General features: G+C 70.2%; 44 protein-coding genes (2 of these 44 running past the window's edge). 29 read left to right on the top strand and 15 right to left on the bottom strand.

What is annotated here, in order from left to right:
• Nucleotides 1-70, bottom strand: the 5' end (the start) of a protein-coding gene (locus T8T21_RS19200; RefSeq protein ID WP_322338060.1) for a cache domain-containing protein. It extends 1019 nt beyond the left edge of the window; 70 of the gene's 1089 nt are visible here — the first part of the coding sequence; it begins with the start codon at nucleotides 68-70; its stop codon lies beyond the left edge, outside the window.
• A gap of 206 nt (nucleotides 71-276) precedes the next feature.
• Nucleotides 277-1224 carry a LysR substrate-binding domain-containing protein gene (locus T8T21_RS19195; RefSeq protein ID WP_322338059.1) on the bottom strand — a complete coding sequence of 316 codons (948 nt, stop codon included), beginning with the start codon at nucleotides 1222-1224 and terminating at the stop codon, nucleotides 277-279.
• A 184-nt stretch (nucleotides 1225-1408) separates the two neighbouring features.
• Here T8T21_RS19195 and araD point away from each other — a divergent pair, with 184 nt between their 5' ends.
• The 3 genes from araD (at nucleotide 1409) to T8T21_RS19180 (ending at nucleotide 7129) form a co-directional block, all read left to right on the top strand.
• The gene (araD, locus tag T8T21_RS19190) at nucleotides 1409-3151 is read left to right on the top strand and encodes an L-arabinonate dehydratase (RefSeq protein ID WP_322338058.1); all 1743 of its coding nucleotides are present in this window, start codon (nucleotides 1409-1411) and stop codon (nucleotides 3149-3151) included.
• Complete coding sequence (locus tag T8T21_RS19185; protein WP_322338057.1) at nucleotides 3151-4080, top strand: Gfo/Idh/MocA family protein; 930 nt, start codon at nucleotides 3151-3153, stop codon at nucleotides 4078-4080. Before araD ends, T8T21_RS19185 begins: the two co-directional genes overlap by 1 nt.
• Nucleotides 4081-4414: 334 nt before the next feature.
• Complete coding sequence (locus T8T21_RS19180) at nucleotides 4415-7129, top strand: S8 family serine peptidase (protein WP_322338056.1); 2715 nt, start codon at nucleotides 4415-4417, stop codon at nucleotides 7127-7129.
• A gap of 43 nt (nucleotides 7130-7172) precedes the next feature.
• On the opposite strand, the gene T8T21_RS19175 is transcribed toward T8T21_RS19180, so the two are convergent.
• On the bottom strand, nucleotides 7173-7841 hold the full coding sequence (locus T8T21_RS19175; protein WP_322338055.1) for a sugar transferase: 669 nt from the start codon (nucleotides 7839-7841) through the stop codon (nucleotides 7173-7175).
• A gap of 532 nt (nucleotides 7842-8373) precedes the next feature.
• Between T8T21_RS19175 and T8T21_RS19170 the strand changes: the two genes are divergently transcribed.
• Complete coding sequence (locus T8T21_RS19170; RefSeq protein WP_322338054.1) at nucleotides 8374-9639, top strand: glycosyltransferase family 4 protein; 1266 nt, start codon at nucleotides 8374-8376, stop codon at nucleotides 9637-9639.
• Here T8T21_RS19170 and T8T21_RS19165 read toward each other — a convergent pair.
• Nucleotides 9600-10811, bottom strand: coding sequence for a polysaccharide pyruvyl transferase family protein (locus tag T8T21_RS19165; protein WP_322338053.1), 1212 nt, complete (start codon nucleotides 10809-10811; stop codon nucleotides 9600-9602). The genes T8T21_RS19170 and T8T21_RS19165 overlap by 40 nt on opposite strands.
• Nucleotides 10812-11026: 215 nt before the next feature.
• Between T8T21_RS19165 and T8T21_RS19160 the strand changes: the two genes are divergently transcribed.
• From T8T21_RS19160 to T8T21_RS19150, 3 genes are read left to right on the top strand one after another with little or no spacing between them, the layout of a single operon-like run.
• On the top strand, nucleotides 11027-11287 hold the full coding sequence (locus T8T21_RS19160; protein WP_183471335.1) for a spike base protein, RCAP_Rcc01079 family: 261 nt from the start codon (nucleotides 11027-11029) through the stop codon (nucleotides 11285-11287).
• Nucleotides 11287-12645 (top strand): sialate O-acetylesterase, encoded by a 1359-nt coding sequence (locus T8T21_RS19155; protein ID WP_322338052.1) that lies wholly within the window; start codon nucleotides 11287-11289, stop codon nucleotides 12643-12645. The genes T8T21_RS19160 and T8T21_RS19155 overlap by 1 nt, the downstream gene beginning before the upstream one ends.
• Entirely contained in the window at nucleotides 12646-13110 is a 465-nt protein-coding gene (locus tag T8T21_RS19150) for a hypothetical protein (RefSeq protein WP_322338051.1), read from the top strand.
• Between the two features lie 2 nt (nucleotides 13111-13112).
• Here T8T21_RS19150 and T8T21_RS19145 read toward each other — a convergent pair whose 3' ends face one another.
• Nucleotides 13113-14816, bottom strand: a complete 1704-nt coding sequence (locus T8T21_RS19145) for a hypothetical protein (RefSeq protein WP_322338050.1) — start codon at nucleotides 14814-14816, stop codon at nucleotides 13113-13115.
• Nucleotides 14817-15335: 519 nt separating this feature from the next.
• Here T8T21_RS19145 and T8T21_RS19140 point away from each other — a divergent pair.
• A complete protein-coding gene (locus T8T21_RS19140) occupies nucleotides 15336-16007 on the top strand; it encodes a calcium-binding protein (protein WP_322338049.1) in 672 nt (223 codons plus the stop codon).
• Nucleotides 16008-16071: 64 nt separating this feature from the next.
• On the opposite strand, the gene T8T21_RS19135 is transcribed toward T8T21_RS19140, so the two are convergent.
• Genes T8T21_RS19135 through T8T21_RS19120 form a run of 4 tightly spaced genes read right to left on the bottom strand, consistent with a single transcriptional unit; the run spans nucleotide 16072 to nucleotide 20529 of the window.
• Nucleotides 16072-17136: a glycosyltransferase family 4 protein gene (locus tag T8T21_RS19135; protein WP_322338048.1), complete on the bottom strand. Its 1065-nt coding sequence runs from the start codon at nucleotides 17134-17136 to the stop codon at nucleotides 16072-16074.
• Nucleotides 17133-18227 (bottom strand): glycosyltransferase, encoded by a 1095-nt coding sequence (locus T8T21_RS19130; RefSeq protein ID WP_322338177.1) that lies wholly within the window; start codon nucleotides 18225-18227, stop codon nucleotides 17133-17135. The genes T8T21_RS19135 and T8T21_RS19130 overlap by 4 nt, the downstream gene beginning before the upstream one ends.
• 5 nt (nucleotides 18228-18232) lie before the next feature.
• Nucleotides 18233-19081: a hypothetical protein gene (locus tag T8T21_RS19125; protein WP_322338047.1), complete on the bottom strand. Its 849-nt coding sequence runs from the start codon at nucleotides 19079-19081 to the stop codon at nucleotides 18233-18235.
• Nucleotides 19082-19137: 56 nt separating this feature from the next.
• Nucleotides 19138-20529, bottom strand: coding sequence for an oligosaccharide flippase family protein (locus T8T21_RS19120; protein WP_322338046.1), 1392 nt, complete (start codon nucleotides 20527-20529; stop codon nucleotides 19138-19140).
• A 233-nt stretch (nucleotides 20530-20762) separates the two neighbouring features.
• Here T8T21_RS19120 and T8T21_RS19115 point away from each other — a divergent pair, with 233 nt between their 5' ends.
• From T8T21_RS19115 to T8T21_RS19075, 9 genes are all read left to right on the top strand, one after another.
• Nucleotides 20763-22172: a hypothetical protein gene (locus T8T21_RS19115; RefSeq protein ID WP_322338045.1), complete on the top strand. Its 1410-nt coding sequence runs from the start codon at nucleotides 20763-20765 to the stop codon at nucleotides 22170-22172.
• Between the two features lie 82 nt (nucleotides 22173-22254).
• Nucleotides 22255-24489, top strand: a complete 2235-nt coding sequence (locus tag T8T21_RS19110; protein WP_322338044.1) for a GumC family protein — start codon at nucleotides 22255-22257, stop codon at nucleotides 24487-24489.
• Entirely contained in the window at nucleotides 24473-25684 is a 1212-nt protein-coding gene (locus T8T21_RS19105; RefSeq protein ID WP_322338043.1) for a polysaccharide biosynthesis/export family protein, read from the top strand. The genes T8T21_RS19110 and T8T21_RS19105 overlap by 17 nt, the downstream gene beginning before the upstream one ends.
• 115 nt (nucleotides 25685-25799) lie before the next feature.
• Entirely contained in the window at nucleotides 25800-26864 is a 1065-nt protein-coding gene (locus tag T8T21_RS19100; RefSeq protein WP_322338176.1) for a glycosyltransferase, read from the top strand.
• A gap of 246 nt (nucleotides 26865-27110) precedes the next feature.
• The gene (locus T8T21_RS19095) at nucleotides 27111-29135 is read left to right on the top strand and encodes an acyltransferase family protein (RefSeq protein ID WP_322338042.1); all 2025 of its coding nucleotides are present in this window, start codon (nucleotides 27111-27113) and stop codon (nucleotides 29133-29135) included.
• 450 nt (nucleotides 29136-29585) lie between these two features.
• Nucleotides 29586-31022, top strand: a complete 1437-nt coding sequence (locus tag T8T21_RS19090; protein ID WP_322338041.1) for a hypothetical protein — start codon at nucleotides 29586-29588, stop codon at nucleotides 31020-31022.
• A 132-nt stretch (nucleotides 31023-31154) separates the two neighbouring features.
• Entirely contained in the window at nucleotides 31155-31370 is a 216-nt protein-coding gene (locus tag T8T21_RS19085; RefSeq protein ID WP_322338040.1) for a hypothetical protein, read from the top strand.
• 75 nt (nucleotides 31371-31445) lie between these two features.
• Nucleotides 31446-33035, top strand: coding sequence for an exosortase E/protease, VPEID-CTERM system (xrtE, locus tag T8T21_RS19080; protein WP_322338039.1), 1590 nt, complete (start codon nucleotides 31446-31448; stop codon nucleotides 33033-33035).
• A gap of 108 nt (nucleotides 33036-33143) precedes the next feature.
• Nucleotides 33144-35456 carry a hypothetical protein gene (locus T8T21_RS19075; protein ID WP_322338038.1) on the top strand — a complete coding sequence of 771 codons (2313 nt, stop codon included), beginning with the start codon at nucleotides 33144-33146 and terminating at the stop codon, nucleotides 35454-35456.
• Between the two features lie 6 nt (nucleotides 35457-35462).
• On the opposite strand, the gene T8T21_RS19070 is transcribed toward T8T21_RS19075, so the two are convergent.
• Nucleotides 35463-36392 carry a glycosyltransferase family 2 protein gene (locus T8T21_RS19070; protein WP_322338037.1) on the bottom strand — a complete coding sequence of 310 codons (930 nt, stop codon included), beginning with the start codon at nucleotides 36390-36392 and terminating at the stop codon, nucleotides 35463-35465.
• A gap of 249 nt (nucleotides 36393-36641) precedes the next feature.
• On the opposite strand from T8T21_RS19070, the gene T8T21_RS19065 reads away from it, so the two are divergent.
• Together T8T21_RS19065 and T8T21_RS19060 are read left to right on the top strand one after the other, a co-directional pair.
• The gene (locus T8T21_RS19065; protein WP_322338036.1) at nucleotides 36642-36968 is read left to right on the top strand and encodes a PilZ domain-containing protein; all 327 of its coding nucleotides are present in this window, start codon (nucleotides 36642-36644) and stop codon (nucleotides 36966-36968) included.
• 248 nt (nucleotides 36969-37216) lie between these two features.
• Entirely contained in the window at nucleotides 37217-39499 is a 2283-nt protein-coding gene (locus T8T21_RS19060; protein WP_322338035.1) for a bifunctional diguanylate cyclase/phosphodiesterase, read from the top strand.
• 30 nt (nucleotides 39500-39529) lie between these two features.
• On the opposite strand, the gene bhcR is transcribed toward T8T21_RS19060, so the two are convergent.
• A complete protein-coding gene (gene bhcR / locus T8T21_RS19055) occupies nucleotides 39530-40357 on the bottom strand; it encodes an HTH-type transcriptional regulator BhcR (RefSeq protein WP_322338034.1) in 828 nt (275 codons plus the stop codon).
• Nucleotides 40358-40604: 247 nt separating this feature from the next.
• Nucleotides 40605-41507, bottom strand: coding sequence for a LysR family transcriptional regulator (locus tag T8T21_RS19050; protein ID WP_322338033.1), 903 nt, complete (start codon nucleotides 41505-41507; stop codon nucleotides 40605-40607).
• Nucleotides 41508-41621: 114 nt separating this feature from the next.
• On the opposite strand from T8T21_RS19050, the gene T8T21_RS19045 reads away from it, so the two are divergent.
• Nucleotides 41622-42848 (top strand): aminopeptidase P family protein, encoded by a 1227-nt coding sequence (locus tag T8T21_RS19045; RefSeq protein WP_322338032.1) that lies wholly within the window; start codon nucleotides 41622-41624, stop codon nucleotides 42846-42848.
• 13 nt (nucleotides 42849-42861) lie between these two features.
• On the opposite strand, the gene T8T21_RS19040 is transcribed toward T8T21_RS19045, so the two are convergent.
• Nucleotides 42862-43863 (bottom strand): GlxA family transcriptional regulator, encoded by a 1002-nt coding sequence (locus T8T21_RS19040; protein ID WP_322338031.1) that lies wholly within the window; start codon nucleotides 43861-43863, stop codon nucleotides 42862-42864.
• Nucleotides 43864-43971: 108 nt separating this feature from the next.
• Between T8T21_RS19040 and T8T21_RS19035 the strand changes: the two genes are divergently transcribed.
• The 5 genes from T8T21_RS19035 (at nucleotide 43972) to T8T21_RS19015 (ending at nucleotide 50661) form a co-directional block, all read left to right on the top strand.
• Nucleotides 43972-45225: a sarcosine oxidase subunit beta family protein gene (locus T8T21_RS19035; protein ID WP_322338030.1), complete on the top strand. Its 1254-nt coding sequence runs from the start codon at nucleotides 43972-43974 to the stop codon at nucleotides 45223-45225.
• Between the two features lie 9 nt (nucleotides 45226-45234).
• Complete coding sequence (locus T8T21_RS19030; protein WP_183471289.1) at nucleotides 45235-45534, top strand: sarcosine oxidase subunit delta; 300 nt, start codon at nucleotides 45235-45237, stop codon at nucleotides 45532-45534.
• Nucleotides 45531-48524, top strand: coding sequence for a sarcosine oxidase subunit alpha (locus T8T21_RS19025; protein WP_322338029.1), 2994 nt, complete (start codon nucleotides 45531-45533; stop codon nucleotides 48522-48524). Before T8T21_RS19030 ends, T8T21_RS19025 begins: the two co-directional genes overlap by 4 nt.
• Before the next feature lie 13 nt (nucleotides 48525-48537).
• The gene (locus T8T21_RS19020; RefSeq protein ID WP_322338028.1) at nucleotides 48538-49089 is read left to right on the top strand and encodes a sarcosine oxidase subunit gamma; all 552 of its coding nucleotides are present in this window, start codon (nucleotides 48538-48540) and stop codon (nucleotides 49087-49089) included.
• 174 nt (nucleotides 49090-49263) lie between these two features.
• The gene (locus tag T8T21_RS19015; RefSeq protein WP_322338027.1) at nucleotides 49264-50661 is read left to right on the top strand and encodes an L-serine ammonia-lyase; all 1398 of its coding nucleotides are present in this window, start codon (nucleotides 49264-49266) and stop codon (nucleotides 50659-50661) included.
• Nucleotides 50662-50724: 63 nt separating this feature from the next.
• Here the strand turns inward: T8T21_RS19015 and T8T21_RS19010 are convergent, their stop codons facing one another.
• Both T8T21_RS19010 and T8T21_RS19005 read right to left on the bottom strand, forming a co-directional pair.
• Nucleotides 50725-51246 carry an ureidoglycolate lyase gene (locus T8T21_RS19010; RefSeq protein WP_322338026.1) on the bottom strand — a complete coding sequence of 174 codons (522 nt, stop codon included), beginning with the start codon at nucleotides 51244-51246 and terminating at the stop codon, nucleotides 50725-50727.
• Nucleotides 51247-51410: 164 nt separating this feature from the next.
• Nucleotides 51411-52316, bottom strand: coding sequence for a LysR family transcriptional regulator (locus T8T21_RS19005; RefSeq protein ID WP_322338025.1), 906 nt, complete (start codon nucleotides 52314-52316; stop codon nucleotides 51411-51413).
• Between the two features lie 153 nt (nucleotides 52317-52469).
• On the opposite strand from T8T21_RS19005, the gene xdhA reads away from it, so the two are divergent.
• The 4 genes from xdhA to T8T21_RS18985 all read left to right on the top strand — a co-directional run.
• Nucleotides 52470-53930 (top strand): xanthine dehydrogenase small subunit, encoded by a 1461-nt coding sequence (gene xdhA, locus T8T21_RS19000; protein WP_322338024.1) that lies wholly within the window; start codon nucleotides 52470-52472, stop codon nucleotides 53928-53930.
• Between the two features lie 12 nt (nucleotides 53931-53942).
• Complete coding sequence (gene xdhB / locus T8T21_RS18995; protein WP_322338023.1) at nucleotides 53943-56270, top strand: xanthine dehydrogenase molybdopterin binding subunit; 2328 nt, start codon at nucleotides 53943-53945, stop codon at nucleotides 56268-56270.
• Nucleotides 56267-57118, top strand: coding sequence for a xanthine dehydrogenase accessory protein XdhC (gene xdhC / locus T8T21_RS18990; protein ID WP_322338022.1), 852 nt, complete (start codon nucleotides 56267-56269; stop codon nucleotides 57116-57118). The genes xdhB and xdhC overlap by 4 nt, the downstream gene beginning before the upstream one ends.
• A 74-nt stretch (nucleotides 57119-57192) precedes the next feature.
• On the top strand, nucleotides 57193-57671 hold the beginning of the coding sequence (locus T8T21_RS18985) for a permease family protein (RefSeq protein ID WP_322338021.1). Its footprint extends 1111 nt past the window's final position; 479 of the gene's 1590 nt are visible here — the first part of the coding sequence; the start codon lies at nucleotides 57193-57195; its stop codon lies beyond the right edge, outside the window.

Below are 57671 nucleotides of genomic sequence, written 5' to 3'. Positions count from 1 at the left end.
CGAAGATGGCGACGAAGCCGAACAGGGCCGTGGCGAGGCTGGGCAGGCGGTGGATCGCGCGGGTCTGCATTCTGCATCCCTCCAAATTTAAAGTTGGATCAACACCTAAGGAGGAATCTAGGCGGGCTTCGGACCCTTCCGCGGCGGGGCGGTGACCGTCGGCATGGTGTCGGCAAAAAGCCGCTCCGGGCCGGGCCGGTCCTGTCGGCACAGGGGGATTGTCAACGGATCGGCACCCCGGCCCGCGGCCGGGCCGGGCGCGCCGCCTCGGAAGCGTCACATTTCGGGCGGCACCGAGGGTGCGGGGTCCGCCGGGTCGCGCAGCAGCAATTCGGCCATCCGGCGGGCCGCCACCGGCAGCAGCGCGCCGGCCCGGGTGATCAGCCCGTAGGGCGCCACCGAGAGGCCGAGATCGACCGGCACCACTGCGCAGCCGGCGCCCGCGACATGCGCCGCCACCGCCCGCGCCAGCGGCGCCACCGCGTCGCCATCCTGCACCAGCGCCAGCGTCAGTAGCACCGAGGAGGTCGTCACCGGCACATGCGGCGGCGGCAGGCCGAGCCGCGCCAGACGCCGCTGCACCGCGTCGTGCAGCAGGGTGCCGCGCGCCGGCAGCACCCAGTCATGGGCGAGGATCGCCTCGGGGGTGGGCGCGGGATCGGCCAGCAGCGGATGGCCGCGCCGCACCACCAGCGCCACCGGCTCGGGGCCGATCGGGCGGATGTCGAAGCGTTCGGCCGGATGGGCATGCGGCAGCCGCGCCAGCGCCAGGTCGATGCGCCCCTCGAGCAGCGCCTCGCCCAGCACCTCCGAGTCGCCGTTCTCGACATGCACGCGCAGCTTCGGCATCTCGGTCCGGGCGCGGCGCAGCGCCGGCAGCACCCGGTCCATCGCCGGGCCGGTCACCGCGCCGATCCGCACCTCGCCCGACAGGCCGGAGGCGATCTCGTCCAGCTCGCGCCCGGCATCGCCGATCTCGCCCAGCACCCGCCCGGCCCGCCGCGCCAGCGCCGCGCCCTCCGGCGTCAGCCGGATGCCGCGCCCGTCGCGCCGCCGCAGCGCGCAGCCGGCGATCCGCTCCGCCTCCGACAAAAGCCGCGAGGCCGCGGGCTGCGCGATGCCGAGCGCCTCCGCCGCCGCGCCGAGTTGGCCGCTCTGCTCGAGCTGCGCCAGCAATTCGAGGTGGCCGAGCTTGAGCCCGCGTCGCAGCAGCCGGTCATTCATGACGATTCCATCATGGGTTCATTCGGAAACATTATTTGAACCATATTCCAGAGATCGCCAATATCTCTTCGCGCGATGGTCGGCGCCGGGGCGGTTCCCGCCCTTTCCGGCCGGTCGCGACAAACCCGATCTCCCCCGCGACGCGGTCCGGCCCGTCGCGCCGCCCGCTTTCGAAAGGCCCTCCATGAGCTTCACCCCCGCCCCCTGGCCCCGCAAGCTGCGTTCGCAGGAATGGTTCGGCGGCACGTCGAAGGACGCGATCTATCACCGCAGCTGGATGAAGAACCAAGGCTTACCCGCCGACCTGTTCGACGGCCGCCCGGTGATCGGCATCTGCAACACCTGGTCGGAGCTGACGCCCTGCAACGCGCATCTGCGCGACCTCGCGGAGCGGGTGAAGTTCGGCATCTACGAGGCGGGGGGCCTGCCGGTCGAATTCCCGGTGTTCTCCCCGTCGGAATCGACGCTGCGCCCGACTGCGATGATGTATCGCAACCTCTGCGCCATGGATGTCGAGGAAGCGGTGCGCGGCAAGTGCATCGACGGTGTGGTGCTGCTCGCCGGCTGCGACAAGACCACGCCGGCGCTGCTGATGGGCGCGGCCTCGGTCGACCTGCCGGCGATCGTGGTCTCGGGCGGGCCGATGCTCAACGGTCATTTCCGCGGCGAGCGGGTGGGCTCGGGCACGCATCTATGGCGCTTCTCCGAGGCCGTGCGCGCGGGCGAAATGACCGAAGCCGAGTTCGTCGAGGCCGAGGCCTCGATGAGCCGCTCGCCCGGCTCGTGCAACACCATGGGCACGGCCTCGACCATGGCCTCGATGGCCGAGGCGCTCGGCATGGCGCTGTCGGGCAACGCCGCGATCCCGGCGGTCGACAGCCGCCGCCGGGTCATGGCGCATCTGACCGGCCGGCGCATCGTCGACATGGTCAAGGACGACCTGAAGCCCTCAGACATCATGACCCGCGAGGCCTTCGAGAACGCGATCCGCACCAACGCGGCGATCGGCGGCTCCACCAACGCGGTGATCCACCTGCTCGCCATCGCCGGGCGGGTCGGGATCGACCTGACGCTCGAGGATTGGGACCGCTGCGGCCGCGACGTGCCGACCATCGTCAACCTGATGCCCTCCGGCCAGCACCTGATGGAAGAGTTCTTCTATGCCGGCGGCCTGCCGGTCGTCATCAAGCGACTCGGCGAGGCGGGGCTGCTGCACCGCGACGCGCTGACCGTGTCGGGCGGCGCGATCTGGGACGAGGTCAAGGAGGTGCAGAACTGGAACGAGGACGTGATCCTTCCGGTCGAGCGCGCTCTGGCCAAGTCGGGCGGCATCGCCGTGCTCAAGGGCAACCTCGCGCCCCTGGGTGCCGTGCTCAAACCCTCGGCCGCGACGCCCGCGCTGATGCAGCACCGGGGCCGGGCCGTCGTGTTCGAGGACATCGACGACTACAAGGCGCGGATCAATGACGAGGATCTCGACATCGACGAGAGCTGCGTGATGGTGCTCCGCAATTGCGGGCCGCGCGGCTATCCGGGCATGGCCGAGGTCGGCAATATGGGCCTGCCGCCCAAGGTTCTGCGCAAGGGCATCACCGACATGGTGCGGATCTCGGACGCGCGGATGTCCGGCACCGCCTATGGCACCGTGGTGCTGCACACCTCGCCCGAGGCGGCGCGCGGCGGGCCGCTGGCGGTGGTGCGCTCGGGCGACATGATCGAGCTCGACGTCGCCGCGCGGCGGCTGCATCTCGACATCTCGAACGAGGAACTGGCGGCGCGTCTCGCCGCATGGACGCCGCAGGTGAAGGCCCCCGCATCGGGCTATGCCAGCCTCTACCACGAGCGGGTGATGGGGCCGGAAACCGGTGCCGATTTCGACTTCCTGGTCGGCTGTCGCGGCAACGCGGTCGGCAAGGAGAGCCATTGATGGCCCACGGCACCAGCCTCCGCAAGATCGCCCTCGTCGGCATTGGCAAGATCGCCCGCGACCAGCACGTGCCGGCCCTGCGGGCGAGCCCCGACTGGGAGCTCGCCGCGACGGTGAGCCGCTCCGGCACGGTCGAAGGGGTCGAGGCGCATCGCGACTTCGACGCCTTCCTCGCGGCGCGTCCCGACATCGAGGTGATCTCGCTCTGCCTGCCGCCGCAGCCGCGCTTCGACTATGCCCGCAAGGCGCTGATGGCGCGGCGGCACGTGATGCTGGAAAAGCCGCCCGGCCAGACGCTGGCCGAGGTGCAGGCGCTGCAGCGGCTCGCCGCGACACAGGGCGTCACGCTCTATACCAGCTGGCACAGCCGCATGGCGGCGGGCGTCGCGGCGGCGAAGTCGCGGCTGGTGGAGCGGGTGGTGCAGGGCGTGCGCATCACCTGGAAGGAGGATGTGCGCAAATGGCATCCCGGCCAGGACTGGGTCTTCGAGCCCGGCGGCATGGGGGTGATGGACCCGGGCATCAACGCGCTGTCGATCCTGACCGAGATCCTGCCCGAGCCGGTGCACCTCGTCTCCGCCGAGCTGGAGTTTCCCGAGAACCGCGACACCCCGATCGCGGCCCGTCTCGACTTCACCGGCAATGTCGGCGCGGTGTTCGACTGGCGGCAGGAGGGCCCGCAGAGCTGGGACATCGAGATCGAGACCAACAAGGGCGCGATCGCCCTGCGCGACGGCGGGGCGCGGCTCGAGCTCGACGGGACTCCGGCGCCGCTGCCGGAGCATCCCGGCGAATACCCCGCGCTCTATGCCCGGATGGCCGAGCTGGTGGCGAAGGGCGAAAGCGATGTCGACCTCGCGCCGATGATCCATGTCGCCGACGCCATGACGCTCGGGCGGCGCCTGCGCGTGGCCCCGTTCGAGTTCTGAACGGACCCCATCGCGCGAGATGACGGGCGCGCGGCCGCAGGGCCGGGCGCCCGTTTGCCGTTGCGCAGGCGTTGCGCAAAGGCCCGGCCGCGCCCCGCGGCGTTAAGCATTTGACAAGCCTTCGACGCGATACTGCACCGCATCCGCGACTGGAGCGGTTCAGGGTCCGCACCGCTATCTGGGCGGTAACAATCTGATATTTAATTAATTTCTATGGTGAAGTGCCAAGCTCGCCATGCCCAAAACTTTGCCTCGTCCAAGCCTCGCATCAGACCCTCAACCCGGTCCAGCCCGATGACGGCCGTTCGACCACGACATGATTGAGGGACACGCAATGCCGATTTCAGACACCATTTCCGGGACCTCCGTCTCGGGCGCCGCCGCCGTCTTCGACGATCCGGTGATGTATCGCAGCTGGTATTTCGCACAGAACCGCTCGGCCGTGAACATCGACATCGAATCCGTCTGGGCGGAGTATCGCGGCGCGGGGGTGAAGATCGGCGTGGTCGATTCCCAGATCGACTTCAATCACGCCGAGCTCGACGGCAATTACGACCTCTCCCGCGACTACAATTTCGACCAGGACACCGGCGACGTGACCTTCACGCTCAGGGGGGCGGACCAGCACGGCACGATGGTCGCGGGCGTCATCGCCGCCGAGGGCGGCAACGGCATCGGCAGCGTCGGCATCGCCAGCGAGGCGACGCTGGTCGGGCTCGCGGTGAACTATGCCAGCCCCAACGCGCTCGACCAGGCGATCGCGGCGCTGCACGCCGCCAGCGCGGTCGACGTGGTCAACAACAGCTGGAGCTTCAACCGCCCCTTCGCCGATAATTTCGGCCGCGCCACCGCGCTGCGCGAGGCGCTAGAGGATCCGGTGACGACCGGGCGCGACGGGCTCGGCACGGTGGCGGTGTTCTCGGCCGGCAATGGCGGCGGCGACGATTCCTCGAACTTCCACAATCTTCAGAACTCGCCTCTCGCCATCGCGGTGGGAGCGGTGGATCGCGACGGCGAGGCCTCCTCCTTCACCAGCCTCGGTGCCAACGTGCTGCTCTCGGCCGCCGGGCGCGAGGTCTTCACCACAGAGCCGGGCGAGCGCTTCGAGACCCGCGCCACCGGCACCTCCTTCTCTGCGCCGGCGGTCTCGGCGGTGGCGGGGCTGATCCTCGAGGCCAATGCCGATCTCGGCTATCGCGACGTGCAGCAGATCCTCGGCCTCTCGGCCCGGCGCGAGGGGCTGGGCGACGGCATCGCCTGGGGCGACGGCTGGGTGATGAACGGCAACGGCCATTTCAACGGCGGTGGAAAGTTGTTCAGCGATTCCTTCGGTTTCGGCTTTCTCAACGCGCATGACGCGGTGCGGCTGGCCGAGACGTGGACGCTGCAGCAGACCGTGCAGAACCGCACCACCGTCAAGGTCGAGACGGAGACCCCGGGCGCCAAGCTGGTCGGCGGCAGCGTCGATCACCTGCAGTTCGAGATCGAGGTCGGCCGCGACATCGCGATCGAACACGTGCAGCTGCAACTCGACTTCTTCTGGCGCAACACCGCCGATCTCGACGTCTGGCTGACCAGCCCGGAGGGGACAAGGATCCGGCTGGTGCACGACATCCCGCTCGAGGGCGGGATCGGCGATCTGCGCAACTTCAAGTTCGGCTCGGTCGCCACCATGGGCGAGATGAGCGCCGGCACCTGGACTGTCGACATCCACGACCGCGCGCCCGACGCGCTCGACCGCCACGGCAACGTCCATGTCGGCGAGGTCAGGGACATCACCCTGACCCTGCATGGCCGGGGCGAGAAACTGGCCGACGACGTGTTCTTCTTCTCCGACGAATATGCCGACACGGCCGCCGCCGAGGCCGGGCGGCGGCGCATCATCGATCGCGACGGCGGCACCGACGCGATCAACGCCGCGATGGTGACCAGCGGCAGCCTGATCGACCTGAGCGGCGGGCAGGACAGCCGCATCGACGGCGTAGGCTTTCGGATCGGCGGCGGGATCGAGAACGCCTTTGCCGGCGATGGCGACGACCTGCTGATCGGCAGCGGCGCCGACAACTGGCTGCGCGGCGGGCGGGGCGACGACACGCTGCGCGCCAGCGACGGCCGCGACCGGCTCGAAGGCGGCGCCGGGCAGGACCGCTTCGTGGTGGGCGCGAATTTCGCCGATGTGCAGGGCTCGGTGCTGTCCACGGGCGAGCTGCTGTTCGATCTGGCCGGCGATGCGCTGACCCGGATCTCGGGCATCGAGCTGGTCGAGTTCGCCGACCTGCTCTACCGCACCGCCGAGCTGACGCGGCTCTGGACCGATGGGGGCGAGCCGCAGCCGGAACCGGTGCCCGCGCCCGAGCCTTCGCCCGCGCCCGCGCCCGCGCCTTCGCCCGAGCCCGTCCCGGCGCCGGAGCCTGCGCCCGAACCTGTTCCCGAACCCGAGCCCGAGCCGATCTGGACCTATACTGGCACGGAGGGCGACGACCGCCGCGATGGCGGCAATGGCGCGGACCTGATGCGCGGGCTCGGCGGGGCCGACCGGCTGGGGGGGCGCGCCGGGGATGACGAGATCCATGGCGATGGCGGCGACGACCGGCTGATCGGCGGCGGCGGCGCGGACATGCTGTCGGGCGGCACCGGCCGCGACGTGCTGTGGGGCGAGGCCGGGCATGATGCGCTGGCGGGCGGGGCGGGGGACGACCGGCTCTATGGCGGGGGCGGCGACGACGCGCTCGATGGCGGGCGCGGCCGCGACGTGCTGATCGGCGGGGCCGGGGCCGACAGCTTCGTCTTCGATCGCGCGCAGATCGACGCGGTCGATTTCGTCCGCGATTTCGATCACCGCGAAAGCGACCGGATCCTGCTGCAGAATGCCGAGGGCATGGAGGAGGGATCGTTCCGGATCGTCGTCGAGGCGGGCCGCACCAATGTCGCCTATCTGGGCGAGAACGGGGCCGAGATCCTGTTCGAGGTGGCGATGACCGGTGGCGGTACGCTGTCGCTGCACGGCGTGCTCGACGGGGCGGAGAGCGCGACGCTGGTCTTTGCCTGAGAGGGACGTCCGGGCCGCCCGACGGGCGGGCGGCCCGGTGGGTTCACTTGCCGGTGCGGTTCACCACCGCGCCGGCGGTGCGCAGGATGACGGCGAGGTCGAGCATCAGCGAGCGCCGCGCCTGGTACTGCATGTCGAGCTGCACCCGCTCCTCGTAGCTGACATCGTTGCGGCCCGAGACCTGCCACAGGCCGGTGATGCCCGGCACCGCGGTGAGATAGCACCACTGGTAGCCCTCGTAGCGCGCCAGCTCGTCGCTGACGATCGGGCGCGGCCCGACGAAGCTCATCTCGCCGCGCAGCACGTTCCAGACCTGCGGCAGCTCGTCGAGGCTGGTCCGCCGCAGGAAATTGCCGATCCGCGTGACCCGCGGATCGTTGGTGAGCTTGTAGTCCCGCGCCCATTCGGCCGCGGCTTCGGGATCGTTGGCGAGGTGCCGGGCGAGGATCTCGTCGCCATCGGGGCGCATCGTCCGGATTTTCCAGCAGCGGAACATGCGCCCGTTCTGGCCGACCCGGCGATGGCCGTAAAAGCCGCTGCCGCCACCATCCGTGCGTACCAGCACCCAGAGAACGGCGATGACCAGGGCCAGTGTCGGCAGCATCACCAGGGCGAGGAAGAGGTCCAGAAGGCGTTTGCCACGACGGGCGTAGAAACCTTCGATTGCGGACGAGCGAAGACGGTCGCTGCGCGACTTGGAGGTAACACTCATAATCATCAACTCTTCAACAAAGGGCCGCCGGGGCGACCGAACTGGTAACAAGCGACGCCGCATCGCAGAAAAAACAAAACAGGCTGCGGACGCCATCACTTCGACACAAGCCTGACAGCGTCATGACAACATGGTCAATCCGAGGGCCGAAGCCGCTGGCAGAGCCACCGGGGCGTTTGACCATAAACGCGTCATCTGCCTCGGATGAATGTGATTTCTTCCGCATTGGGAGAATATGCAAGCAGAATTTTCGCCTTAAACGTGTATCGCGCTGCCCGTTTCGCGCGCAGCGAATGCGGCAATTTCGAGGCGAATGTCAGGTTTCGCAGGCCGCGCGCGGGCTGGAATCGTCTCGCCTCGCGAAACAAATCGTTCGCTGTCAGCCGCCTGCCAGACGTGCGTTTCGGTCTCCTGCTGCCTGTCCGAAGGGACATTCCGCGCCCCGACCGCTCGTCGCTGCCGCTATGGCTTGCAATCGGGCCGCGGCGCGCAGATCAATCACAGGTAGAGTGGCACCACGCGGGAGCGGCGCATGAAGGCGATTCGGACAGGGGCGACTGGCGGCCTCAGGGTGGTCGTGATCAACGATGCCAGCCTCGCCCGCGGCGGCGCGACCGGCCTGGCGCTGCTGCAGGCGCGGCTCCTGCGCGAGCGGGGCATCGAGGTAGTGTTCGCGGCCGGCGACAGCGGCGACAACGCCGAGCTGCGCGCGATCGGCGTCGACCTGCGCGCCCTGGGCGGCCAGCAGCTGATCAAGGCGCCGCGCGCGCAGGCCGCAACGCGCGGCATCTATAACCCAGCGGCGCGCCGCTTCATCGCCGAGATCGTCGAGGAGATGTCCGACGCGCGCACCGTCTTCCACGTGCATGGCTTCTCCAAGACGCTGTCGCCCAGTATCTTCGCCGCGCTGGCCCCGGTGCGGGCGCGCAGCTTCCTGCACGCGCATGACTTCTTTCTCGCCTGCCCGAACGGCGCCTTCATGGATTACCGCGCGGCGGCGCCCTGCAGCCGCAAGCCGCTCTCGGCCGACTGCCTGTCGACCCATTGCGACAAGCGCTCCTACGCGCAGAAGCTCTGGCGGGTGACCCGGCAGGCGACGCTGTGGCGGACGCTGGAGCGCGGCGCCGACTGGGCCGGGCTTCTGATGATCCACCCGGCGATGCGGCCCTTCCTCGAGATGTCGGGCTACCCGCCGGGGCTGCTGACGGCGCTGCGCAACCCGGCGATCGGCTTTCGCGAGGAGCGGGTCGCGGCAGAGGCAAATCGCGGCGTGGTCTTCGTCGGCCGGGTCGAGGCCGAGAAGGGGATCGAGGATCTGGTCGCCGCAGCCGCCCGGGCGGGCGTGTCGCTTACCGTGATTGGCGACGGCCCGCTGCGCGAGAGCCTCGAAGCGGCGCATCCGGAGGTGCGATTCCTCGGTTGGATGTCGCGGGAGCAGATCGGCGCCGCGATCGGCGATGCCCGCGCGCTGGTGATGCCAAGCCGCTACCCCGAGCCTTTCGGCCTCGTGGCGGCCGAGGCGTCGCTGTCGGGCCTGCCGGTGATCCTCGGCCGGCACGCGCTGCTCGGCACCGAGATCGAGCGGCTCGGCCTCGGGTTGGCCTGCGACACGCGCGATCCAGTGGCCTTCGCCGCGACGCTGGCCCGGATCGACGCGATGCCGGCGGCCGAGATCGAGGCGATCAGCCGCCGGGGCCATTCCGGCGCGGCGGGGCTCTGCACCACGCCCGCCGAATGGATCGAGGCGCAGATCGGGCGCTACCGCGCCGCGCTCGAAGCCCCGGCCAGGGCGGCGTAGAGCCGGCCCACATCCTCGGCCGCCTCGCGCAGCAGCGCCTGCCGCGCCGCCTTGTCACGCGGCTGCCGGGCCAGCGCGACCATCCGCTCCGCCGCCGCGCCGGGCGCGATGCGGGTCACGTCGAGCAGCCGGTCGCCGGCGCCGATCGAGTCGAGGAACGAGGCCAGCTTGCGATCCCAGGCCAGCCCGATCGCCGGCACCCCGTAGGAGGTGGCGGCGATCACCGCGTGCAGCCGGTAGGCCACCAGCACGTCGAGATCGGCGATATGGCCGCACAGCTCGGCCGGGGTGCGCTGGGTCGGGAAGGCGATCCGCTCGGGCCCGGCCAGCGCCGCGAGCCGGGGCCGCAGCCGGGCCGCGTAGCTGACATCCTCGGGGCTGCCATTAGTGAAGACGCGCAGGTCGAAGCCCGCGTCGAGCAGCGCCCGGCCGAGCCCGACGAACCAGTCGTCGAGTTGGTCCGCCTCCGGCGCCGCCTCGGCGTGGTAGCGGATCGCCAGATGGCTCATCAGCCCGATCCCGGCGACCGGGCGGGGGCGCGGGTCGGGCCTGGCCGCCGGAAAGACCCGCGCCGCCAGCAGGCCCGGATCGCGCACCACCTCGGCCGCGATCCCGGTATGGGGCTGCATCAGCTCGGCCCAGAGATCGCGCGAGGCCGTGTCGCGCAGGAACACCGCCTTGAGCGCGCCGTTGGCGAAGGCGCGGCGCGCCATCCGCAGCCCGGTCGCGCTCCAGCCGCCGGACATGCCGCAGGCATAGATCGCCGCCGGCAGACCGCGCTTGCGCGCCTCGCCGAGCGCCAGCGACAGCTTGGTCGGGAAGTTCAGGTCGAGATCGGCGAGCAGGTTGCCGCCGCCGATCGCCACCGCCTCGGCGCCGCGCAGGCCGGCCCGGTAATGCGGCTGCCAGCGGCGCCGCGCCTGCAGCGCCAGCGGCAGCCGCACCGCCGCCCGGCGGGCCGGGCCGGGCAGCGCGTCGAGCACCGCCATGATCGTGCCGCGCCCGGCCATGACGTCGCCATAGGCGCCACGGGCGGCGAGGTCGATCGAGGCGGTGTCGGGGGCGGCGCCGAGCGCGATCAGCTGATGCTCGAGACATTCCGAAAGCAGGCCGTCGCCAAGATTGGGGCTGTAGCGGGCGTTGAAGCAGCGGATGCGGGGGGACAAGGACATGATTGTTAAAAACCTTTCGGCGGAACACGCCTTGGTGTGGGCCTCGGCGCGGCAAGGGTCAAGCCGTGCCGCGCCCGCGGCGGGGGGTGTTGCGCGCCGCTGCCGCGCTGCGGGCGCAGGGCTCAGGAAATCATCGCGATCGGGGCGGTATTGTCGCGTTCCGGGGCTGCTCGTGGCGGCCCGAGCCCCGCAGCGGGCGGCGATGGAGGAACGAGATGAGCGATCAGTTTGCGAACCGGCAATCCGGGCTGGACAGCCCGGCCAGCGACCTGCACCCGATCACGCCCGATGACGGCGCCGACCTCGCGGTCTGGACGCGGGCGATCACCGCGACGAACCCCGGCACGATCCGCGTCACCGCGATCGGCGGCACGGTGGCGACGCTCTATCTGGCGGCGGGCGCGGTGTTGCCGGTCCGGGTCCGCCGCGTCTGGGCGACCGGCACCACCGCCACCGGGATCGTGGGGCTGACGTGATGCGGCTGGGGACCGGGCTCGGGCTCTGCGCCGCCGCGGCGTCGGAGGCCGGGCCGCCCGTCATCGTGCCGGTGACGGCGCCGCTGCTGCTGATCGTCGCGGGGCAGTCCAACGCCGACAAGCAGGGCACCTCGGGCGCGACACCGGCCGCGAAATACACCGGCATGCAGGATGTCGAGATCTGGAACCCCGCCAGCGGCGGCTTCGAGCCCTATGCGCCCGGAAGCAATGCGGGCGATGACAGCGCCAATGCCTGGGGCTCGGAGGCCGAGTTCGCCCACCAGCTGCGGCAGGCGGGCGTCGATCGGCCGATCCGCATCGTCAAGCGCGCGCAGGGCGGCACCGGCCTGCCGGCCGAGGCCGGGCGCGACGACTGGCACCCGACGATCCGGACCTCGGGGCGGATGCTGTTCGAACAGCTCGAATCCCGCGTCGCGGCGGCGCGGGCGGCGCTCTCCGATACGCCCGAGGAGGTGACGATCTGGACGCAGGGCGAATACGACATGGCGAACGGCCACGGCGCCAATTACGCGGGCAACTTCGCGCATCTGCTGGCCGAGTTCCGGACCCGGATCTCGGCCGGGCTGTTCATCGTCGAGCGCACCCGCCCGCGGCTCGACAGCGCCACCGCCACCGCGAACACCTGGGCGGTGCGCAAGGCGCAGCTCGACGTGGCGCTGGCCGATGGCAACGCCGTGGTGATCGACACCGACGCGGCGACCGGCGGCGCGCCGTTCTCGGAGCTGCATCCGCGCGCGGCCTGGGCCGAGGATTGCGGGCGGCGCGCCTATCGCGCCTGGACCGGCAGCTATGCCGGCCATCATGGCGAGATCACCGACGCGGCGCCCGATGCCTTTGCCTTCGCCGCGCGCAGCGGCGCGGCGCCGTCTTCCCCCGTCACCTCCGAGCTGGTGACGCCCGTGGGATACGAGCGGGACGCGCCGATCACGGTTACCGGCGGCGCCTACCGGATCGCCAATCCGGACGACACGGTGGCGGTGGACTGGACCTCCGCGCCGGGGCGCATCCACAAGCATCAGAAGGTGCAGCTGCGCGTCACCTCCAGCGCCGAGGCGGAAGCCGCTACACAGGCGACGCTGACCATCGGGGGGGTCACGGGCGTCTGGTCGGTGACCACCGCCGCCGCCGCGCCGCCACCCTCGGGCGTGGCCTTCGTCGGGGCCGGGCCGCCCGACACCGCCAGGGGCGCGCATGTCGTCGCGATGCCCGCCGGGCTGCAGGCGGGCGACATGCTGCTGCTGCATGTCGGCACGCATTCGGCCAACCATGTCGCCACCACGCCGCCCGGCTGGACCGCGCTGCCCGAGGTCAGGAGCGGCAATGCCAGCTCCGACTAGGTGCGCGGCATCCTCTATTGGAAGATCGCCGCTGACCGGGAGCCGGGCGTCGAGCTGACGCAGGGTGCGAGCTATTACAGCACCGGCATCGTCTCGGTCTGGCGCGGCGTCGATCCGGCCGACCCGCTTGCGGTGGTGCAGCCCGGCACGACCGCGACCGGCAACTCGCTGGTGGCCGGGCTTGTCGCCGCAGACGTGCCGGCGGGCACGCATGTCGTCTACGCGGTGGTCTATGCCAATCTGCACAGCGCGAGCTGGGGCGGCGATCCCGACCTGTCGGATTTCGCGGAGCGCTACGACGTGACCCGGCAGGGCAGTTCGGGCGTGCAGCTGTCGATGACGATGGGCTCGGGCGGCGCGGCCAGCGCGCAGAGCGTGGGCGACGCGGTCACGGCCACGATCGACGGCGGCGCGTCGCGCAACTCCAACCCGCATCTCCTTTGCCTGCGCGCGGCGGCGGGCTGAGGTCAGGGCGCGCGCAGGGTGATGCGATATTCGGTCACGTCGCCCGCCGCGCTGCCGCCGGGGCCCACCGCGATTTCGAGCACGTCGCCCGCCGCCAGCGACATCGGCGGCGGCGCGATCTCGATCAGCCCGCCGCTCTCCTCGGCGGCGATCTCCTCGCCGTTGCGCGTGAGGGCGACCGTGATGCCGTCCTCGCTCCGGTCGGCGACGTCGAAGCGGGCGGTGAGGGCGACGCGCATCGGCTCGGGCGCGGTCCAGCGATGCACGATCTCGACCGGCTGCGCGGCCGATCCGCCGGGCAGCAGCTGATCGGCGGTGAGCCGCAGCGGACGCTGCCCCGGATCGCCGAGATAGGGCGTCCAGAGCGTGCCGCCCGCCTCCTGACCCGGCATGGTCGCAAGCGGCGCCTCGCGGCCGTCGATCCGCAGGAACCGCTCGAACGGGTCGCCCTCGGGGGGGGTGCCGTCGGCGGCAGGGTAGCCGAACTGGTCGAAGCTGTCGGCGATCAGCCGCTGCGGGCCGAGCTCGACCCCCTCGCCGATATCGATCCTGCCAGTGGTGCCGCGCAGGATCAGCGGTGTCTCGCGCGACAGCGCGTGGGGCGGCGCCAGCACCTGGCCCTCAGGGTCGCGCAGTTCGATCCCATCGGCCACGCGCAGCTCGCGCGGTGCGCCCCACAGGAGCAGCGTGTCCTCGCCGAAGCGGCAGCCATAGGTGAAGGGATCGGGCGCGGCGTCGCGCACCTCGCGCCCGGCGAATTCCTCGGTGATGATGCGAAAGGCCCGGCCGGCGCCGGTGATCCGGCCATCGGCGGTGAGCAGCGGCACCAGCCCGTCGCCGCGCGGGTTGAGCGGGTACCACACCGCCCGGGTCACGCCCGACAGCGCCATCTGGCAATAGTCGCGCAGCATGTAGCCCGCCGCCGCCGCCGGATCGGCGCTGCCGAACTCGGTGATCTCGATCGGCAGCGATGCCGCCTGCGGATGGCGGCGCAGCACCGCCACCTGCCGGGCGAGCTGCTCGGGCGGGGTGGTGTAGGGATGCATCGCCAGCGCGTCCATATGCGCGGCCCCGCCCGCGTCGAGCACCGCCCAGAGATAGCCCAGCGGGATCGAGTGGCTGGCCCCGCCGAGGAGCCGGATCGCGGGATCTTCGACGCGCAGCGCCGTCGCGGCGGCGGCCAGCAGCGCGGCATGCGCCTCGGCCCGCGCGGTGGCGGAGGCGGTTTCGAGCGGGCCGCGCAGGAAATCGGCGCTGTTGAACTCGTTGCCGATCTCGACCGCGTCGAGGCCGGGATATTGCCGCGCCAGCGCACCCGCGAAGCGGCCGAAGGCGGCGATGCCCTCGGGTGTGACCGGCGTGTCACCGCCCTCCCAGAGCGGGTTGCCCCAGTTCAGCGTCAGGCTGAGGCTCAGCCCCGCGTCGAGCACGTCGCGCGGATAGGCGGCACGCGGATCGGAGAAGTCGTAGGCATCCGCGCGGGTCTGGGCGAGGCCCCAGTTCATGCCGTCGCGCAGGTCGGTCACGCCGAGCGCGACGGCGTTGCGCAGCATGCCGGGCTGGACGCCCTGACCGAAATTGGACGCCGCCCCGAGCAGGGGCGCGGTCATGGGCAGGGGCGTGGGGGAAGCGTCGTCCTGCGCGGCGGCGAGGGCAGGCCAGGCGGCGAGGCACAGGGCCGCGAGACGGGGGAGGGGTCGCAACATGGATGAAAACCGGTACCAGGAACAATGACATGCGCGAGCCTAGCGGAGCGCGCGGGCGGCGGCGAGGGCGGTCGGGGCCGAAACCGCCCGCGTCGGCGGATCGCACGGGGAAGCGGCGGGAATCGAATCGCGGCGCGCCGCAGCAGGCAGTTCCGGCACCACGGCGCGTGCGCCCGGGCCGGCCGGTGGCGCGGCGGGATCGGCGCGAGCGGGGCGCTGGTTCGATATCGTACGCGGCGGGCGTTCCGGCGGGCCAAAGCAGGGATTTTCCGGGTGGCGCGATCAGATCACAGCACCGGATCCTACTAAACCCATGGTTGAATGATCTTTTAAACGATCAACTATGTCGATATGGTGTTGAAAGGAGGAACAGCGATGTGTCACGGATAAGGCCGGACAGACGACGTCCGTGACGGCCTCCGCCTCTCCGCCTTTTTTTCCGGCGGCGGCCAGAAATGTTTGCGTGGTGGAACGGCTCCGGCCGTGCCCATCGGTTTTACCAGTGTGAGGACCTGAGAGATGGCAATCTCCTATACCCTGTTGAACGCGTCCAACATCGGCGAGGACAACTTCGTCATCGGCACGGCGGGTGACGACCAGTTCACCGCCGGCTACGGCGCCGACACGATCGAGGCCGGCAACGGCAACGACCGCGTCTATGGCGGCATCGGCGCCGACATCGTCAACGGGCAGAACGGCAACGACTACATCAACGGCGACAACGGCAACGACCGGGTGCGCGGCGGCGAAGGCGACGACGCCGTGTTCGGCGGCGGCGGCAACGACAACGTCTATGGCGGCTGGGGCAACGACATCCTGGCCGGCAACTCCGGCGACGACACGCTGTATGGTGGTCGTCCGAACGCGATCCGTCCGGCGGGGGAGACCGACAGCGACGTCTTCATCTTCGACCGGCGCGACGGCAACGACCGGGTGATGGATTTCACCAAGGGCGAGGACAAGGTCGTCCTGCTCGACGGCGGCGACCACACGCTGTTCTACAACGCGGTCAGCAACAACACCAAGCTGACCTATGGCGACACCACGGTGATCTTCTACAACGTGGAGCTTTCCGAGGCCGACATCGCGACGCTCGACTTCAGCGTCGGCCAGGATTCGCCCGGCGCCTCGGATTCGCTGAGCGCCGCGCAGATCAACCAGATCTTCGACATCGACCCGATGCTGTTCTGATCCCGCCACGGATCGCGGACCGACTGACAGGAGCCCTTCGGGGCTCCTGTCGCCGTTTCGGGCCTCAGGCAACCTGCAGGATCAGTTCGCGCAGCCGCTCGCCGGCCCGTGCCCAGGTCAGCTGGGCGGCGCGGGCCCGGCCACGGGCGCACATTTCGCGGCGCAGTGCGGCGTCGCCGCACAGCCGCCGGATCGTCTCGCGCCAGGCCGCCGGCTCTGAGGCCGGGGCGTAGAGCGCGGCCGCCGCGCAGACCTCGGGCATCGCCCCGGCGCGGGCCGCCACCACCGGCGTGTCGCACCACATCGCCTCGACCGGCGGCAGGCCGAAGCCTTCGGTCAGGGACGGAAAGGCGAAGCAGACCGCGCCCTCGTAGAGCGCCCGCAACTCGCCATCCGAGACGAACCCGGTGAACAGCGTGCCCGCCGGGGGCTGCCAGCCGCGCGCTGCGTAGGCGTCGGCGCCGGGCCCGCCCGCGATCACCAGCCGCGGCAGCGTCGCCCCGGCGTCGCGCCAGGCATCGAACAGCACCCGCATGTTCTTGTACCCCTTGGCCGATCCCAGCGCGAGGACGTAGCCGCCCGGCGCGAGGCCGTGGCGCCGCAGCACGCCGCGATCGGCGGGCACCCGCATCAGGTGATCGGTGCCGTTGTAGATGACGTCGATCTTGTCCGGGTGGCCGATGCCATGCGCGGCGAGCGACTGGCGCGAGAACTCGGACACGGTGAGGATGCGCCGCGCTCGGCGCGCGATCCAGGGCAAGAGCGCCCGGTAGGCCGCCGCCTGCCGGCCGGAGTAATCCTCCGGGTGCAGGAAGGTCTGCGCGTCGTGGATCATCACCACCGAATTGCCGTGCAGGAGCGGTGCGAGATTGCAGAAATTGATCAGCGTATCGCCCCGCGCGACGCGCGGCAGGGTGAGCATCTCCCAGCCCTGGCCGCTGCCGCAATGGCCGGGCACCACCTCGGGACGGAGCGCGGGAAACTCCGGGTCGGGCTCGTGCTCGCGCGGCGCGACGATCCTGACCCGGTCGAGCCGGGTCAGTTCGCTGGCGTAATGGGCCGCCGTGCGGTGCACGCCGTTCAGCCCCGCATCGAGGAACTTGCCGTTCACGGTGATCCGTCTCTTCATGCGTCGATCCCTGCCATGGCGGGCGCCAGCGCGGCGCTCCAATTGTCGCGGAAGGCCGCCGGGGTGAAGCGCGCGATCGAGCGGGCCAGCGCCGCCTGCCGCGCGGCGCGCGGTTCGGGCTCCAGCTCGACCAGCTGCCGCATCATCCGGGCGATCTCGGCCTGGTCGAGCGGGTCGGCGGTGAAGGCGCCGTCGCCGGCCACCTCCTCGAGCACGCTGTCGCGGGCGACCAGCGGCACCAGCCCGGCGGCGATCGCCTCGGCGACCGGGACACCGAAGCCCTCGAGCAGGCTGACCAGTACGAAGCCCGCCGCGTTGCGGTAGAGCCAGGAGAGCTGCGCGTCGCTGACATAGGAGAGCAGCACCACCCCCTCGGTCGTGGCAGCGAGGCGGGCCACCTCGTCGGCGCCCGGCTCGCGCGCGCCGCACAGCACGTAGCAGTAGCCGCGCTGCGCCAGCCCGCTCGCGGCGAAGGCGCGGATCGCGGCGGCCTGGTTCTTGCGTCGGCCGATCGAGCCGACGGTGAGCAGGAAGGGCGCGCGAACTTCCTCGACCGGGGTCGGGGGGGCGGCGGCGAGTTCCGGTCGCAGCGGTGGGTAGATCACCTCCATCCGGGGCAGCGGGCCGAACAGATCGACATAGGCGTCACGCGAGGCGCGGCTGACGAAGACCATGCCGGGCTTGGTCTCGGCGATCTGGCGGTAGGCCTCGTCATAGAGGCGGCAGACCCGGTCATCGAACAGCTCGCGATGCGTGAGCGGCCCCATGTCGTGGCACAGCACCAGATCGCGCGGCCCGGTGCGGTAGAGTCGCACCGTGTAGGGGTCGAGATGCAGCACGGGGCGGCGCGCCCGCAGCCCGGCCAGCCCGGAGGGCAAGCGCTGCCGCAGCGCGATCTCGGCATCCGAGCCGCGCTCGATCAGCGAACGGCGCAGACCGTCCGGGGCCCGCAGCTCTGATCCGGGGGCGCGCCGGAACCGGCCATAGCGGACGCTGGCGATCCGGTCGGCATTGTCGCGAATGATGTCGCGGCCGATGAAGTACTTGCCGGTGCGGTTGCGCAGGGCGAGCGAGAAATCGACATCCCACATGGCGATCACGCCGCGCTCGAGAGAGGGTGGCGCCGCGCCGCGGCGTGCAGCCGGGCATCCTGCGCATAGCGCTCGGCGATGAAGGCCTCGGTCTCGGCGTCGAAGGCGAGGCGGTCGTAGCCTTGGGACGCGGTCTCGTAGAGCCCGCTCCGGAGCCAGAGCGGTCGCAGCGCGGCGCGCAGCGGCTGTGGCAGGACGTTGCGCGACAGGGCGCGGACCACCGGCTGGGCGTGGCGGAACCAGCGCTTGGGCTGCCGGCTCTGGTTGGTCGGGGCCGCCAGGAAGCGCGGCGCTCCGTAGCTGTCATGCAGCCAGGCCTCGAGCCGGGGCAGGTCCTCGATCGCGAACAGCCGGTCGACGACCTGTCGCCCGTCGAGCATCACGTAGTCGCTCTGCCGGGTGAAGTGGATGTAGCGCAGATCGGCAAAGACCTCGCGATGGGCGAGCCAGTCGCGCACCCGGATCGCGGCGGCGCGCAGCATGTCGTCGGTGATGCTGAGCGCGCCGATGCCGTCGAATTCGCGCAGGTGCTGGCGCAGCGCCGAGACGAAGCGGCTGCGCGGGTCGCGCAGCACCGCGAAGGAGGTGCTCCGCGCGAGCAGGGCGAAGCAGCGCGGGAAGTCCCGGGCGAGGATCGGCAGGGGAATATGCGCCTGATGGATCTCGCCCAGACGATCATGCGGGTAACCGAAGGGCGTGACCCGCGCGCGCATCTCGGCTTCCGAAAGGCCGTTGTCGCGGGCGAAGGCCGCCCATGGGAAATCCGCGATCGGGTCGAGGCCGCGATAGATCGACAGGCCGGCGCATTTCGGGACGTGGACGAAGAACAGGTTCTTGTCGGCTGAGTACTTCACGTGTCGTCTCCAACTGGTAAAACACATCACTGTAAAAGAAGGAAAAAACGCCGGTCCTATCCGGAGAAGGCGGCGAGCTGGAACACCCGCAGCCGGGCCGCCACGGCGATCGCGGCGAAGCCCGCCAGCACCCCCAGCGCGAGGCCCGCGAGAAGCGCCGTCACCGGATCGGCGATCACCTCGACGGTGGCGCGTCGGATCAGGTGCAGCACCGCGCCGTAGCCCAGCGTCAGCAGCAGCGCGAGGCCGAAGCGCTGCAGCGCCGGGCCGGTGCGCAGCCCGCCCGACCGGCCGATCACCGCGATCGCGCCGAGCGTCAGCAGCCCGCCGGTCACCGCCTGCGACCAGGCCAGCACCGCGAGACCGAAGGGCGCCGCCGCGAAGACCGCCGCGAGCGAGACCGCCGCGCCGAACATGTTGTAGCGCATCACCATGCCGGTCCGCCCCAGCCCCGCCGCCACCGGCTCGAGCAGGAACGGCCCGACCGCCAGCACCGCGCGCACCGCGAGCGCCTGCGTCACCACCATCGCGGCGAGATAGGCGGGCTGGAACACCAGCTCGACGATGTCGGCGGCGAAGGTGACGATCACCATGGCGATGCCGCCCGCGAGCACCGTCACCGTGCCGGCGAAGCGGGCGAGCTGCTCGTCCATCGGCAGCCCCTTGCGCCCGGCCGCGCCGAACTGGGTCTGGGCGAAGCTGCGCATCGGCTGCACCACCACGTCGGTGGCGCCCGAGGCGACGCGGTTGCCGAAGCGGTAGAGACCGGCCTCGGCGGTGGTGAACATCACCCCGAGCACCAGATCCGCGCCGTAGCGCGACAGGAAGCCCATCGCCTGCGCGCCGTAGAGCCCGCCCGAGAACATCGTGGCCCGGCGCGCCAGCGCGGCGCTGAAGGACAGGCCCGGCCAGGCGCGCGAGGCCAGCGCGTAGAGCGAAATGCTGACCAAGAGCTTGGCATAGCGGAACACCACCAGCGCGTAGACCGACTGCCAGATCCACAGCAGCGTCACCCCGACCACGAGGCCGACGGCGTTCTGGGCGAACATCACCATGAAGTGCCGGTTCACCGCCTGCCGGCGCAGCATCATCGCCGCGAACCACGCCTCGAGCGAGGCGAGCGGCTGCGCCAGCGCCAGCAGGGTCAGCACCAGGGCGAGCTGCGGCGCCTCGAAGAGCTGCGCCAGCGGCATGGCCAGCGCCGACAGCAGCGCCGCCCCGCCCGCGCCGAGCGCGAACAGCATCCAGAAGCCGGTGTCGAGCACCGGCCGGTCATCGGCGGGCGAGGTGATGATGAAATGGTAGAAGCCGGTATAGGTCAGCGTCTGGATCAGCGTCACGAAGATGACGGCGATGCTGTAGACGCCGTATTCCGCCGGCAGCATGAAGCGCGCGGCGAGCAGCATCACGACCAGCAGGGAGACCTGTTCGAGTCCCCTGGCCGTCATGGCGAATCCGGCGAATGCGATACGGCGACCACGCGGCCCGAAGGGGCGCGTCATTGAAAAAACACTCAAAACAAACACTCGTCACTAAGTCGTCGCCCCCGACTATGACGCATCGGATCAAGCTGTTACAGAGGAGCTTGCCGGGAAATCGCGAATCCGTGTCCCGATGCCGGCTGGATGCCCACAGGACAGCCATGCAGTTTGTTTCGAGTACTATTGTCGCATTTGCGATATTGGCGCTGATCGCCGCCAGGGGCCCCTATCGCGGGCTGATTCTGTTTTTCGCGGTGACGCCGATGGGCGCCATGGCCGCGATCAACCTCCCGGCGCTCGGCGGCACCTCCATCACCGTCATCGACGTCGCCGTCGCGGCGCTGTTCGGCCTCGTGCTGCTGGGGCGCGACGCCCATCCCGCCCGGCTGGCCGCTGCCTTCATGCCCCGCACGCCCGGCGTGTTCCTGCTGCTGTTCCTGCTCTATGCCGCCGTCGCCAGCGCGTTTCTGCCGCGGCTCTTCGCCGGCGATGTCGAGGTGTTCGGCATCGGCCGCAGCGCCAATGCCGACGGCATCGTGCTGACCCTCCTGCGGCCCGGCAACGGCAACATCTCGCAGATGTACCGGCTGATGCTCGGCCTGATGATCTTCGCGACCTGCGCGGCGCTGGTCTCGCGGCGGCCCGACACCGGCCACGTGCTGCGGCTGATGGTGGTGGCGACCGCCATCAACGTCGCGCTGGGGCTGGCCGATATCCTCAGCTACGCCGCCGGGCTCGAGGCGCTGATGGAGCCGTTCCGCACCGCCAACTACGCGATGGCGATCGGCCACCGCATGGCCGGGATGAAGCGGATGGTCGGCGGTTTCCCGGAGGCCTCGGCCTTCGGCTATTACTCGGTCGGGCTGATGGGGTTCTGGATCAGCTACTGGATCAGCGGCACCCGGCGCGGCCGGCTGGTGCCGGTGATGCTGCTTCTGAGCGTGTTCGTGGTGCTGCGCAGCACCTCCTCCTCGACCTATGTGGCGACGCTGGCCTTCTGCGGGCTGTTCGTGCTGGTCTCGCTGATGAGCAATGTCGGCGGGCTGCTGTCGCGGCGCGGCGCGGCGCTTTTGGTAGGGTTCCTCGCGCTGCTGCCGGTGGTGGTCTACGCGCTCTACCTCACCTACGAGATGGTGCCGGGCTTCCAGGCCTTCGTCGACCGGTCGCTCTTCGACAAGCTGGAGACCGATTCCGGGGTCGAGCGGATGAGCTGGAACACCCAGGCGCTGCGCAACCTGATCGACACCAACCTGCTCGGCACCGGGCTCGGCTCGATGCGCGCGTCGAGCTGGATCTTCGCGGCGCTCGGCAGCACCGGGATCATCGGCACGGCGCTGCTGCTGGCCTTTCTCGCCCGGCTCTTCCTGCTGCGCGCGGGCGGCGTCGATGCCGGGCGGGACGATCGCGACGCGCTGATCCGCGGCTTCAAATATGGCTGCGTGGCACAGTTGCTTTCGGCACTGCTGAGCCAGCCGACGCCCAATCTCGACTCCTTCTTCTACGCCATGGCCGGGCTTGCCTTCGGATTGAGCAGGGCCGTGATGCCGATGCCCCGCACGGCACGCGCCGCGCCGCGATCCGCAAGTTCGATGTTGCAGCGCAGCATATGACGCGGCATGCTGGTTTCGTTAGCGATTGAACAGGTCGTCCCTGCTCGGGGATGGCCGTCCGGATTTACAAGTGGAACAGAGATTGACCAGTGCGCGCCCCTTGGCCCGCCCGGTGGACAACACGCAATTCGACGATGACGGGATCGACCTCGGGGCGCTGTTCGCGGCCCTGTGGCGAAAGAAATGGATCGTCCTCGCCTGCATGTTGCTGGGTGCCCTTCTAGCCAATGTCATGGTGTCGCGGCAGACGCCGCTCTACACCGCCCAAAGCAGCCTGATGCTCGACCCGCGCACGGTGCGGGTCATGGCCCAGGAGTCGGTGGTCTCGGACCCCGATCTCAATGACGGGCTGATGGAATCGGCGGTCGCGGTGCTGATGTCGAACCTGTTGCTCGAGGAGGTGATTGACAGCCTCGAGCCCGAATTGCTGGCGCCGCTCGACCCCGCCAACGCGCCCGAGGCCGCGCCCGGGCCGATCGACGCACTGCGCGGCGTGATCGGCGGTCTGCTGGACCGGGTCCGGCCGCAGCCCGAAACCGACGCCGAGACCGAGGCGGCCGCCGCGCCGCCGGCCAATGCCCTGTCGCCCGAGGAGCAGCGCCGCCGCCATCTGGTGGGCGAGATCCGGCGCAGCACCCGGATCTGGCGGTCGGGCGATTCCTACGTGATCAAGATTTCGGTCGAAACCATCTCGCCGGAGATCGCGGCCCGGCTCGCCAACCAGATCGCCGCCCAGTACATCGCCCGCTCGCTGCGCGACCGGGGCGAGACGATGCGCGCGGCGACCACCTGGCTCGGCCAGCGGGCCGAGGATCTGCGCCGCCAGCTCGAACAGGCCGAGACCCGGGTCGAGGAGGCGCGCGCCGCGCAGCTGAGCGGCGACGGCATCTCGCTCGAGGCGATCACCCAGCAGCAGATGCAGCTCAACACCCAGCTCGCCATGGCGCAGGCCGACACCGCCACGGCGCTCGGCCGTCACAACGAGATCGCGAGGGTGATCGAGCGCGACGGCATCGACGCGGCGGCCGAGCTGGTCAGCTCGCCCTTCGTGTTGACCCTGCGCCAGGACCTGTCGCAGCTGCGCCGCCAGGATTCCGACCTCTCTTCGCTCTACGGGCCCGAGCATCCCGAGCGGCAGCGCATCGCCGCCCAGATCGAGCTGATCGACCGCGACATGCGCCGCGAGATCGGCGCCATCGTCGCCGGGCTGAACAACGACCTCGCCGTCGCCCGCGCCCGCGAGAGCGCGCTGCGCGACAGCCTCGCCGCGCTCGAAGACCGGCAGGCCTCGGTCTCGCAGGCCTCGATCGAGCTGCGCCAGCTCGAACGCGAGGCGGATTCGGCGCGCCGCACCTACGAGGACGCGCTGGCCCGTTTCAACGAGACCCGCACCGTGGAGCAGTTCCAGAGCCCGGATGCCCGGCTGGTCGAGCGGGCGGTGGTGCCCGGCGGCCCCTCGGCGCCACGGCCGAAGCTGATGACCGTCTTTGGCGGGGTGGTCGGCTTCTCGATCGGGCTGGTGCTCGCCTTCCTCGCGGTGTTCATGCGGCGCGGCTTCGGCCTGCCGCGCGAGGTCGAGCGGGCGACCGGCGTGCGGGTGCTGGCGGCGCTGCCGCGCGGCCGCTGGCGCGGCTGCGACCGGATGCTCGAAGCGCTGGCGCGCTCGCCGCACCAGGTCTTCGCCGACCGCATCCGCCAGCTGCGCGCGGTGCTCAACGGGCCGCGCGGCGAACGGCCGCCGCGCAGCGTGCTCTTCACCTCGCCGCTGGCCGGTGACGGCAAGACCTGCACCGCGCTCGCCTTCGCCTTTCTCGAGGCCAAGGCCGGGCGGCGGGTGCTTCTGCTCGATCTCGACATGCGCCGCTCGCCGCTGCGGCGGGCGCTGGAGCTGGCGGGCGGCGACGATCTGCCGGCCTATCTGCAGGGGCGCTGCAGCCTCGACGCGGCGATCCGGTCGCTGCCCGATCAGGGCTTCGACCTGCTGACCACGCTGACCCCGGCGCCGCTGCCGGGCGGCGAGCTGACGCCCGGCGCGGTGCGGGCGCTGCTCGAGGAGCTGGGCCGCCGCTACGACCGGGTGGTGATCGACGCGCCGCCGCTGCTCTCGGGCTCGGAATCGCTGATCTGCTGCGGCGAGGCCGAGGCGGTGCTGCTGGCGCTGCGCCACCGGGCGACCACGGCGGGCCAGCTGCGCGACGCGCTGCAACGGCTGCGCGACATGCAGATCGAGCCGGCCGGGCTGGTGATGACGATGACCGATCTGCGCGAGGAGGGGGTCCGGCATGCGGCGGAGTATTCCTATGTCCATGGCGCTTGAGCGCACGGCCCTCGCGCTGGCGGTGCTGCTGGCCGGCAGCGTCGCGAGCGCCGAGCCCTACCGGCTCACCGCCGGTGACCGGGTGCAGCTGGCGCTGTCGCCGAGCGACGCGCCGGTGGTGATGCAGGTCGGCGCCGATGGCAGCGTCCGGATCCGCAGCGTCGGCGGCGTGCCGGTGGCGGGGCTGACGCTGGACGACGCCGAGGCGGCGATCGAGACCGCGGTCGCCGAGGCCGGGATCTTCGTCGCGCCGGACGTGGACATCGCGATCGACAGCTACGCGCCGGTGATGGTCACCGGCGACGTCGCCACGCCCGGGCGGCTCGACTACCTGCCGCAGCTGACCGTCGAGGTCGCGGTCGGGCTGTCGGGCGGCATTTCGGAGACCCGCGGCACCAACCGGCTGGAGCTGATGCGCGCCCGCGCCGAGATCGAGGGCGGGCTGCTCGGGCTGCGCCGCGAAATGGCCTCGACCGCCGCGCGGATCGCCCGGCTCGAGGCCGAGCTGGACGACGCCGAGCAGCAGGTCGTGGCGGGCCCGGAACTGCGCCGGGCGGTCCCGGCGCTCGACACCGCCGGGCTCGAGGCGGCGCTGGCCGACCAGCAGGCGATCCTCGAGAACGCCCGCGCCCGCAGCGCCGAGCTGGTCGCGGGTTGGGACGAGGAGATCGCGGCGCTGACCCGCCAGAAGACGCTGCTGGAGGAGCGGATGGCGCTGCAGGACCGGATCGCCGAGGCGCAGCGCGCCGAGCTGGAGGCCGCCCGGTCGCTGGCCGAACGCGGGCTGGCCACGACCAGCGCGCTCAACACCGCCGAGCGGACCGTCAGCGACGCGCAGTCCCGCACCTTCGAGCTGCAGGCGGCGCTGGCCGGGATAGAGCGCGGCATCTCCGAGGCGCGGCGCGGCCGCGACGGCTTCCTGCGCAACCGGCGCGAGGAACTTCTGGTCGAGCTGCGCGCCGCGCGCGACCAGCTCGCGGCGCTGCGGATTCGATATGGCACCGCCGAGACCCAGTCCGCGCTTCTGTCGGACGGCAATCTCTCGGCTCTGATCGATGACGGCCTGTTCGAGGTCGACTACGCGGTGATCGACGGGCGCAGCGGCGAGATCCGCGCGAATGCCGATGCCGCGACCCCGCTGCGCCCGGGCGATGCCGTCCGGGTCGAGGTAACCCGCCTGGCGAGCGAAGGCTGACCCCATGCATGACATCTATCCCCGCTCCGAAACCGCTGCGCCGATCCGCCCCGCGCCCCGTCACCGGCCCCGGCCGGAGCCCCGCGTCGCCATCATCCACTACTGGCTGGTCGGCATGCGCGGCGGCGAGAGGGTGCTCGAGTCGCTGTGCCGGATGTTCCCGCAGGCCGACATCGTCACCCATGTCGCGGTTCCCGAACGTCTCTCCGAGACGCTGCGCCGGCACCGTATCGTCACCACGCGCATCGCCGGGCTGCCCTTCGCGGCGCGGGCCTACCAGAAATACCTGCCGCTGATGCCGCGCGCGCTCGAGGAGGTGGACCTGACGGGCTACGACATCGTCATCTCGAGCGAAGCAGGCCCGGCCAAGGGGGTGATCGCGCCGCCCGACGCGCCGCATCTGTGCTATTGCCATTCGCCGATGCGGTATTTGTGGGACCAGTACCACGTCTATCGCGACGGCGCCGGACTGGTGACCCGCGCGACGATGCCGATGCTGGCGCACCGGCTGCGGCAATGGGACGTGAGCAGCGCCGCGCGGGTCGACGGCTTCGCCGCCAATTCGCACCACGTGGCCGACCGTATCTCGAAATACTGGCGCCGCGAGGCGCGGGTCGTGCACCCGCCTGTCGCGGTCGAGGATTTCGCCCCGGTCGCGCGCGAGGAGGTCGGCGATTTCTACCTCTGGGCCGGCGAGCTCGCGCCCTACAAGCGGCCCGACCTTGCGGTCGAGGCGATGCGCCGGCTCGACCGGCCCTTCGTGGTGATCGGCGGCCCCGACGCCACGATGCAGAAGCTGCGCCGCCAGGCGGGACCGAAGACCCGGTTTCTCGGCAAGGTGCCGTTCGAGACGCTGAAATCGCACATGGCCCGCTGCAAGGCGCTGATCTTCCCCGGCGAGGAGGATTTCGGGATCATCCCGGTCGAGGCGATGGCCTCGGGGCGGCCGGTGATCGCCTATGGCCGGGGCGGGGCCTGCGACACGGTGATCGACGGCGAGACGGGGCTGCTGTTCCGCGACCAGTCGGTCGAGGGGCTGATGGCGGCGGTCGAGGCCTTCGAGGCGGCCGGGCTCGGCCGGGCCGACCCCGCGGCGCTGGTCCGCCACGCCGCCGGGTTCAACGAGGCCCGGTTCCAGGAGGGCATTCGCGCCTCGCTGGCCGAACTCGGCGCGATCTGACCTCCAGCCGGCGTCGCCGGCTCCTTGAATTGCAAGCGATGGTTGCGGCGTCTCCTCGGAGGCGCCGTTTCCGCATGGCCGATCGCGATCCGCCGCAAAGCGCGGCGGGCTGCCGATTGCCGCGGCAGATCGCGGCAGAAGGCGATCGCGGGCGTGGGAAAACCGCACCGCGCGGGTTTCAACCTGAGGTGGATACACGTATTGGTTGCCACGTAGACCAGTGACTCCCGTTTTCAAGGTATTCCCATGTCTGAGCTTGCAGTGCAGACCGGACCGGCGCAGGCCGGTCCGGCCCCCCTGATCGCGCCCTCTCCGGCGAAGGCCCGCCCGGCGCTCGCCTACAGGCCCGAGATCGACGGGCTGCGCGCCCTCGCCGTGCTGCCGGTGCTGTTCACCCATGCCGGCTTCGCGGGCCTCGGCGGCGGGCATCTCGGGGTCGACGTGTTCTTCGTCATCAGCGGCTATCTGATCACCGCGATCCTGCTGCGCGAGCTCGACCGCGAGGGGCGGGTCTCGATCATCGACTTCTACGAGCGCCGCGCCCGGCGGATCCTGCCGGTGCTGTTCGTGGTCGTCGCCGCCAGCTTCGTCGCCGCCTGGATCGTCATGCTCCCCAAGGAGTTCCGCGATTTCGGCCAGAGCATGGTCGCCACCGGATCGTTCCTGTCGAACATCTTTTTTGCGTCCGAGAACGGCTATTTTCTGCGCGCCAGCGATTTCAAGCCGCTGCTGCATACCTGGTCGCTCAGCGTCGAGGAACAGTTCTATCTGGTGTTCCCGCTGCTGCTGGCGGGGCTGGCCTGGCTGGCGCCGGGGCGGGTCGCGATGATCCTCGCGGCGCTCGCGCTCGCGAGCTTCGGCTGGGCGCTGCACGGCACCAGGGTCGCGCCCGACAGCAACTTCTTCATGCCGCTGGGCCGGGGCTGGGAGCTGCTCGCAGGGGCGATGCTGGCCTGCTGGGGCGGGGCGGCGGAATGGCGGTCGCGGCGCCCGGCATGGCTGCTCGACGCGCTGTCGATGGCCGGACTGGTGGCGATCCTCGCGGCCTATCTCCTGTGGGACGACACCACGCCGAACCCGGGGCTGCCGACGCTGCTGCCGGTGCTCGGCGCTTGCGCGATCATCGCCTTCGCGGCGCCCGGCACGCTGGCCTACCGCCTGCTGACGCTGCGCGCGATGGTCGGGATCGGGCTGGTCAGCTACAGCGCCTATCTGTGGCACCAGCCGCTCTTCGTCTTCACCCGGCTGCTGGTCGGCGACCTGCCCGGCTGGGGCTGGGGCGCGATGATCGCCGCGACGCTGCTGATCGCATGGGCGAGTTGGGCGGTGATCGAGGCGCCGTTCCGCGACCGGGCCCGGATCGGGCGCGGCGCGGTGTTCGGTTTCGGCGGCGCCGGCCTCGCGGCGATGATCGCCGCCGGGATGGCGGTGCATCTGCAAGGCGGCCTGCCGGGCCGGCTCGACGAGACGCGGTTGCTGCTGGCGAGCGCCCAGACCGATGTCAGCCCCTATCGCGACAGCTGCGGCAACAGCCTGCCGGAGAGCTTCGACGGCTACTGCGTCTTTGGCGAGACGGCCGGGCCGACCGTCGCCTTCATCGGCGACAGCCATGGCAAGGAGCTGTTCTGGCGCGCCAGCGAGCGGGCCGGTGAGGAGGGCTTCGCGGTGCAGGCCTTCTTGTGGAACGCCTGCCTGCCGGTCGCGCTGCCCGAGGATGCGCGCGGCTGCGCCGAGTTCGTGGTGCAGGCGCGCGAGCACATCATCGCCTCGCCCGAGATCGAGATCGTGGTCATCTCCGCCAACTGGTCCCGCTACTTGGGCTGCGGCGACCTCTGCTACGGCGAGGATTACGGGCCGATGCCGGCGGCGCGGGTCGCGGCGATCGGGGCCGCCCTGCGGCGCGAGATCGCGGCCTATGCAGAGGCGGGCAAGTCTGTGCTGCTGGTGTCGCAGATCCCGACGATGCCGTGGGACATCCCGCGCCATCTCAACGCGCGGGCGCTGCGCGATGGCGGGATCGCCGAGATCGGCGTCGCGATCGACAGCCACCTCGAGCGGGCGGCGGTGGCGATCGACACGGTCGAGCCGCTCGAGGCGCTGCCCGGGGTCGAAGTTCTGCGCCCGCGCCGCGTGTTCTGCGCCGATGGCCGCTGCCCGGCGCTGCGCGGCGACCGGCCGCTCTATTTCGACGACAACCACCTCAACGGCCATGGCGCCGAGGCGCTGCTGAGCATGCTGATGCCGCGCCTCGACGCGATGATCGAAGGGTAGGGACCGATGCGGATGGCTCGCTCATCGACCGATCTGCCACGTCCGAAAACCGGCAACGCGGCGCGGCGCGGACGAGCCATACAGCCAATTGACAGGGCGGAAATGGCCCGGCCATAGTCGCCTTGTTTCCGCCACATTTTTTCGTGTCGCGGGACGTGTTTAACGAGTGTTCTGCCCCCTCCTTCGTCCGGTCCGTTGTTTGGAGATCCCCCGGAGAGAAGGCCGCGCCGAGCGAGGCGCAACCCGGGGCAGGTGGGGTGTGAGTTTGCGAGGGAGACGACCGGTATCATAGCGCCATCCGACGGCCCGCCCCGTGGCGGACCCGGTCGCGAGGGCACGCGCCAATCCTGAAACCCGGCGGCCGATCCCTTCGGCCGCCCCGGCCATGCGCGGCGGGTCGCCCTCGGCCCGCGGCCCGGCCCTGTCATTTTACCAGTTCTGGAGCCGCCAATGGGACGTTCACTTGTTTTCACCATCCCCGGTGATGTCGGCACGATCATCCGGGTCGAGGAGATCACCGATCCGCTGACCGGGATCGTATCGCTGCGCTTCGACGTCACGCTCGACGAGAGCGGCGCGCAGGCCGATCTGCGCGGGCTGTTCTTCGACGTCGCCGACAGCGCCCTGCTCGGCGGCCTCTCGGTCAGCGGCGCCGACGTCACCACCAGCCGCTTCGCCCGCGACGCCGTCACCGATCTCGGCAACGGCGCCAACATGAACGGCGCCCTGACCAAGAAGGGCAACGGCTTCGACGCCGGCATCGCCTTCGGCACGCCGGGCATCGGCAAGGATGACATCGACCAGACCGGCTTCACCCTGTCTTCCTCGGCCGGGGACCTGTCGCTCGAACTGATCGCCCAGATGCGGTTCGGCGTCCGGCTCACTTCGGTCGGGCCGGAGGGCTGCCGCGAGGATTCGCTCAAACTCGCAGGCATGGCCGGCGGGATCGTGGACGCGCAGGACGATGCGGGCGCGCTCTGCGCCACCGAGACCGTGACGCTCGACGTGCTGGCCAACGACATCGGCGCGGCTGGCGTGGTGCGGGTCGCGGGCGTCGCGCTGGCCACGGGCGACAGCGTCACGCTCGACAGCGGCGCGGTGGTGACCCTCACCCAAGACGGCACGCTGCGCTATGACAGCGCCACCGGCACCTATGATGTCGACGGCGCCAGCGTCGCGGCGGGCGACCTGCTGCTCGGCAGCACTGCGGTCGACAGCTTCCTCTACGAGATCTCGAACGGCGCCGGCGGCTTCGACACCGCGCGGGTCGACGTCACCCTGCACGGCGCGCTCAACACGCTCGATACCATCGAGGCGAGCCTGCCGCAGGGCGGGTTGTTCAAGGTGACGCTCGATACCGCCGGGTCGGCCTTCTACGACCTGACGATCACCGGCACCGGCGATGCGCGCCTCGACGGGTTGACCATCGACGCGGCCTATTGCGCGGCGGCCCACGAGCCGTTCGACATCGGCCAGACCATCGCCTTCGAGATGTATCTCGCCGATGCCGACAGCATCCCGGCCGGAACGGTGCAGCGTCCCGAGCATCTCGACGAGGTGAACTGGATCCTCAACCAGGACTTCACCACGATGTCCAACGGCAGCGGCGGCACCTTTACCCAGGCCGAGATCCAGGGCGCGATCTGGGGGCTGCTCGACGATTTCGTCTTCGTCAACGAGGCCTATCCCGCCTTCGGCAAGACCGCCAACGCCCGCAAGATCTACGACATGGCGCTGGCCCAGGGCGACGGTTTCGAGGCGGGGGCGGATGATCTGGTCGGCCTGATCCTGCAGCCGACGGCCGCCGCCGAGAGCGACGGCAACCACCAGCCCTTCGTCGTCGGCCTGGCTTTCGAAATGCTCGAGCAGGACTGCCTGATCCTGTGACGGCACCGGCCGGCGGCGCCCGCGCCGCAGGCCACGGGCGGGGGCATCGGGGACCCCGCCCGCGCGCGCGGATGCGCCCCGCATCCGCCGGACCAAGGCGGCCCCCGACCGCTGCATGCAAGGAGCGATCACATGCGCAAACACCTCCTCACCACCCTGTCGACACTGGGGGCCGCGGCGGCCCTGCCGGGCCAGGCTCTCGCCTCGGTCTGCGCCACCAACCCGACCCTGCCGAGCTGCGATATCACCCGGGTGCCCGAGATCGACGCGCTGCAGGGCGGCGCCGCGCTCGCGGCGCTGGCGGCGATCGTGCTGATCGTCTGGGAACGGCGCCGCCGCGCCGCCTGAGCGCAACCGGCCGCGCCCCGCCCCGAGCGGGCCGGGCGCGGCCCCCTCCCTCCCCGATGACGACAGGAGAGACCCATGCTCATCCGGGCGACCAGGCCGCTGCGCCACGGGCCGATCGGCCGCGTGCCGCTGCTGTGCGGCCTCGTGCTGGCGGATCTCGTCCTCGCCAGCCTGCTCTACAAGCACGGCTTCGCCTTCACCTGCCGCGACAGCGCGCCCGCGGCGCTGTGCGAGGGGCTGTCGCGGATCGTGCCGCGCGCCAGCGGCATGGCGCTGGTGATCGGCCTGCTCGCGCTGGCGCTGCGGCTCCCGGTGCGATCCGGGCAGGGCTGGCGGCGCCTGCTGGCGTTGCATGTGGCCGGTGTGCTGGTGGCGCTGCTGCCGTGGGGGTTCCTGTCCGAGGGCGCCGGCCCGGTCACCTTCGGGGCGGCGCTGCTGTCATGGACCGGCGGGGCCGGACTGGCGGCGGCGGGGCTGCTGGGCCTCATCGCCCCGGCGGGTGTTTGGCGCCGGGCGCTGCACGGCCGGTGGGCGGCGATCCTGCCCGCCTTGGCCTTGGGCGCTCTGCTGCCAGAGCTGTCGGACCTGCTGCAGCCGCTTTGGCGGCTCGAACTGCTGTCGGGCCTGACCTTCGACGCGGTGACGGCGCTGCTCGGCGGGCTCGGCTACGACGTGCTGCTGTTCCCGCATGAGCGCATCATCGGCATCGACGGCTTCGTGGTCGAGGTCGGCAAGCGCTGCTCGGGCATCGAGGGCTTTGCGCTGATCTCGGTCTTTCTGGCGATCTACATGGTGATCTTTCGCCGCGAGCTGCGCTTTCCGCGCGTCTTCTGGCTGTTCCCGCTCGGCCTCGCGGTCAGCTTCGGCTTCAACATCCTGCGGATCGCGCTGCTGATGGTGCTCGGCGCCGAAGCGTCGCCCGATCTCGCCGTGGGGGCGTTCCATTCGAATGCCGGCTGGCTGAGCTTCGTGCTGCTGGCCTGCGCGATGATGCTGGCCGCGCATGCGCTGCCCGGGCTGCGTCGCCAGACGGTCCCGCTGGCCGCGCCGCGCCGGGGCGCGCCGCTGCCGTTCCGGCAGGACCCGGAAGTGGCGCAGCTGCTGCCCTTCGCCGCCTTCATGGCCAGCGGGTTGCTGGCTTCGGCCTTCTTCGCCGAGCCGGCGGTGGCCTACCCGCTCCGGGCGCTGGCGATGGCCGTGGCGCTGGCCTTCGTCTGGCCCGGGCTGCGCGGACACCGGATCGGGTTGGACCCGGTCGCGCTCGCCGCCGGGCTTGCGGTTGGGGCGGCCTGGGTTGTCACCGCCGCGCCGCCGCCCGAAGGCGCGGCCCCACCGGTGGCCGATACGGCTTGGCTCGTCTTCCGGCTGGTCGGCACGGCGGTGCTCGTGCCGGTGGTCGAGGAGCTGTTCTTTCGCGGCTACCTTCTGGGCCGGATCGCGCCGCCGGGCGCGGCCCCAGTACGGCTGTGGTTCGGCCTCGCGGTCAGCACCGCGTGTTTCGCGGCGCTGCACGACCGCTGGATTGCCGCCACGCTTGCCGGGCTGGTCTTCGCGGCGCTGGCCCGGCGGCGCGGCGCGCTGGGGGATGCGATCCTCGCCCATATGGCGGCGAACGCATTGATCGCGCTCGCGGCTTTGCTGCTGCGGCGGCCCGAACTGCTCTGAAGGCGATTCAAACCCCCGGCGGGCACCCGCCGAGGGGCCCTGATCCATCTCATTCTTGCCACAATCCGCCCGGACAACCGCCACTGTTCATGAATTGGCGGAGCAGGCATGACCTTTCAGAGCGGATCTCATTTCACCCTCGGCGTGGCCACACGGTACGGGCAGGGCGGACGCTACGACGACGCGCCGGGCTCGGATCTCGCCATGATCGAGGCCGATTTCATCCGCGACGGGCTCAACTGGCACCGGGTCGAGGCGACGCCCGGCAGCTATGATTTCAGCGATCCGCGCAGCCGCTACCTCGACGAGGTGCTGGCCTCCGGCGGGGACCCGATCCTGACGCTGCTGCCGCAGGGCAACCCGAACTACCAGGGCGGCAAGTGGGCCTCCGACGCGGCGGCGATCGATGGCTTCGCGGATTTCGTGGTCGCGGTGCTGGACCGGTTCCCGGGGCTGGGCCGGATCGAGATCGGCAACGAGTTCAACAGCCTGTCGACGCAGTTCGTCTCGGGCGAGGCCGCGTCCAGCAGCCTCGCCGACAAGGCGGCACTGCTGACACGGCTGCTGCAGGCGGTGTCCGACAAGGTCGGGGAGAGCCATCCCGAGGTTCAGATCATCGGCGCCGGGCTGCATTCCGTGCCGACCGGCTTCGTGCAGCACCTCGCCGATGCCGGTGCCTTTGCGCATATGGACGCGTTGAGCTTTCACCCCTACGGGCTGAGCGCCGAGGCCGCGAGCGAGGCCCTCGACGCGCTCGACGTCGTGCTCGACCGGCTGCCGGCGGAGCAGCGCCCGGCGCTGCTGGTGACCGAGTTCGGCCAGTCGGCCCTCGCCGGCGGCGCGGCGGCCAAGGCGGCGCATCTGGTAAAGATGACCGCCGCGCTAGCCAGCCACGGCGTCGACTCGGCGGCCTGGTATTCGCTCTATGACGAGGATCGCTCGGCCCATCCCGAGATGGGGCTGTTCGATCGGGTGCAGGCCCCCAACGACACCGCCGCGACCTTTGCGCATTTGCAGACGATGCTCGAAACCGGGTCGGCCCGGCGCGTCGAGGCCGATGGCACGCTGCGCGTCTACGAGCTCGACCCCGGCAAGTTCGTGATCTGGGGTGCGCCGCAGGCGCTGCGCCTCTCGGGCGAGGATATCGTGGTGCATGACCTCTTTGGCCGGGAGATCGCGCCCCCCGACCGGATCGGGGTGGAGCCGATCTTCGTCGAGGCGCGCGGCCTCGCGGTGCAGGGCGGCGGCGTGATCGCCGACAGCCATCTAGAGTTCGATTTGCAGCAATCCGGCGATGGCGGCTGGTCGCAGCATATCGAGAAGGTCACGGCCCGCGGCAGCAGCATCGAGCAGGTCGAGATCATGGGCGGGCAGGAGCGCGCCGACGAAAGCTGGAACCCCTATCTCGGCTCGCGCTGGACCCGGCCGCTGCGGATCGACGCGGCCGAGCTGCGCGGCGCCGATTTCAGCCGCGGCAGCCGCGGCAGCCGCGACGACCGCAACCCCGTCGACCGGTACGTCGCCGAGGCCGACGGCCCGGTCGATATCGCGGCGAGCTATGCGGTGGGGGCCAAGAGCGCCGACGGCATCGCGGTTTCGGTCCGGCTCAACGGGGTCGAGCTGCAGCGCGTGGTGATCGAGGGCGCGGGCGACGTTACCCTGCGGGGGCTGATGCTGCGCGAGGGCGACCGGCTCGACTTCGTGGTCGAGGATAACGGCAACGCCGATGGCGACGTGGCCCGCCGTCACATCCGGCTCTTCGAGGCCGAGGCGGATCGCAGCGAGGCCGAGCTGCGGGCGCTGCACCGCAACAGCGACATCATCGACGGCAACGAGATGGCCGCGCCATCTGCGTCGCCGTCGCCGTCGCCGTCGCCGTCGCCGGTTACCGGCTTTGGCGAGACACCGGTCGGTGCCGAGCTGCGTGGCACGGACGCCGAAGACCGGCTCTCCGGCAGTCAGGCCGCCGACATCATCCGCGCCTTGGCCGGGGATGACGTCATCTCGGCCGGGCGGGGCGACGATTTCGTCTTCGGCGGGGCGGGGCACGACGTTCTCAAGGGGCGCGGCGGCGACGACCGGCTCGATGGCGGTGATGGCGACGACCGCCTCTATGGCGATATCGGCGCGGATGTGCTGCTCTTGGGCCTCGGTGACGACTGGCTGCGCGGCGACATGGGCCGCAGCGGTCCGCGCCACGCCGATATCTTCGTCCTCGACGTGATCGAGAACGGGCGCGACGTGATCCACGACTTTTCGGCCGAGGATCGGCTCGACCTGCGGGGCGCCAGCTACGAGGTCGGCTTCCTCGGCTCGAGCGGGCGCAGCACCCTGATCGACATCGAGGGTGGTGGGCAGATCGTTCTGCAGGCCTTTTCCCGGGCAGAGTACGACGCGCTGGACGGCGACATCTTCCTCTGAGCGGGGTCAGCCCGCCTGCGGGGGCGCGACTTGGTTCAGCACACGCTCGGGCGCGGAGCGGCCGCGTAGGATGTCGGTGATCGCGGCCCAGTTGCCGCGCATCCGTCCGCGCCGGTCGATCCAGTCCTCGGGTCGGGCGGCGCGCAGATGGTTGGCGACGGTGTTGCGCAGCCCGAGCCGGAGCGCGAAGCCCAAGGGCACCGACCCCTTGCGGAACAGGTAGTAGGGATTGGCAATCTGGCTGTAGCCGAGCAACCTCCCGTTGCGCTCGCGCCCGGCTTTGACGCCGCAATGCACGCCGACCAGAGCGTCGCTGCGGACCTTCTCGCCGGGGACGCGGCTGGCGAAATCGACATCTTCAAGCCAGCTGTAGAGCGGCAGCCTTTCGTCGAAGCGCAGCCCCCCGATCGCCTTGGTCCGGAAGGCCATGTTGCAGCCGTAGAGCCCGACCAGCCCCGAGGCGAGGATCTTCGGATCGACGCCCGGATCGGTCTGGTCCGCATCCCAGTCCGCGACTATCCGTGCCGCCGCCTCTGCCTCGATGCCACCGCTGCAGACGCCGTCGGCCAGCACCCGCCCGGTGAGGCCGGAGACCTTTGGAAACAGGGCGAAGGCCCGGGCGATGCGTTCGAGCGCGTAGCGGCTCGGCACGAAATCGTCATCGAAGAACACGATGATGTCGTTCTCGTCCACGGCCGCGTCGAGGCCGCGATTGCGCTGAACGCAGAGCCCCTTGGGCGAGGTGATGACGCGCACCGGCACCGGAAAGCCGGCCCAGTCGATATCGGCGGGCAGGTCCGCCGGGCCGGTCACGGCAAATACGATCTCCCGGGGCGGCGAGGTCTGCGCCAGCAGATGCGGCAGCAGGCTGCGGACGATCTCGGGGCGCCCGAGGGAACAGATGACGACGGCGATTCGTGGCTGGTCTGTAAGCACTGTCTGAACCTGACTTTGACACTCGTAATACGGGAGTTAATGTCGATCCCTGCAGCCTTCAGCACAAGCGAAAATCGTCGCTGATCCACGCGGAGCCCTTAAAATGCGCAGCGCCGCGTGACGCCTGATCAGCCCTTGCGGAAAAGTCCCAATCGGCAGGCATCTCCATTATCGACCCTTGGATAGCTGGCCCCTCCCGGCCCGATGCGGTAGGATTGACCGAAGCCTTTGAATAGATTGGACTTGATCATGCGGTACCGCGCGCCTCGCTATCCGGCCAACAGCGAGCTCGGGGTCGAGCATGAGGGAACGCAGCACCGGGCCCGGCTTGTCGACATCAGCCCCACCGGCGCGCGGCTGCGTGGAATCGCGGCACTGACGAACGACACCCATGTGACGCTGTGCCATCTTTATCGCCGTATCAAGGCGCGGGTCGTCTGGTCGAACGAGCATTATGTCGGGGTCGAGTTCCTGCAACCCTTGGGTGCAGAGGATCTCGCCGCGCTGCGCGGCGTGATGGCAAGCCAGATGCGTGGCGGCGCAGCTGGGCATCATGGCTTCCGCGAACTGCGCTGATTGAGGCGCGAGTCGGGGCGCGGCGGTGGTGCCGCCGCGGCATCTCCCGGAAAAATACCCATGATCACGCCGCTTTGGCCATGTTTCGGTCTTAGTCGGCGGGCAGCGTCGGCCCAATTGATCTGGGGGCCTACGGCATGTTTTCGACGATTCTTCAGGGTCTTGTGCAGACCCACCCGCTCTTTGTCGCGATGGCGGCGGTGGTCTGCGGGGGGATGGCCTTGACCCTGGTACTGTTGATGCGCCAGATGAGCTTGAATCAGGGGCGTCGACGCCTCGTGCCGCTGCTCTGGATCGCGCTGGTCGCCGGGGGCGGGGTCTGGACCACCCATTTCATCGCGATGATCGGTTACCGCCCCGCCGCGGCGGTGGGCTATGATCCGACCATCACGGCGCTGTCGGCGCTGGTCGGGGTGATCGGGGTCGGCGTCCCGCTGGCGCTGGCCTCGCTGCAGCGCGCGCGTTGGGCCCGCGCAGGCCTGGGCGCGGTGGCCGGTGCCGGGGTGGGGGCGATGCACTTCACCGGCATGGCGGCGATGCACAACCCGATGCACCACGAGATCGGCAGCACGGTGCTGGCGCTGCTGTTCGGCATGGCCTTCTTCGCGCCCGCGATGGCGGTCAGCGGCATGGGCCTCGCCGCCCGCTGGGCGCGCGGCACCGGCCTCGTGCTCGGGGTCTGCACGCTGCATTTCACCGCGATATCGGGCATGGGGCTGCAGATCATCGGCGGCGCGGCGGGCGAGGGGATCGACCGGCAGTTGCTGTCGAGCTTCACCGCGTTGACCACGCTGGCGCTGTGCTACGCCGCGATCACCGCGATGGTGCATCGCCGTCGGCTCAGCAGTGCCCGCCAGGAGGTCGCCCGCAAGGAAGCCTCCTTCGTCGCGGCGCTGCAGAACATGTCGAACGCGCTGGTGATGGTCGACGAGAACCGTTCGATCACCGCGATCAACCACCGTTGCTACGAGCTGTTCGGCATTGCCGAAGGCTCGGTCGTCGCAGGCGATCGGATCGAGCGGCTGGTCGAGGTGATCGAGGCGGGCCGGGCTTGGGAGCAGGCCCGCTTCTCTGCGATCGTCGACACCCATCTGGAGCGGATGCGCGGCACCGAGATGCTGCGCAGCGAGGAGGAGTTCGCCAATGGCCGGGTGCTGTGCATCTCCAGCCGCGGTGTGCCCACCGGCGAGGTGGTGCTGACCTTCGACGATTTCACCGAGCACCGCGCCGCCCAGGCCAAGATCGCGCATATGGCCTTTCACGACGCGCTGACCGGCCTGCCCAACCGCCGCAGCTTCCGCGACCACATGGCCGCGATCATGGAGGACACCACGCCGCGCGCGCTGCTGATGCTCGATCTCGATCACTTCAAGGTGGTCAACGACACGCTGGGCCACCCGGTCGGCGACGGGCTCCTGGTGCAGGTCGCGCGGCGGCTGCTCGACGCGGCCGGCAAGGGCGCCACGGTGTTCCGCCTCGGCGGCGACGAGATGGTGGTGGTGCTCGACGGTGCCGGCGAGGTCGAGGCGACCGAGATCGGCCGCGCCATCATCGAGAGCCTGAGCCGGCCCTTTGACGTCGACGGCCACAAGATCAGCATCGGCTGCAGCATCGGCGCCAGCCTAATCGACGGCGCCACCAACACCTCCGAGGCGCTGCAGCGCGCCGATCTCGGCCTCTACCGGGCCAAGAGCCTCGGCCGCAACCGGATCCAGTTCTACGAGGACGGGATGATGGAGAAGGCGCTGGCCCGGCGGCAGATGGAGAGCGACCTCACCCAGGCGTTGAAATGCGGCGAGTTCCGGCTCGACTACCAGCCGATCTGCCGGCTCTCCGACCGCGCGATCCTCGGCTTCGAGGCGCTGATCCGCTGGGACCACCCGCTGCGCGGGCTGGTCTCCCCGGCCGAGTTCATCCCGCTGAGCGAGGAGAACGGCATGATCGTGCAGATCGGCGAATGGGTGATCGAGGAGGCCTGCCGCCAACTCGCCGAATGGCCCGAGGAGGTGCATGTCGCGGTCAACGTCTCGCCGATGCAGATGCGGCTGCCCTCGATCGTCGAGGTGGTGCGCCGAGCGCTGGCCGCGCATGATCTCGCGCCGCAGCGCCTGACGCTCGAGCTGACCGAGACCGCACTGGTGCGCGACGGCGCGCATCTCGCGCGCAACCTGATCGCGCTGCGGGCAATGGGGGTGAAGATCGCGATGGACGATTTCGGCACCGGCTACTCCTCCTTTACCCATCTGCGCGATTTCGAGCTCGACCAGATCAAGATCGACCGCAGCTTCGTCAACGTGGCGCAGGAGGATCACAAGGCCTGGGCGGTGGCGCAGGCGGTGACCAACATGGCGCGCGAGCTGTCGGTCGGCGCGGTCGGCGAAGGGGTCGAAAGCTCCGAGCAGATCACCCGGCTGATGGAGCTGGGCTGCGACGTGGCGCAGGGCTTCTTCCTGGGCCGCCCGATGGATGGCACCCGCGCCACCGCGCTGCTCGCCGATGCCGCCGCCGCCGACCACATCGCGGCGGAGTGAGCCGGGTCCCCGCCGCTGCCGGGCGGCGGGTCACCCTTTCGGCGCGACGCCCCCGATCGCCGTCGTCAGCTGCCGCGCCGCATCGCGCACCGCCTCGGTGAGCCGCGGCAGGTCGGTATCGGCGAGCCGCGCCACGGGGCCGGACACCGACACCCCAGCCACCGCCTCGCCCTGGGCGTCGTGCACCGCGGCGGCGAGGCAGCGCATGCCCTCGTTGCGTTCCTGATCGTCGACGGCGTAGCCGCGCGCGGCGCATCGTTCGAGATCCTCGAGCAGCGCGGCGCGCTCGGTGAGGCTGCGCGGAGTGAACCGCTCGAGCGGGTAGGCGTCGAGGATGCGGTCGCGCCGCGCGGCGTCGAAGGCGGCGAGCAACGCCTTGCCGATGCCGGAGGCGTGCATCGCCGAGACCGTTCCCGGCGGGAAGAAGGCGCGGATATGGGCGTGGGTCTCGACCTGGTTGAGGAACAGCACCCGACCGTCGCGCTCGACCCCGAGATTGGCGGTCTCGCCGGTGGTCTCCATCAGGCGGCGCAGGATCGGCCTGGCGCGGTCGACGAGGTTGGTGCGGCGCAGGAAGGTCGAGCCGAGGCGAAACGCGCCGGGGCCGACATGCCAGATCTGCCCATCCTCCTCGAACTCCACGAGCTGGCGGGCCTCCAGCGTCAGCAGGACCCGGTAGAGCGTCGCGGGGGATTCATCGAGATCGGCGGCGAGCTGCGACAGCGACGTGCCCCCGGCCCCGACCCGCTCCAGGACGTCGATGGCCCGATCGAGGGATTTGACCGGTGCGGGCTTGGTATCCCTGATGCTCCCGCGCGGTCGTCCCCGGCGGCGCGGCGTCAAGGGTTCGGTCTCCATTCTTGCGGCCTCCCTGCGGTCGTGGCCCTGACCTTAATGCGGTATGGGCGCCCATATCAAAGCGCCAAAGTGAACAGATTGCCGTGTTGCGACGTCCTACTGGTGCGGGTCGTGGGCAAGGTGGAAAACAAACGTGAGAAAACAGGCGCTTCAGCGGTAATCTTCGGATCAGCCGCTGAGGCGGGCAAGATGAGCCGTTGTAGTTGAGCGACTGCGTCAGGTTCGACCCTCTAAGAGCTGTAATCCTTCAAGCTTCATCCGCATCGCGCATCGCGAGGGCCCACTCGCGAAACACGTCTCGCGCCGGACCCATGTCCGGGTCGGCGGCCTCGGCGACGTGGAGGTAATAGGCGTAGCCGTCGCGGGCGGTCTGCTCCGACAGCTGGACCAGGCGATAGTGTTTAAGGTCGTCGCGGATCATGGCGGCGGGGCAGAGCGCGATGCCCTGCCCGGACAGGGCCGCCACGCGCAGGAGGTTGAAATCCTCGAAGACCGGGCCGTGGAGCGGCGTCCCCGTTTCCAGACCGCCACGGGCGAGCCAGCCGGCCCAGCCGGAAGTGTCGGTGTCGTGCAGGAGACCGGCCTGCAGCATGGCCTCGGTCGGGCCGACGTCCCGCGACAACCCGGCCGCGACCGCCGGATTGCAGACCGGGACGCTGATCCCCGGCAGGAATGGCTCGGTGCGGGCGCCGGACAGGACCGGCGGGGTGGGCGCATAGGTGAAGGCGAGGTCGACCTCCCGGAAATCGATCCCCTGGCCATGGATCGCGTAGATGATCCGCACCGGGATTTCGGGATACGCGTCGCGGAATGACGAAAGCCGCGGAATGAGCCAGCAGAGCGCCACGGAGGGGATCGCCGCGATCACCAGGGCGCGGCGCTCGTCCCCGGCGCGGGCCCGGGCGCAAGCGGCCTCGATGCCGCCGAGCGCCAGCCCGAGATCGCGCGCCAGCGCCTCGCCCCGCGGCAGCAGCGTCGGCCGCGCCCCGGAGCGGTCGAAGAGCGGTCGGCCGAGCCAGCTTTCGAGATGCCTGACCTGATGGCTGACGGCCGATTGCGTGACGAAGAGCGCCTCGGCAGCGGCGTTGAAGCTGCCGAGGCGGGCCACCGCCTCGAAGGCGCGCAGAGCGGTCAGCGGGGGAAGCGACACCGGAAGCTCCACATGAGAATAACTCATACGAGGATGAATTATCGTCTTTTGACAAGGGGCGCCATCCGCCGGACCCTCGGGCCAGTTTCAATAGCGGCGGACGGGGGTGCGATCATGCAGCGCGAACGGCTTCAGAACTATGTTGGCAACGGCGAGAAGGCGAAGCCGAGCTTTTCCGCCGCCGAGATGCAGCGCCGGCAGGACGCGATCCGGGCCTACATGGCCGAAGCGGGCGTGGATGCGGCGCTGTTCACCTCCTATCACAACATCAACTACTACGCCGATTTCCTCTACTGCCAGTTCGGCCGCCGCTATGGCCTCGTGATCGATCAGGACAGCGCCACGACAATCAGCGCTGGCATCGATGGCGGCCAGCCATGGCGGCGGACATTCGGTGGCAACGTCACCTATACCGATTGGCAGAAGGACAATTTCTTTCATGCGGTGCGGCAGCTGATCGGCAAGGCAAAGCGGATCGGCATCGAGTACGACCAGGTCAGCATCGAGTTTCTCGGCCAGCTCGAATCCGAGTTCCCGGGCGTCGCCTTCGTCGACATCGCGGGGGCTGCGATGCGGCTGCGGATGATCAAGTCAGCCGAGGAGATCGCGCATATCACCGAAATGGCCCGCATCGCCGATATCGGTGGCGCGGCCTGCGTCGAGGCAACCGCCGTGGGCGTGCCCGAACACGAGGTGGCGCTGCATTCGACCGCCACGATGGTCCGCGAGATCGCAAGGAGCTGGCCCGAGGCGGAGCTGCTCGACACGTGGACCTGGTTCCAGTCGGGCATCAACACCGACGGGGCGCACAACCCGGTCACCAGCCGCAGGATCGAACGCGGCGACATCCTGTCGCTCAACTGCTTTCCGATGGTCGCGGGCTACTACGTCGCGCTCGAGCGCACGCTCTTCGCCGAGGAGGCCAGCGACGCGCATCTCCGCCTGTGGGAGATCAACTGCAAGGTCCATGATCGCGGCAAGGCGCTGCTGGTGCCGGGCAAGAAGTGCTCGGAGATCGCCCGCGAGCTCAACGAGATCTATGCCGAGGAGGACCTGCTGCAGTATCGCAGCTTCGGTTACGGCCATAGCTTCGGCGTGCTGTGCCATTACTACGGCCGCGAGGCGGGGCTGGAGCTGCGCGAGGATTGCGAGACGGTGCTTGAGCCGGGGATGGTCGTGTCGATGGAGCCGATGATCACCATTCCCGAAGGCATGCCCGGCGCCGGCGGCTACCGCGAGCACGACATCCTCGTGATCGAGGAGGGTGGCAACCGCAACATCACCGGCTTCCCCTACGGGCCCGAGCATCTGATCGTGAAGGGCAAGGCCAGGGCCGCCTGACCCGGACCCGCCGTCAAACCTGCAGGCGCTGCACGGCGTTGGCCTGCCGCCAGGCCTCTGGCGTCATGCCCTCCTGCTGCCGGAACACCCGGATCAGGTGCGACACGTCGCAGAACCCGGCCTCGGCGGCGATGCGGGTGACGCTGTGATCGGGGCGGGCGAGCAGAAAACGCGCATGGGCGAGGCGGACCTTGAGGAAGGCCGCCGCCGGGCTCAGCCCGAGCGCCTCGCGCATGTGCCGCTCCAACTTGCGACGGCTGACGCCGAGCCGCGCGGCGATGTCGCCCACGCCGGGGGCGGCGTCGAGGTTCTGCTGCATGTGCAGGAGCGCGCGCCGCACCAGCGGGTCGCGCGTCTTGAGGTCGAGCGGCAGGCCCGGCTGCGGATCGTCGGCGGCCATCGCCTCGTCGATGATCATGATGTGCAGGCTTTTGCGCGCCGCCGCCCGGCCGATGTGCCGGTCGACGAGATGTGCGGCCAGATGCGCCGAGCTGGCGCCGCCCGAGCAGGTCAGCCGGTCGCGATCCTCGACGAAGACCCGGTCCGAGACCGGGACCAGCCCGTCGAACTGTTCGAGGAAGTCGTCGTGGTGGAACCAGCTCACGCAGCAGCGGTAGCCCTGCATCAGCCCCGCGCGGTGCAGGATGAAAGCGCCAGTGCAGACGCCAATCAGTGGCACCTTGCTCGCGGCGGCGCGGCGCAGGAAGTCGATTTCCGCCGGGGGCAGCCCGCCTTCCTCGATCAGACCGCCGATCACCACGATGTAGTCGAAGCGGCCCGGATCGCCGAGCCTTTCCTCCGGCCCCACGGTGACACCGCAGCTCGACCGGACCGGGGCCGGGTCCTCGGCGATCACCCGCCAGCTGCACAGGATCGGCCGCGACCGGTCGCCCTCATCGGCGGCGAGGCGCAGCACGTCGACGAAATTGGCGAAGGCCGAAAGCGTGAAACGCCGCGCGAGGAGAAAGCCGACGCGCAGCCTGGGGCGGGAAAGCGGGAGGGAGGCGTCGTTCATGTCGCAAACATAACGTCGAAATGCCGCATCCATCCAGTCCCGCCCGCGCGTTTCGTGCCAAGGAGGTAGATAGCCCCCATTGCCCCGCCCCATGCCGAGGACCGCGCCATGCCCCGCTATTCCGCCTTCGCCGTCGTGAAGAACGCGCTCACCGGCCACACCGGCTGGCGCGAGCAATGGCCCGATGCGCAGCCCAAGAAGGAATACGACGTGATCATCGTCGGTGCGGGCGGGCACGGGCTCGGCGCGGCCTACTACCTCGCCAAGGAGCACGGCATCACCAATGTCGCGGTGATCGACAAGGGCTGGCTCGGCGGCGGCAACACCGGGCGCAACACCACGATCATCCGCTCGAACTACCTCTATGACGAGAGCGCGAAGCTCTATGACCACGCGCTCGATCTCTGGGACGGGCTGAGCCGGGAGCTGAACTACAACGTCATGTTCTCGCGGCGCGGCGTGATGATGCTGGCCCATAACGTGCACGACGTGCAGTCCTTCCAGCGCCACGTGCATTCGAACCGGCTGAACGGCGTCGACAACCGCTGGCTCTCGGCCAAGGAGGCCAAGGCGTACTGCCCGCCGCTCAACATCTCGCCCGATGCCCGATACCCAGTGATGGGCGCAGCGCTGCAGATGCGCGCGGGGACCGCGCGGCACGACGCGGTGGCCTGGGGCTATGCGCGGGCGGCGGCGGCGCGCGGCGTCGACATCATCCAGAACTGCCCCGTGATCGCGATCCGGCGCGGCCCGGACGGCGCCGTGACCGGCGTCGACACCGCCAAGGGCTTCATCGGCACCAAGAAGGTCGCGGTCTCGGCGGCCGGGCACACATCGGTCGTTATGGAGAGCGCCGGGGTGCGGATGCCGCTGGAAAGCTTCCCGCTGCAGGCGCTGGTCTCCGAGCCGGTGAAGCCGGTCTTCCCCTGCGTGGTGATGTCGAACACGGTGCACGCCTATATCAGCCAGTCGGACAAGGGCGAGCTGGTGATCGGCTCCGGCACCGACCAGTACACCAGCTATTCGCAGCGCGGCGGACTGCCGCTGATCGAGCACACGGTGGCGGCGATCTGCGAGATCTTCCCGATCTTCAACCGGATGCGGATGCTGCGGAAATGGGGCGGCATCGTCGACGTGACGCCGGACCGCTCGGCGATCATCGGCAAGACGCCGGTCAAGAACCTCTTCGTCAATTGCGGCTGGGGCACCGGTGGCTTCAAGGCGACGCCGGGGGCGGCGCACACGCTGGCCCATACCGTCGCCACCGGCGAGCCGCACCCGATCAACGCCCCCTTCACGCTGGACCGCTTCCGCACGGGGCGGCTGATCGACGAGGCGGCCGCCGCCGCCGTCGCGCACTGAGGTAGACCCATGCTGCTGATCCATTGCCCCTATTGCGACGAGACCCTGCCGGAGCTGGAATTCGCCTATGCCGGCGAGGCGCATATCGCCCGGCCCGAGGATCCCTCGACCATGTCCGACGAGGAATGGCGCGACTTCCTGTTCATCCGCTCCAACCCCAAGGGGCCGCATTTCGAGCGCTGGCGCCACGTGCATGGCTGCGCGCGCTTCTTCAACGCGGTGCGCGACACGGTGAGCGACCGGTTCCTTCTGACCTACAAGGCGGGCGAGCCGCGCCCCGATCTCGCATCGCTGGAGGCCGCGCAGTGAGCCAGTTCCGCATTCCCGGCAAGGGCCGGGTCGATCACGCCAAAACCGTGCGCTTCGCCTTCGACAATCGCGAATATACCGGCCTGCGCGGCGACACCGTCGCCTCGGCGCTGCTCGCCCATGGCATCCACCTGATGGGCCGCTCGTTCAAGTATCACCGGCCGCGCGGCCCGGTGACGGCGGACTCGGCCGAGCCCAACGCGCTGATCGGCACCTCGCGCGGGCCGGGGCGGTTCGAACCGAACACCCGCGCCACCGTGCAGGAGCTGCGCGAGGGGCTGATCTGCGAGAGCCAGAACCGGCTCGGCGCGCTGTCCTTCGATTTCGGCGCGGTGAACGATGCGCTGTATCCGCTGTTTCCGGCGGGGTTCTACTACAAGACATTCATGTGGCCGCGCAGCTTCTGGGACAAACTTTACGAGCCGGTGATCCGCCGCGCCGCGGGCCTTGGCCGCGCGCCCTCGGAGGTCGATCCCGACACCTACGCCTCGCGCTACCTGCATACCGACCTGCTGGTGGTGGGGGCGGGGCCCTCGGGGCTGATGGCGGCGCTCGAGGCGGCGCGCGCCGGGGTGCGGGTGACGCTGGTCGACGAGAACTCGGAGATGGGCGGGGCGCTCCTCTCCGATCCGGGCGTCGAGATCGACGGCCGGCCGGCCTGGGACTGGCTCGACGCGACGCTGGCCGAACTCGCATCCCTCGGCGTGCGGCTGATGACCCGGACCACGGCGATCGGCTACTACCACCAGAACATGATCGGCCTGTGCCAGAAGCTCACCGATCATCTCGACGAGATCGCCGACAACGCCCCGCGCGAGCGGATGTGGCGGGTGCGGGCGACGCGGGTGGTTCTGGCGCAGGGCGCGCTGGAGAAGCCGCTGGTCTTCCACGGCAACGACCGGCCCGGCGTGATGCTGGCGGGCGCGGCGCAGACCTATCTGCACCGCTACGGCGTGAAGGTGGGCACGCGGGCGGTGATCGTCACCTCGCATGACAGCGCCTATCACGCGGCCTTCGATCTCGCCGCCGCCGGGACCCGGATCGTCGCCATCGTCGACACCCGCGCGGCCCCGCCCGAGACGCTGCGCGCCGAGGCGCGGGTGCGCGGGATCGAGCTGCTCGCCGGGCACACCGTCACCGGCACGCGCGGACGGCTGCGGGTGGCCTCGGTCACGGTGAACCCGGTGCAGGGCGGACGCGTCGGCGAGCCGCGGATGATCCATTGCGACTGCCTGCTGATGTCGGGCGGCTGGACCCCATCGCTGCACCTGTTCTCGCACACCAAGGGCAGCCTGCAATGGGACGCGCAGAGCAACACCTTCCTGCCCGGCCGGATGACCGAGGATTGCCACATCGCCGGCGCCGGGCGCGGGCTCTGGGGCTTCGAGGCCGTGCTGGCCGACGGGGCCAGGGCCGGCGCCGACGCGGCGCGGGCGCTCGGGAAAGAGGCGGAGGCCGCGCCCCTCGCCGTGGCGCATGACCGTCCCGGCACCGGAGAGAGCCACAAGGAGCTGCCGACCGATCGCAGATCGTCGCGCGTGCGCGCCTTCATCGACTTCCAGAACGACGTGACCGCCAAGGACATCCGCCTCGCCGTGCGCGAGGGGATGCGCTCGATCGAGCACGTCAAGCGCTACACCACCAACGGCATGGCGACCGATCAGGGCAAGATGTCGAACATCAACGGGCTGATGATCGCCGCCGACGCGGTGGGCAAGGCGCCGCCCGAGGTCGGTCTGACCACCTTCCGCCCGCCCTATTCGCCGACGACCTTCGGCGCCTTCGCGGGCTACCACCGGGGCGCCACCTTCGAGGTGACGCGGCGCACGCCGATCGATCCTTGGGCCGAAGCGAATGGCGCGGTGTTCGAGCCGGTCTCGCTGTGGCGCCGGGCATGGTACTTCCCCAACGGCGGCGAGGACATGGAGGCGGCGGTGGCGCGCGAGTGCCGCGCAACGCGCGCCTCGGTCGGCATCTTCGACGCCTCGACGCTGGGCAAGATCGAGGTGGCGGGGCCGGATGCGGTCGAGTTCATGAACCGCATGTACACCAACCCCTGGACCAAGCTCGCGCCGGGCCGCTGCCGTTACGGCGTACTGCTGGGCGAGGACGGCTACATCCGCGACGACGGCGTGATCGGGCGTCTCTCGGACGAGCTCTTTCATGTCACCACCACGACGGGCGGTGCGCCACGCGTGCTGAACATGATGGAGGATTATCTCCAGACCGAATGGCCCGATCTCGATGTCTGGCTGACCTCGACCACCGAGCAATGGGCGACCGTGGCGCTGAACGGGCCGAACGCCCGAAAGGTGCTCGAGGGGCTGGTCGAGGGCGTCGACGTCTCGGCCGAGGCGATGCCGCACATGTCGGTGGCCGAGTGTCGGGTCGCGGGCTTCCCCGCGCGGCTGTTCCGGCTGAGCTTCACCGGCGAGCTGGGCTTCGAGATCAACGTGCCGGCGCGGCATGGTCTGGCGCTGTGGGAGGCGCTGATGGAGGCGGGCAAGCCGCATGACATCACCCCCTACGGCACCGAGACGATGCATGTGCTGCGCGCCGAGAAGGGTTTCATCATCGTCGGGCAGGACACCGACGGCACGGTGACGCCCGAGGATGCGGGGCTCGGATGGGCGATCGGGAAGAACAAGCCCGATTTCGTCGGCAAGCGGTCGCTGGCGCGGCCCGATCTGGTGGCCAAGGGACGCAAGCAGCTGGTGGGCCTGATGACCGAGGATGGCGGGGTGAAGCTTGAGGAGGGCGCGCAGATCGTGCTCGACCCCGATCAGCCCCTGCCCATGAAGATGGTCGGTCATGTCACCTCGTCCTATCATAGCGCGACGCTCGGTCGGTCCATCGCCATGGCGCTGATCGAGGGTGGGCATGATATGGAGGGGCGCGACGTCTATCTGCCGATGCCGGACGGCACGCACCGGGCGCGCATCACCTCGACCGCCTTCTACGACCCCGATGGCAGCCGGCTGAAGCTCTGAGGAGGGGCGCATGATGACAGATCAGACTCATGATTTTCCCGTGACCTCGGAGGCCGGGGCGCGCCTGCGGATCGAGGAGCTGGCCCCGGTGGCGCGGTTTTCCCTGCGGGTCCGGCCCGCGAACGCACCCGTTCTGGGACAGGCGCTCGGGCTCGACCTGCCCGGACGGATCGGCCAGATCGCCGAAGCGCAGGGTCGCAAAGCGCTCTGCCTCGGGCCGGACGAATGGCTGATCTGCGCGCCCGAGGCGGCCCGCGATGCGATCGTCGAAGCGGCACGGGAGGCATATGGCACCGCGCCGCACAGCCTCACCGAGATCTCCGACCGGGAGATCAGCTACGCGATCTCGGGCCCGGCGGCGCAGGAACTGCTGTCCATCGCCTGCCCGCGCGACCTCGACCAGCTGGCGCCGGGGCAGGCGGTCCGCACGGTGTTCGACAGCGCGCAGGTGGTGCTGTGGCGGGACGGGCCGGAGGCCTTTCGGCTTGACGTCTGGCGCAGCTTCGCGCCGCATGTGCGCGCGCTGCTGGACACCGGCCGCGCGGAGATCGACGCTGGGCTCTAGGGCCGCGCCGGTCGCACCCGAAGACGCCCGACCCCGGCGGTAACTACCGGCGCGGCCGGGCCCGCAGCCAAGGGAGGCCCGCCATGCGCGACGCCTGCAGCACCGACCGGATTTCACACAACGCGGAGGCCCTAACGCGCGGACGCGCCAGCCTCCCGAACCGCGGCTGATCCGATGTCCGTTCCGGTCTTCGAGATCTTCAAGCACGGCATCGGTCCCTCGTCGTCGCATACGATGGGGCCGATGGTCGCCGCCGCACGGTTCCTGGGCGATCTGCGCGGCGGCGCGGAGCGGATCCCCGGCGCGGGCGAGGTGGCCTCGGTCCGGGTGTCGCTGCATGGCAGCCTCGCCTTCACCGGCAAGGGCCACGCCAGCGACCGCGCGGTGATCCTCGGGCTGCTGGGCCAGCGGCCCGAAACGCTCGACCCGGACGCGGCCGAGGGGCTGATCGCCGGGCTGCGCGAGAGCGGCAAGCTCGTCCTCGACGGGCTGCCGCCGCTCGCCTTCGATCCGGACACCGACCTCTTGTTCGATTACGGCCCGGCGCTGCCGCTGCACGCCAACGGGATGATCTTCCGCGCCTTCGACCGGGCCGGGAACCCGTTCCTGACCACGACCTACTACTCGGTCGGCGGCGGTTTCGTGCAGACCGAGGCCGAGCTGCTGGCATCGCGCGAGGGCTCGACGCAGCCAAGCGGCGAGGCGCTGCCGCATCCCTTCCGCTCGGCGCGCGAGATGCTGGCGATGGGCGATGCGGCAGGGCTCAGCATCGCGGCGATGACGCGGGCCAACGAGGTGGCGCGCGGGGTCCGCGACCTGGATGCCCGGCTCGACGCGCTGTCGGAGACGATGAACGCCTGCATCGACCGGGGGCTGTCGCAGGAGGGGATCCTGCCCGGCGGGCTGAAGGTGAAGCGGCGGGCGCATGCGATCCACGCGGCGCTGCTCGCCGAGCGGCAGAACAACCGCCCCGCGCCGCATGTCGCCAATGAATGGATGAGCGTCTACGCCATGGCGGTGAACGAGGAGAACGCCGCCGGCGGGCGTATCGTCACAGCCCCCACCAATGGTGCGGCGGGCACGGTGCCGGCGGTGCTGCGCTACTGGCTCGACCATTGCGACGGCGTGAGCGATGCGCGCCGCCGCGACTTCCTGCTCACCGCCGCTGCGATCGGCGGGATCATCAAGACCAACGCCTCGATCTCCGGCGCCGAGGTCGGCTGCCAGGGCGAGGTCGGCTCGGCGGCCGCGATGGCCGCCGCCGGGCTTTGCGCCGCGATGGGCGGCAGCAACGCGCAGATCGAGAACGCCGCCGAAATCGCGCTCGAACATCACCTGGGCATGACCTGCGATCCGGCGGGCGGGCTCGTGCAGGTGCCCTGCATCGAACGCAACGCGCTCGGCGCGATCAAGGCGGTCTCGGCGGCGGCGCTGGCGCTGCGCGGCGACGGCACGCATTTCATGCCGCTCGACAACTGCATCAAGGTGATGCTCGAAACCGGGCGGGACATGAGCACGAAGTACAAGGAAACCTCGACCGGCGGCATCGCCGTGAACCTGCCGGAGTGCTGAGGCCGCGACGCGGCGGGTGGCGACGGGGGCTCGTACGCCCCCGCCGCCGACGATGCGGCCCCCTTACCCGTGAATTCCGTGGCTCCGCATCGGCACATTGGGCTCCGACACGCGCTGCCGCGCGCCGGAGGTGATCCGCAGCGGTGTCGCGAGCACCAGCGTCTCGACCGGCGCGGCCGAGGCCTCGATGATCGTCGCGCCCGCGGCGGTGCCGAGCGGGGTGAAGGCCCCGAACCAGACATCCTCGCGCAGGTTCAGCGCGAGGTGCCCGCCGAACTCGAAGGCCCGGATGTCCCGCGGCCCGAAGCGACCCGCCCGCGCCACTACGATCAGCTGTCGGCTCCCCGGGTCGGGCAGGCACAGGCAGCGCGTGGTCCTGTACCGCTGCAGGCAGTGCAGCGCGAAGGGCAGTTGCGGCGGCCGGGCCGTCTGGCGGCGCAGGCGCGGCTGGCAGGGCGAGCCGCCCTGTCGCAACCGCGCGTAGATCCGCGCATCCATCAGGTGTTCCTCGACCGAACCGGCGGGGACGATCTCGCCATAGGGCGCGAAGGTTTCGATGCGGATGGCGGTGATTTCCAGATCCATGCTCAGCTCCTCCCAAAGCCTCGACCGGCCCCTAGGTTAACCGCGAATGGCGCGGGGGATTATCTATGGCTGGTTGATAAACCCTCAGCCGCAGCGACCCGGTGGTCCGTCGCGGAGGAGTTGCGTGTTCCTTTTCGAGGGAAAGCCCTCCGTTACAGGCGGCGTCAGGCCGAGAGCGCTTCGCGGCAGCGGGGGGTGATGAAGTCGAGGAACAACCGCAGCTTGGGGTCCTGCAGCCGCCGATGCGGATAGAGGCAGCCCGCGATCGCGGCGATGGGCGGCGTGTCTGACAGGATCTCGACCAGATCGCCCCGCGCGAGATGGGCCGCCACTTCGAAGCGCGGCTTGTTGACGATGCCGCGGTGATCGAGCGCCCAGGCGGTCAGCACGTCGCCGTCGTCGCTGTCATATTTGCCCGACAGCTCGCATTTGCGCGGCCCCTCCGGGGTTTCCAGCGTCCAGAAATACTCGGGCGAGCGGGGATAGCGCAGCAGCAGGCAGTTGTGCCCGCCGGTGACGAGATCGGCTGCCGTGCGCGGCGTGCCGTATCGCGCCAGATAGTCTGGAGAGGCGCAGAGCACGCGCGGACAGTCGGCGATCTTGCGCAGCTTGAGCGTGGACTCGGGCGGCTGGCCGACGACGAAGGCGATGTCGAGCCCGTCCTCGAGCATGTCGACCTTGCGGTCGGACAGGCGCAGCCGGACCGAGACGTCGGGATAGGCGTCCACGAAGCGCGGGATCAGCGGTGCGACGTAGCGCTTGCCGAAGCCAAGCGGCGCGGTGACCTGGATCGTGCCGCGTGGATGGCCCGAGAACCCCGCGATCGCCGCCTCGGCGTCCTGCAGGCTTTCGATCACCCGGCGGGCGTGGTGGTAGAAGCTCTGCCCGGCCTCGGTCGGCGAAAGGCTGCGCGTGGTGCGGTTGAACAGTCGCACGCCGAGCCGCCGCTCCAGCTCCTTGACGCGGTTGCTGGCGACCGCCGGGGTCAGCCGCAGGTCGCGCCCGCCCGCCGTGATCGAGCCCAGCTCGACCACGCGCACGAAGACATGCAGGCTTTCGATATAGGGCATGGGACCGATCCTCGGATGCGACCGGGCCAGAATGCACCAACAGCGCCCGGCTCTTTTTCAACGAAACGTTGATAAAGCTTAACCTCCACAGGCGTATTTTCGAAGCCGGATTTGCGGCAGGGTCCAGCCGCCACAGCGCGGGGAGGTGACGCCATGCAGCCGAGATCCGAGATCCGGTTCCTGTTGAACGACACGGAGGTCACCACCGGGGCCGTCGGCGCGGGCGACACGCTGCTTGACATGCTGCGGCTGGAGCGGCGCCTCACCGGCACCAAGGAGGGCTGCGCCGAGGGCGATTGCGGGGCCTGCACGGTCCTGGTGGGCCGACTGAGCGCGACCGGGCTGCGCTACGAGCCGGTGAATGCCTGCATCCGCCTCGCCGCCTCGCTCGACGCCTGCCACGTGGTGACGATCGAGCACCTGTCGGGTCCCGATGGCCGGCTGCACCCCGTGCAGCAGGCGATGGTCGAGCATCACGGCAGCCAGTGTGGCTTCTGCACGCCGGGGATCGTCATGTCGCTCTACGCTCTGTGGATGCAGAACGCCGATCCCGACGAGACCGAGATCGAGACCGCGCTGCAGGGCAATCTCTGCCGCTGCACCGGGTACGCGCCGATCATCCGCGCCGCCCGCGCGGTGACCCGCTATGGCAGCCCCGCCGAGGACGCGTTGAGCCGCGAACGGGCGGCCGTGACCGCCCGGCTGACGGCGCTGCGCGATGGCCGCAGGGTCGAGCTGCGCAAAGGCGACAGCCGCGCCATCCTGCCCGCCGATATCGGCGATCTGGCGCGCGTGCTGAGCGCCCACCCCCAGGCGACGCTGGTGGCCGGGGCCACCGATGTCGGGCTGTGGGTGACCAAGTTTCTGAAGGACATCTCGCCGGTCGTCCTGCTCGGCCATCTCGACGCGCTGCGCCGGGTCGAGCGCGGGCCGGAGGGGCTGCGCATCGGGGCAGGGGCGAGCTATTCCGACAGCGAGGCGGCGCTGTGCGACGCCTATCCGCATCTGCGCGAGTTCTGGTCACGTATCGCCGGTTGGCAGGTGCGCAACATGGGCACGATCGGCGGCAACATCGCCAACGGATCGCCGATCGGGGACATGCCGCCGGTGCTGATCGCGCTCGGCGCCGAGATCGTCCTGCGCCACGGCGAGAGCCGCCGCCGCCTTCCGATCGAGGACTTCTTCATCGAGTACGGGCGGCAGGACATCGGGCCGGGTGAGTTTCTCGAGGAGATCCGCCTGCCGGTGCCGCAGCCGGACCGGATCCACGCGGCCTACAAGATCTCCAAGCGCCGGGACGAGGACATCTCCTCGGTCTGCGCCGCCTTCAACCTGCATGTCGAGGCGGGCCGTATCGTGACGGCACGTATCGCGATGGGTGGCATGGCCGGCACGCCCAAACGCGCCGTGGCCGCCGAGGCGGCGCTGCGCGGCCAGCCCTGGAGCGAGGCGGCGCTCGTCGCCGCGGCGGAGCGGCTGGCCGAGGATTTCACGCCCCTGACCGACTGGCGGGCCAGCGCCGAATACCGCCTGAGCGTGGCGCGCAACCTGTTTCGCCGGGTCTTCCTCGAACATGCGGGGCTGGCCGAGCCGGTGCGCCTGGCCCGAGCCTGAAGGATCATTGCCATGAAGGACTTCACCGAAGAGACGGCGCTGACGCAGACCGATCCGCGCCATGACAGCGCGGTCAAGCATGTCACCGGCCGGGCCGAATATGCCGACGACATCCCCGAACCCGTCGGCACGCTGCACGCCTATCTGGGTCTGTCGACCCGGGCCCATGCCCGGATCCGCGCCATCGACCTGACGCGGGTGCGCGGGGCGGCCGGGGTGGTCGGCGTGCTGAACGCCGCCGACATTCCCGGCATCAACGATGTGAGCCCGACCGGGCGGGACGACGAGCCGATCTTTGCCACCGACAAGGTTGAGTTCTGGGGACAGCCGATCTTTGCCGTGGTGGCCGAGAGCCGCGACGCGGCGCGCCGCGCTGCGCGCTTGGCCGAGATCGACTACGAGGACCTGCCGCCGCTGCTCGACATCGACGCGGCGCGGGCGGCGGGCGACGGCTACGTCACCCCGCCGCTCACGCTCACGCGCGGCGAGCCCGGTCCCGCGCTGGTGGCCGCGCCGCACCGGATCCGGGGGCGGATGCGGGTCGGCGGGCAGGATCACATGTATCTCGAAGGGCATATCGCCTTCGCCTTGCCGGGCGAGGATGACGACGTGCTGGTCCACTCTTCGACCCAGCACCCGAGCGAGGCGCAGCACATGGTGGCGCGGGTGCTCGGGATCCGGTCCAACGACGTAACGGTGAACGTGCGGCGCATGGGCGGCGGCTTCGGCGGCAAGGAGACGCAGATGAACCTGTTCTGTGCCGTCGCGGCCCTAGCCGCGAAGCGCTGGAACCGGCCGGTCAAGCTGCGCCCCGACCGCGACGACGACATGCAGGCCACCGGCAAGCGGCACGACTTCGTCATCGATTACGATGTCGGCTTCGACGAGACCGGCCGGATCACCGCGCTGGATGGCGAGTTCGCGGCGCGCTGCGGCTTCTCCTCGGATCTCTCGGGGCCGGTGACGGACCGGGCGCTGTTTCATGCCGACAACGCCTATTTCTATCCCAATGTGCGCCTGCGCTCGCACCCGCTGAAGACCAACACCGTCTCGAACACGGCGTTTCGCGGCTTTGGCGGCCCGCAGGGCGTGATCGCGGCGGAGCGGATCATCGAGGAGATCGCCTACAGCCTCGGTAAGGACACGCTGGAGGTGCGGCGCGCCAATTTCTACGGCCAGCCCGGCGATGGCCGCGACCTGACGCCCTATCACCAGAGCGTCGAGGACAACGTGATCGGCCGGATCGTCGACGAGCTGGAGGCGTCGAGCGACTACCAGGCGCGGCGCGCCGCCGTGCTCGCGCATAACGCCAAGGGCGGCGTGATCCGGCGCGGCATCGCGCTGACGCCGGTCAAGTTCGGGATTTCCTTCACCGCCACCTGGTACAACCAGGCCGGCGCTCTGGTGCATGTCTACAATGACGGCTCGATCCATCTGAACCACGGCGGCACCGAGATGGGGCAGGGGCTCAACACCAAGATCGCGCAGATCGTGGCCGAGGCCTTCGGCGTGGCGTTCGGCCGGGTGAAGATCACCCGCACCACCACCGAGAAAGTGCCCAACACCTCGGCCACGGCGGCCTCCTCCGGCTCGGATCTCAACGGCATGGCGGCGCTCGACGCCTGCCGGCAGATCAAGGCGCGGCTTGTCGATTTCGCGACCGAGCGCTGGGGCGTCGCGCCCGAGGCGATCCGCTTCGAAGGGGGCCACGTGCATGTCGGCGACACCGCCATGCGCTTCGAGGAGTTGATCGGCGCGGCCTACATGGCACGGGTCCAGCTTTCGGCGGCGGGCTTCTACAAGACGCCCAAGATCCATTGGGACCGCGCCGCCGGCAAGGGCCGGCCCTTCTACTACTTCGCCTATGGCGCCTCGGTCTCGGAGGTGTCGATCGACACGCTGACCGGCGAATACCGGGTCGAGCGCACCGACATCCTGCACGATGTGGGCCGGTCGCTGAACGCGGAGCTCGACATCGGGCAGGTCGAGGGCGCCTTCGTGCAGGGAATGGGCTGGCTCACGACCGAGGAGCTGTGGTGGGACAAGGCCGGGCAGCTGCGCACCCATGCGCCCTCGACCTACAAGATCCCGCTCGCCTCCGACCGGCCGCGCGTCTTCAACGTGGCCCTCGCCGATTGGAGCGAGAACCGCGAGCCGACCATCAAGCGGTCCAAGGCCGTGGGCGAGCCGCCCTTCATGCTCGGCATCTCGGTGTTCGAGGCGCTGTCGATGGCGGTGGCGAGCGTGGCGGATTACCGGGTCTGCCCGCGGCTTGACGCGCCCGCCACGCCGGAACGGATGCTGATGGCGGTCGAACGTCTCAGGGGTGCGCGGGCATGACCTTGGCGCGGGCCCTGTCGCAGATGCCGGACGCGGTGCGGCTGCGCCTCGTGCGGGTGCGCGGCTCGTGCCCGCGCGAGGAGGGCGCCGAGATGGTGGTCGGCGCGGCTGCCCTGCATGGCACGATCGGCGGCGGTCAGCTCGAATACATGGCGATCGACCGCGCCCGCGCGATGCTGCGCGATGGCGAGAAGCGCGCGCGCATGGACGTGCCGCTCGGCCCCGAGATCGGCCAATGCTGCGGCGGGCGGGTCGAGATCGCGCTGGAACGGCTCGATGACGCCGCGCGCGCGGCGATGCTGGCCGACGCCGAGGCCGAGGCGCGCGCCCGGCCGCATCTCTACATCTTTGGCGCGGGCCATGTCGGCCGGGCGCTGGCGCAGATCGCCCAGACCCTGCCGCTGCGCGTTGTCCTCGTCGACAGCCGGGCCGGGGAACTCGCACAATGCACGGCACAGGTCGAGACCCGGCTCAGCGTGCTGCCAGAGGCGCTGGTCCGCGCCGCGCCGCCGGGCTCGGCCTTCGTGGTGCTGACGCATGATCACGCGCTCGATTTCCTGCTCGCCGCCGAGGCGCTGGCGCGCGACGACGCGGCCTATGCGGGCATGATCGGATCGGCGACGAAGCGGGCCAAGTTCGCCCGCTATTTGCGCACGCAATGGCCCGATCGTTCGGTCGACCGGCTGGTCTGCCCGATGGGTGCACATGCCGATGACAAGCGGCCCGAGGTGATCGCGGCCTTCGTCGCGGCCGAGGCGCTGGCCGCGGTGCTGGGCCATGCCGCCGCAGCGAGGAGCGGCGCAAAGGCGCGTGTTGAGGAGCACGCGAAAAACCACGTCATGACGTGAATTTTCTGCTCGGGCCGCGCGGGGGAGGATCTGCGGCGGTGCGGGCGGGTGGGGACAAGGGGAGGAGCCCGAAGATGACCCGACAAGGCTACAGCTACAAGATATTCGCCCGGAGCGATTACAGCGCGTTCTGGGCGCTGTTCACCGACAACCTCGTGAACCTGATGGTGCTTTCGGGTGTCTGCCAGTTCCTGTTCCGCATGCCGCCCGAGATCGTCTACGGGCGGATCGTGCCGGGGGCGGCCATCGCCATCCTGGCCGGGGTCGCGGTCTATGTCTGGCTGGCGCGGCGGATCGCGCAGCGGACCGGGCGCGACGTGACGGCGCTGCCCTACGGCATCTCCACGCCGGTGATGTTCGTCTATCTCTTCGGGGTGATCGGGCCGATCTACTGGGCGACGCAGGATGCGCTGCTGGCTTGGCAGGTCGGCATCGGCGCGGGTTTCCTGGGCGGCATCGTCGCCGCTTGCGGCGCGCTGGTCGGCCCGCTGCTCAAGCGGATCACGCCGCGCGCGGGCATGCTCGGCACGCTGTGCGGCATCGCGCTGGTGTT

Origin of the sequence: Limimaricola variabilis (genome assembly GCF_034371605.1) — a bacterium.
GTDB classification, from domain to species: Bacteria; Pseudomonadota; Alphaproteobacteria; order Rhodobacterales; family Rhodobacteraceae; genus Limimaricola; species Limimaricola variabilis.
The sequence above is the reverse complement of the archived record's forward strand: the minus strand, read 5'-3'. Positions and strand labels throughout refer to the sequence as shown.

Bases quoted from the DNA above. Each gene is read 5' to 3' on its own strand.
- T8T21_RS19130 (WP_322338177.1), bottom strand. From the start codon at position 18,227: ATGTGGGATGTCGATTTCTCGCTCGCCCTGCGCAACCGCACCGGCAAG.
- T8T21_RS19020 (WP_322338028.1), top strand. From the start codon at position 48,538: ATGACAGATCAGACTCATGATTTTCCCGTGACCTCGGAGGCCGGGGCG.
- xdhB (WP_322338023.1), top strand. From the start codon at position 53,943: ATGAAGGACTTCACCGAAGAGACGGCGCTGACGCAGACCGATCCGCGC.
- T8T21_RS19120 (WP_322338046.1), bottom strand. From the start codon at position 20,529: ATGACGGCCAGGGGACTCGAACAGGTCTCCCTGCTGGTCGTGATGCTG.
- T8T21_RS19060 (WP_322338035.1), top strand. From the start codon at position 37,217: ATGAGCTTGAATCAGGGGCGTCGACGCCTCGTGCCGCTGCTCTGGATC.
- T8T21_RS19030 (WP_183471289.1), top strand. From the start codon at position 45,235: ATGCTGCTGATCCATTGCCCCTATTGCGACGAGACCCTGCCGGAGCTG.
- T8T21_RS19195 (WP_322338059.1), bottom strand. From the start codon at position 1,224: ATGAATGACCGGCTGCTGCGACGCGGGCTCAAGCTCGGCCACCTCGAA.
- T8T21_RS19015 (WP_322338027.1), top strand. From the start codon at position 49,264: ATGTCCGTTCCGGTCTTCGAGATCTTCAAGCACGGCATCGGTCCCTCG.
- T8T21_RS19185 (WP_322338057.1), top strand. From the start codon at position 3,151: ATGGCCCACGGCACCAGCCTCCGCAAGATCGCCCTCGTCGGCATTGGC.
- T8T21_RS19165 (WP_322338053.1), bottom strand. From the start codon at position 10,811: ATGTCCTTGTCCCCCCGCATCCGCTGCTTCAACGCCCGCTACAGCCCC.
- T8T21_RS19180 (WP_322338056.1), top strand. From the start codon at position 4,415: ATGCCGATTTCAGACACCATTTCCGGGACCTCCGTCTCGGGCGCCGCC.
- T8T21_RS19090 (WP_322338041.1), top strand. From the start codon at position 29,586: ATGGGACGTTCACTTGTTTTCACCATCCCCGGTGATGTCGGCACGATC.
- xrtE (WP_322338039.1), top strand. From the start codon at position 31,446: ATGCTCATCCGGGCGACCAGGCCGCTGCGCCACGGGCCGATCGGCCGC.
- T8T21_RS19100 (WP_322338176.1), top strand. From the start codon at position 25,800: ATGCGCGGCGGCGAGAGGGTGCTCGAGTCGCTGTGCCGGATGTTCCCG.
- T8T21_RS19155 (WP_322338052.1), top strand. From the start codon at position 11,287: ATGCGGCTGGGGACCGGGCTCGGGCTCTGCGCCGCCGCGGCGTCGGAG.
- T8T21_RS19140 (WP_322338049.1), top strand. From the start codon at position 15,336: ATGGCAATCTCCTATACCCTGTTGAACGCGTCCAACATCGGCGAGGAC.
- xdhA (WP_322338024.1), top strand. From the start codon at position 52,470: ATGCAGCCGAGATCCGAGATCCGGTTCCTGTTGAACGACACGGAGGTC.
- T8T21_RS19035 (WP_322338030.1), top strand. From the start codon at position 43,972: ATGCCCCGCTATTCCGCCTTCGCCGTCGTGAAGAACGCGCTCACCGGC.
- T8T21_RS19170 (WP_322338054.1), top strand. From the start codon at position 8,374: ATGAAGGCGATTCGGACAGGGGCGACTGGCGGCCTCAGGGTGGTCGTG.
- T8T21_RS19065 (WP_322338036.1), top strand. From the start codon at position 36,642: ATGCGGTACCGCGCGCCTCGCTATCCGGCCAACAGCGAGCTCGGGGTC.
- T8T21_RS19160 (WP_183471335.1), top strand. From the start codon at position 11,027: ATGAGCGATCAGTTTGCGAACCGGCAATCCGGGCTGGACAGCCCGGCC.
- T8T21_RS19145 (WP_322338050.1), bottom strand. From the start codon at position 14,816: ATGTTGCGACCCCTCCCCCGTCTCGCGGCCCTGTGCCTCGCCGCCTGG.
- T8T21_RS19095 (WP_322338042.1), top strand. From the start codon at position 27,111: ATGTCTGAGCTTGCAGTGCAGACCGGACCGGCGCAGGCCGGTCCGGCC.
- T8T21_RS19135 (WP_322338048.1), bottom strand. From the start codon at position 17,136: ATGAAGAGACGGATCACCGTGAACGGCAAGTTCCTCGATGCGGGGCTG.
- T8T21_RS19105 (WP_322338043.1), top strand. From the start codon at position 24,473: ATGTCCATGGCGCTTGAGCGCACGGCCCTCGCGCTGGCGGTGCTGCTG.
- T8T21_RS19175 (WP_322338055.1), bottom strand. From the start codon at position 7,841: ATGAGTGTTACCTCCAAGTCGCGCAGCGACCGTCTTCGCTCGTCCGCA.
- T8T21_RS19085 (WP_322338040.1), top strand. From the start codon at position 31,155: ATGCGCAAACACCTCCTCACCACCCTGTCGACACTGGGGGCCGCGGCG.
- T8T21_RS19005 (WP_322338025.1), bottom strand. From the start codon at position 52,316: ATGCCCTATATCGAAAGCCTGCATGTCTTCGTGCGCGTGGTCGAGCTG.
- araD (WP_322338058.1), top strand. From the start codon at position 1,409: ATGAGCTTCACCCCCGCCCCCTGGCCCCGCAAGCTGCGTTCGCAGGAA.
- T8T21_RS19010 (WP_322338026.1), bottom strand. From the start codon at position 51,246: ATGGATCTGGAAATCACCGCCATCCGCATCGAAACCTTCGCGCCCTAT.
- T8T21_RS19045 (WP_322338032.1), top strand. From the start codon at position 41,622: ATGCAGCGCGAACGGCTTCAGAACTATGTTGGCAACGGCGAGAAGGCG.
- bhcR (WP_322338034.1), bottom strand. From the start codon at position 40,357: ATGGAGACCGAACCCTTGACGCCGCGCCGCCGGGGACGACCGCGCGGG.
- T8T21_RS19075 (WP_322338038.1), top strand. From the start codon at position 33,144: ATGACCTTTCAGAGCGGATCTCATTTCACCCTCGGCGTGGCCACACGG.
- T8T21_RS19040 (WP_322338031.1), bottom strand. From the start codon at position 43,863: ATGAACGACGCCTCCCTCCCGCTTTCCCGCCCCAGGCTGCGCGTCGGC.
- xdhC (WP_322338022.1), top strand. From the start codon at position 56,267: ATGACCTTGGCGCGGGCCCTGTCGCAGATGCCGGACGCGGTGCGGCTG.